General features: G+C 65.6%; 49 protein-coding genes (2 of these 49 cut by a window edge). 21 read left to right on the top strand and 28 right to left on the bottom strand.

Annotated elements, in window-relative coordinates; all coding sequences use genetic code 11:
* Together M9980_RS11035 and M9980_RS11030 are read left to right on the top strand one after the other, a co-directional pair.
* A protein-coding gene (locus M9980_RS11035) for a class III extradiol dioxygenase subunit beta (RefSeq protein ID WP_250750680.1) crosses the window boundary here: on the top strand, positions 1-78 show its 3' end. 771 nt of this gene lie to the left of the window's left edge; only the last 78 of its 849 coding nucleotides appear in the window; its start codon lies beyond the left edge, outside the window; the stop codon is at positions 76-78.
* The gene (locus tag M9980_RS11030; RefSeq protein WP_250754895.1) at positions 75-1,022 is read left to right on the top strand and encodes a Gfo/Idh/MocA family oxidoreductase; all 948 of its coding nucleotides are present in this window, start codon (positions 75-77) and stop codon (positions 1,020-1,022) included. Before M9980_RS11035 ends, M9980_RS11030 begins: the two co-directional genes overlap by 4 nt.
* A gap of 34 nt (positions 1,023-1,056) precedes the next feature.
* Here M9980_RS11030 and M9980_RS11025 read toward each other — a convergent pair whose 3' ends face one another.
* The 5 genes from M9980_RS11025 to M9980_RS11005 form a co-directional block, all read right to left on the bottom strand.
* The gene (locus M9980_RS11025) at positions 1,057-2,223 is read right to left on the bottom strand and encodes a hypothetical protein (RefSeq protein ID WP_250750677.1); all 1,167 of its coding nucleotides are present in this window, start codon (positions 2,221-2,223) and stop codon (positions 1,057-1,059) included.
* Positions 2,220-7,139, bottom strand: a complete 4,920-nt coding sequence (locus M9980_RS11020; protein WP_250750675.1) for a hypothetical protein — start codon at positions 7,137-7,139, stop codon at positions 2,220-2,222. Before M9980_RS11020 ends, M9980_RS11025 begins: the two co-directional genes overlap by 4 nt.
* Positions 7,140-7,205: 66 nt before the next feature.
* On the bottom strand, positions 7,206-8,258 hold the full coding sequence (locus tag M9980_RS11015; protein WP_250750673.1) for a hypothetical protein: 1,053 nt from the start codon (positions 8,256-8,258) through the stop codon (positions 7,206-7,208).
* Between the two features lie 65 nt (positions 8,259-8,323).
* Positions 8,324-8,797 carry a hypothetical protein gene (locus M9980_RS11010; protein ID WP_250750671.1) on the bottom strand — a complete coding sequence of 158 codons (474 nt, stop codon included), beginning with the start codon at positions 8,795-8,797 and terminating at the stop codon, positions 8,324-8,326.
* An 8-nt stretch (positions 8,798-8,805) separates the two neighbouring features.
* The gene (locus tag M9980_RS11005) at positions 8,806-9,786 is read right to left on the bottom strand and encodes a hypothetical protein (RefSeq protein WP_250750670.1); all 981 of its coding nucleotides are present in this window, start codon (positions 9,784-9,786) and stop codon (positions 8,806-8,808) included.
* Between the two features lie 232 nt (positions 9,787-10,018).
* Between M9980_RS11005 and M9980_RS11000 the strand changes: the two genes are divergently transcribed.
* Positions 10,019-10,663 carry a response regulator transcription factor gene (locus M9980_RS11000; RefSeq protein WP_250750668.1) on the top strand — a complete coding sequence of 215 codons (645 nt, stop codon included), beginning with the start codon at positions 10,019-10,021 and terminating at the stop codon, positions 10,661-10,663.
* A gap of 422 nt (positions 10,664-11,085) precedes the next feature.
* Positions 11,086-14,634, top strand: a complete 3,549-nt coding sequence (locus M9980_RS10995; protein WP_250750666.1) for a PAS domain S-box protein — start codon at positions 11,086-11,088, stop codon at positions 14,632-14,634.
* A 49-nt stretch (positions 14,635-14,683) separates the two neighbouring features.
* On the opposite strand, the gene M9980_RS10990 is transcribed toward M9980_RS10995, so the two are convergent.
* The 5 genes from M9980_RS10990 to M9980_RS10970 all read right to left on the bottom strand — a co-directional run bounded on the left by M9980_RS10990 (position 14,684) and on the right by M9980_RS10970 (position 22,361).
* Positions 14,684-16,009, bottom strand: coding sequence for an efflux transporter outer membrane subunit (locus tag M9980_RS10990; protein WP_250750664.1), 1,326 nt, complete (start codon positions 16,007-16,009; stop codon positions 14,684-14,686).
* Between the two features lie 68 nt (positions 16,010-16,077).
* Positions 16,078-17,244 (bottom strand): HlyD family secretion protein, encoded by a 1,167-nt coding sequence (locus M9980_RS10985; RefSeq protein WP_250750663.1) that lies wholly within the window; start codon positions 17,242-17,244, stop codon positions 16,078-16,080.
* The gene (locus tag M9980_RS10980; RefSeq protein WP_250750661.1) at positions 17,241-18,959 is read right to left on the bottom strand and encodes an MFS transporter; all 1,719 of its coding nucleotides are present in this window, start codon (positions 18,957-18,959) and stop codon (positions 17,241-17,243) included. Before M9980_RS10980 ends, M9980_RS10985 begins: the two co-directional genes overlap by 4 nt.
* A gap of 175 nt (positions 18,960-19,134) precedes the next feature.
* Positions 19,135-19,716 carry a GNAT family N-acetyltransferase gene (locus M9980_RS10975; RefSeq protein ID WP_250750660.1) on the bottom strand — a complete coding sequence of 194 codons (582 nt, stop codon included), beginning with the start codon at positions 19,714-19,716 and terminating at the stop codon, positions 19,135-19,137.
* A gap of 476 nt (positions 19,717-20,192) precedes the next feature.
* Positions 20,193-22,361 carry a primosomal protein N' gene (locus tag M9980_RS10970; RefSeq protein ID WP_250750658.1) on the bottom strand — a complete coding sequence of 723 codons (2,169 nt, stop codon included), beginning with the start codon at positions 22,359-22,361 and terminating at the stop codon, positions 20,193-20,195.
* Positions 22,362-22,447: 86 nt separating this feature from the next.
* Here M9980_RS10970 and M9980_RS10965 point away from each other — a divergent pair, with 86 nt between their 5' ends.
* From M9980_RS10965 to hslU, 7 genes are all read left to right on the top strand, one after another.
* Positions 22,448-22,975, top strand: coding sequence for a GNAT family N-acetyltransferase (locus M9980_RS10965; protein ID WP_250750650.1), 528 nt, complete (start codon positions 22,448-22,450; stop codon positions 22,973-22,975).
* Positions 22,972-23,427 (top strand): hypothetical protein, encoded by a 456-nt coding sequence (locus tag M9980_RS10960; RefSeq protein ID WP_250750648.1) that lies wholly within the window; start codon positions 22,972-22,974, stop codon positions 23,425-23,427. The genes M9980_RS10965 and M9980_RS10960 overlap by 4 nt, the downstream gene beginning before the upstream one ends.
* Positions 23,428-23,524: 97 nt before the next feature.
* On the top strand, positions 23,525-23,938 hold the full coding sequence (locus M9980_RS10955; protein WP_250750646.1) for a glycine zipper 2TM domain-containing protein: 414 nt from the start codon (positions 23,525-23,527) through the stop codon (positions 23,936-23,938).
* A 107-nt stretch (positions 23,939-24,045) separates the two neighbouring features.
* Positions 24,046-24,597 (top strand): glycoside hydrolase family 108 protein, encoded by a 552-nt coding sequence (locus tag M9980_RS10950; RefSeq protein ID WP_250750633.1) that lies wholly within the window; start codon positions 24,046-24,048, stop codon positions 24,595-24,597.
* Positions 24,598-24,646: 49 nt separating this feature from the next.
* Positions 24,647-25,066, top strand: coding sequence for a holin family protein (locus M9980_RS10945; RefSeq protein WP_250750631.1), 420 nt, complete (start codon positions 24,647-24,649; stop codon positions 25,064-25,066).
* Between the two features lie 142 nt (positions 25,067-25,208).
* Positions 25,209-25,760: an ATP-dependent protease subunit HslV gene (gene hslV / locus M9980_RS10940; RefSeq protein ID WP_250750629.1), complete on the top strand. Its 552-nt coding sequence runs from the start codon at positions 25,209-25,211 to the stop codon at positions 25,758-25,760.
* 100 nt (positions 25,761-25,860) lie between these two features.
* Positions 25,861-27,153, top strand: a complete 1,293-nt coding sequence (gene hslU / locus M9980_RS10935; protein ID WP_250750627.1) for an ATP-dependent protease ATPase subunit HslU — start codon at positions 25,861-25,863, stop codon at positions 27,151-27,153.
* A gap of 17 nt (positions 27,154-27,170) precedes the next feature.
* Here the strand turns inward: hslU and M9980_RS10930 are convergent, their stop codons facing one another.
* The 3 genes from M9980_RS10930 to trmB are packed head-to-tail and all read right to left on the bottom strand — an operon-like array spanning position 27,171 to position 29,301.
* A complete protein-coding gene (locus M9980_RS10930; protein ID WP_250750625.1) occupies positions 27,171-28,001 on the bottom strand; it encodes a 23S rRNA (adenine(2030)-N(6))-methyltransferase RlmJ in 831 nt (276 codons plus the stop codon).
* A gap of 6 nt (positions 28,002-28,007) precedes the next feature.
* Entirely contained in the window at positions 28,008-28,568 is a 561-nt protein-coding gene (locus tag M9980_RS10925; protein WP_250750615.1) for a pseudouridine synthase, read from the bottom strand.
* A 52-nt stretch (positions 28,569-28,620) separates the two neighbouring features.
* Complete coding sequence (gene trmB, locus M9980_RS10920; protein WP_250750612.1) at positions 28,621-29,301, bottom strand: tRNA (guanine(46)-N(7))-methyltransferase TrmB; 681 nt, start codon at positions 29,299-29,301, stop codon at positions 28,621-28,623.
* An 85-nt stretch (positions 29,302-29,386) separates the two neighbouring features.
* On the opposite strand from trmB, the gene M9980_RS10915 reads away from it, so the two are divergent.
* Genes M9980_RS10915 through dapF form a run of 3 tightly spaced genes read left to right on the top strand, consistent with a single transcriptional unit; the run spans position 29,387 to position 32,444 of the window.
* Entirely contained in the window at positions 29,387-30,769 is a 1,383-nt protein-coding gene (locus M9980_RS10915; RefSeq protein WP_250750610.1) for an RNB domain-containing ribonuclease, read from the top strand.
* Between the two features lie 53 nt (positions 30,770-30,822).
* Positions 30,823-31,467 carry a glutathione S-transferase family protein gene (locus tag M9980_RS10910; RefSeq protein WP_250750608.1) on the top strand — a complete coding sequence of 215 codons (645 nt, stop codon included), beginning with the start codon at positions 30,823-30,825 and terminating at the stop codon, positions 31,465-31,467.
* A 2-nt stretch (positions 31,468-31,469) separates the two neighbouring features.
* Positions 31,470-32,444, top strand: coding sequence for a diaminopimelate epimerase (dapF, locus tag M9980_RS10905; protein ID WP_250750607.1), 975 nt, complete (start codon positions 31,470-31,472; stop codon positions 32,442-32,444).
* Here dapF and M9980_RS10900 read toward each other — a convergent pair.
* The 8 genes from M9980_RS10900 to M9980_RS10865 all read right to left on the bottom strand — a co-directional run bounded on the left by M9980_RS10900 (position 32,441) and on the right by M9980_RS10865 (position 41,393).
* Positions 32,441-33,907, bottom strand: coding sequence for a S41 family peptidase (locus M9980_RS10900; RefSeq protein ID WP_250750604.1), 1,467 nt, complete (start codon positions 33,905-33,907; stop codon positions 32,441-32,443). The two genes, dapF and M9980_RS10900, sit on opposite strands and share 4 nt — an antisense overlap.
* Positions 33,908-34,330: 423 nt before the next feature.
* Positions 34,331-34,804: a hypothetical protein gene (locus M9980_RS10895; RefSeq protein WP_250750602.1), complete on the bottom strand. Its 474-nt coding sequence runs from the start codon at positions 34,802-34,804 to the stop codon at positions 34,331-34,333.
* A gap of 85 nt (positions 34,805-34,889) precedes the next feature.
* Positions 34,890-36,770, bottom strand: a complete 1,881-nt coding sequence (locus M9980_RS10890; RefSeq protein WP_250750600.1) for a hypothetical protein — start codon at positions 36,768-36,770, stop codon at positions 34,890-34,892.
* The gene (locus tag M9980_RS10885) at positions 36,767-37,672 is read right to left on the bottom strand and encodes a TniB family NTP-binding protein (protein WP_250750598.1); all 906 of its coding nucleotides are present in this window, start codon (positions 37,670-37,672) and stop codon (positions 36,767-36,769) included. Before M9980_RS10885 ends, M9980_RS10890 begins: the two co-directional genes overlap by 4 nt.
* Positions 37,669-39,885, bottom strand: coding sequence for a transposase family protein (locus M9980_RS10880; RefSeq protein WP_250750596.1), 2,217 nt, complete (start codon positions 39,883-39,885; stop codon positions 37,669-37,671). The genes M9980_RS10885 and M9980_RS10880 overlap by 4 nt, the downstream gene beginning before the upstream one ends.
* 80 nt (positions 39,886-39,965) lie before the next feature.
* On the bottom strand, positions 39,966-40,208 hold the full coding sequence (locus M9980_RS10875) for a hypothetical protein (RefSeq protein ID WP_250750594.1): 243 nt from the start codon (positions 40,206-40,208) through the stop codon (positions 39,966-39,968).
* 313 nt (positions 40,209-40,521) lie between these two features.
* Complete coding sequence (locus tag M9980_RS10870) at positions 40,522-40,902, bottom strand: hypothetical protein (protein ID WP_250750592.1); 381 nt, start codon at positions 40,900-40,902, stop codon at positions 40,522-40,524.
* A complete protein-coding gene (locus tag M9980_RS10865; protein ID WP_250750591.1) occupies positions 40,899-41,393 on the bottom strand; it encodes a hypothetical protein in 495 nt (164 codons plus the stop codon). The genes M9980_RS10870 and M9980_RS10865 overlap by 4 nt, the downstream gene beginning before the upstream one ends.
* 221 nt (positions 41,394-41,614) lie before the next feature.
* On the opposite strand from M9980_RS10865, the gene M9980_RS10860 reads away from it, so the two are divergent.
* Positions 41,615-42,841 (top strand): hypothetical protein, encoded by a 1,227-nt coding sequence (locus M9980_RS10860; protein WP_250750588.1) that lies wholly within the window; start codon positions 41,615-41,617, stop codon positions 42,839-42,841.
* On the opposite strand, the gene M9980_RS10855 is transcribed toward M9980_RS10860, so the two are convergent.
* Positions 42,796-43,530: a hypothetical protein gene (locus M9980_RS10855; RefSeq protein WP_250750579.1), complete on the bottom strand. Its 735-nt coding sequence runs from the start codon at positions 43,528-43,530 to the stop codon at positions 42,796-42,798. The genes M9980_RS10860 and M9980_RS10855 overlap by 46 nt on opposite strands.
* 139 nt (positions 43,531-43,669) lie before the next feature.
* Between M9980_RS10855 and M9980_RS10850 the strand changes: the two genes are divergently transcribed.
* Positions 43,670-43,924, top strand: a complete 255-nt coding sequence (locus M9980_RS10850; RefSeq protein WP_250750577.1) for a DUF6582 domain-containing protein — start codon at positions 43,670-43,672, stop codon at positions 43,922-43,924.
* 21 nt (positions 43,925-43,945) lie between these two features.
* Here the strand turns inward: M9980_RS10850 and M9980_RS10845 are convergent, their stop codons facing one another.
* Complete coding sequence (locus M9980_RS10845) at positions 43,946-44,758, bottom strand: RES family NAD+ phosphorylase (RefSeq protein ID WP_250750575.1); 813 nt, start codon at positions 44,756-44,758, stop codon at positions 43,946-43,948.
* A 326-nt stretch (positions 44,759-45,084) separates the two neighbouring features.
* On the opposite strand from M9980_RS10845, the gene M9980_RS10840 reads away from it, so the two are divergent.
* Together M9980_RS10840 and M9980_RS10835 are read left to right on the top strand one after the other, a co-directional pair.
* The gene (locus tag M9980_RS10840) at positions 45,085-46,152 is read left to right on the top strand and encodes an SAVED domain-containing protein (RefSeq protein ID WP_250750574.1); all 1,068 of its coding nucleotides are present in this window, start codon (positions 45,085-45,087) and stop codon (positions 46,150-46,152) included.
* A 2-nt stretch (positions 46,153-46,154) separates the two neighbouring features.
* A complete protein-coding gene (locus M9980_RS10835; protein ID WP_250750573.1) occupies positions 46,155-47,510 on the top strand; it encodes a nucleotide-binding domain-containing protein in 1,356 nt (451 codons plus the stop codon).
* Between the two features lie 33 nt (positions 47,511-47,543).
* Here the strand turns inward: M9980_RS10835 and M9980_RS10830 are convergent, their stop codons facing one another.
* The 3 genes from M9980_RS10830 to M9980_RS14310 all read right to left on the bottom strand — a co-directional run bounded on the left by M9980_RS10830 (position 47,544) and on the right by M9980_RS14310 (position 48,540).
* The gene (locus tag M9980_RS10830; RefSeq protein WP_250754893.1) at positions 47,544-47,648 is read right to left on the bottom strand and encodes a hypothetical protein; all 105 of its coding nucleotides are present in this window, start codon (positions 47,646-47,648) and stop codon (positions 47,544-47,546) included.
* Positions 47,649-47,903: 255 nt separating this feature from the next.
* Complete coding sequence (locus M9980_RS10825; RefSeq protein ID WP_250750572.1) at positions 47,904-48,104, bottom strand: DUF5818 domain-containing protein; 201 nt, start codon at positions 48,102-48,104, stop codon at positions 47,904-47,906.
* 10 nt (positions 48,105-48,114) lie between these two features.
* Complete coding sequence (locus M9980_RS14310) at positions 48,115-48,540, bottom strand: hypothetical protein (RefSeq protein ID WP_422921360.1); 426 nt, start codon at positions 48,538-48,540, stop codon at positions 48,115-48,117.
* A gap of 87 nt (positions 48,541-48,627) precedes the next feature.
* On the opposite strand from M9980_RS14310, the gene M9980_RS10815 reads away from it, so the two are divergent.
* The 3 genes from M9980_RS10815 (at position 48,628) to M9980_RS10805 (ending at position 52,610) form a co-directional block, all read left to right on the top strand.
* On the top strand, positions 48,628-49,977 hold the full coding sequence (locus M9980_RS10815) for a DUF4365 domain-containing protein (RefSeq protein ID WP_250750571.1): 1,350 nt from the start codon (positions 48,628-48,630) through the stop codon (positions 49,975-49,977).
* Positions 49,974-51,425: an argonaute/piwi family protein gene (locus M9980_RS10810; protein WP_250750570.1), complete on the top strand. Its 1,452-nt coding sequence runs from the start codon at positions 49,974-49,976 to the stop codon at positions 51,423-51,425. The genes M9980_RS10815 and M9980_RS10810 overlap by 4 nt, the downstream gene beginning before the upstream one ends.
* Positions 51,426-51,500: 75 nt before the next feature.
* Positions 51,501-52,610, top strand: coding sequence for a hypothetical protein (locus tag M9980_RS10805; RefSeq protein WP_250750569.1), 1,110 nt, complete (start codon positions 51,501-51,503; stop codon positions 52,608-52,610).
* 2 nt (positions 52,611-52,612) lie between these two features.
* Here the strand turns inward: M9980_RS10805 and M9980_RS10800 are convergent, their stop codons facing one another.
* Positions 52,613-55,870 (bottom strand): Eco57I restriction-modification methylase domain-containing protein, encoded by a 3,258-nt coding sequence (locus tag M9980_RS10800; RefSeq protein WP_250750567.1) that lies wholly within the window; start codon positions 55,868-55,870, stop codon positions 52,613-52,615.
* Positions 55,867-57,490: the 3' portion of a helicase-related protein gene (locus tag M9980_RS10795; RefSeq protein WP_250750564.1), read on the bottom strand. Its footprint extends 1,766 nt past the window's final position; 1,624 of the gene's 3,390 nt are visible here — the last part of the coding sequence; the start codon falls outside the window, past its right edge — the gene reads right to left on this strand; its stop codon occupies positions 55,867-55,869. The genes M9980_RS10800 and M9980_RS10795 overlap by 4 nt, the downstream gene beginning before the upstream one ends.

Here is a 57,490-nt window from a genome sequence, read left to right as displayed (position 1 = left end):
CTGCACCGCTTCTACCACGTGCCGGCCAGCAACACCGCGGTCGGCCACATCGTCCTGCGTCCGGAGACAACGCCATGAAGATCGCTCTCGCCGGTGCCGGCGCGTTCGGCGAGAAACATCTCGACGCGCTCAGGAACATCGACGGGGTGGACGTCGTCAGCCTGGTCGGTCGTGATATCGAACCGACGCGCGCGGTGGCGCAGAAATACGGCATCGCCCATACGTGCACCGATCTCGCCGAATCTCTGGCGCTCGCCGAAGTCGATGCGGTGATCCTGTGCACCCCGACGCAGATGCACGCCGCACAGGCGATCCAGTGCATGGATGCGGGCAAACATGTCGAAGTCGAGATTCCGCTGGCGGACAGTTGGGCCGACAGCGAAGCCGTGATGCGCAAGCAGCAGGAAACCGGGCTTGTGTGCATGGTCGGACATACCCGCCGGTTCAACCCGAGCCACCAGTACCTGCATGACAAGTTCTCGGCCGGCGACGCGGATCTCCAGCAGATGGACGTCCAGACCTATTTCTTCCGCCGCGAAAACATCAACGCCAAGGGCGAACCGCGCAGCTGGACCGACCATCTGCTGTGGCATCATGCCGCCCATACCGTGGATCTCTTCGCATATCAGGCGGGACCAATCGTGCAGGCGAATGCGATCGAAGGGCCGATCCACCCAAAGCTCGGGATCGCGATGGACATGTCGATCCAGCTGAAAGCGCAGAGCGGCGCGATCTGTACATTGTCGCTGAGCTTCAACAACGATGGGCCGCTCGGCACTGTGTTTCGGTATATCTGTAATACCGGTACATGGATCGCGCGCTACGACGATCTTGTCACCGGACGGGATGAACCGGTTGATCTCAGCGGTGTCGCAGTGTCCGACAACGGAATCGAATTGCAGGATCGCGAATTCTGCGCGGCGATCCGCGAAGGGCGCGAACCCAATGCGTCGGTGGCACAGGTCCTGCCCTGCTACCGCGTGCTTGGACAGTTGCAGGCGCAGCTTGCCATGCAGAGGTGAAGTCGCGGAGGGCGACGCAACCGCGACTACGACGCTACTTAATCCGAGCCTTAAATCTGATGGTGAAGCTATCGTTGGTAGCGAGTTGTCCGACGGGCGTGAACCGGATCGCGCGGACTGCGGGATCGTAGCCGGTCGTAGGTGCCAGTGTGTACGGTCCCTGGTCGGCTGACGCGTATGTTATGCCGCTCCCTGGCAACGTTATGTTCGCTGCGCCGGAAATGGTCGCCGGCAATGTCGTCGAGCCATCGAACGCCAGATTGCGGAAGGTGACGCCCGGTGGCAGGGCGTCCGTCAGCACGATCGTCGATGCATCGACCGGACTGCCGCCCGCGTTGGTGACTGACAGCGAGTAGATGACGTCGCTGCCCGGCAAATTGAATGCGCCGTTGGCGTCTGCGACCGGAGTCGATGTCTTTGTCACCGTCACCGTCGGCATCGGACAGAAGCTGACGCCTTCGATGCCGACGGCCTGTTGCCCCGTCGTGAGTTCTCCGGTCGTCAGTGGCGCGTTGCCATAGCGCAGCGTCACGCTCGTGACCGGCTGCGCGAAGCTTGCGGTGAGGGTGCCGGTGTCCGAATTATTATCGGCAGCACCACTGCCGACCGCTTGCGAGGACGTGACGTTGACCGGCGCGGTGGCGTTGCCGGACGTCACGCTGGAGCTGGTGGCGGTGCGTGGCGCGCTGCCGTTGCCGTTGCCGAACGGCGTGATGAGGGCGGGGACATAGCTGCCCGCCGCGCTGGTGCCCGACACCATCATGATGTCGCGAAACTGGTTCGTGGTGAAGTCGATGTCATGGAACCGGGTCGTGAAATCCCGCACCGGCTGGGCGAAGGTGAAAGTGACCGTCACGACGCGGGTGTTGCCGGCGATATCGGCCGTCCGGCCGCTGAAAATCCCGCCGAGCACGAGATCGAGCTTCGTCGCGTCGGCGCCGGTCACGAGTGCGGATATCGCGGGTAGCGTCGTGCCGTTGACGGTCGTGGACGTCAGGCCGTTCTGCGCCATCACCATCGTAAAGCTGCGCGCGTCTCCGCTGCCGGCGGCGGCGCTGTAGGTGTAAGTCGTGCCATAGGCGAGTGTCGCCGCCGCCTGGCCGGCGAAGGCGAAATTATAGCGGGCCGCGACGTCGCAATCGGCGGCGGCGGGGGCGGCGACCGTGAGCAGGTAGAGAGTGGCAAGCGTGCGGCGGATCATCGGCCCAGTCCAAGGAAGGCGAGACTTTTCTCATCAAAGCCCATTCGCACGGTGGCGAACGCGCCGTTGCGGGTGGCGCGGAAGGCGGCGAAGTCCCGGTCATCGTAGCCGATCAGGTTCCAGCCCACCAACAACTGCATCGAGCGCGCCGGGACCAGCGTCAACGTCGGACCGAACGCGTAGTCGAGCGCGCGCCCGCCATCGCCGGCCCTGACCGAGCCGCCGATCGAGATGTCCCAATGCTCCGCGAGGCCCAGCCGGACGTCGCCGCCGACATAGGCCGACAGGCCCTCGAGCGCGAAACCGTCGATGCGGTCACGCGTCTCGCGCACCGCTAGGGTCAATTGTATCCCCCGCCGCTGGCTGCGGTCGACGGCGACGCGCGAGAAGGGCGACCAGTCGAGCGCCGTGCTGGCGATCAGCCGCCTGCTTGCCGTGTTCGCGGCGACGGTGCCGCTGGCGCGATCGTCGCGAAACTCGACCTTGCCGAGCAGGGCGAGAGCACTGCTAGCCGGGCGCCAGGCTCCCGATATCGCGAAGTCGACCGTTTCCGCCACCGCGCCGGTTGGTCCGGATATCCGTGTCCATGACCCGACCCCGCCGAGTGCCGAGCCGTCGCCCATCTGTCGCAGTCCGGCGACGGTGACGCCGGCACGGTCGCCAAGGTCACCGGCGCGATATTCCAGGCGACCGGTGCCGCTCCACAGGCCGGACCGGTAGGACAGGCCGCCGCTGTAGGCGGTGAAGGTCTCCGTCAGGGCGCCGCCGGCCAGATATCCGCCCGTTGCGACGGGGTGCGCCGGGTTCACGACGCGGTCCGGGTCGATCCCGCCGATCGCGCGATTAGCGTCGATCGTCAGGTCGGCGGTCAGACCGTTGGCGATGGTCAGCGACTGCGACACCCCGATCGCCGCGGACGTACCGGCGTTCGATCGATCGGCAAGCGTGGTCGACAGGCGCGCGCCGCTCCACGGCTCCCACTCCGCGCCGATCCGGGAGGTGCGGGCGTCGATGCCGTCGCCCTTCGCGATTTCGTATGCCCCGACCAGCTTCAGCGACGGCGTCACGCTCAGCCGGGCGCCGAGCACATGGCGCACGGGGAAATCGATGCTCGCGGACGCTCCCAGCGCAATCTGGCTCTGCGCATCCAGTTCCAGGCGGTTGTCGAACAGGTGCCGCGTCGCCCCCGCTTCGAGCAGCGTCGAGGACACTTCGCCGGCAGCGACGCGGTCGGTCGCGTGGACTACGCCGAGCCGAAGGCGGGTGTCGCCGAGGTCGTATTCGGCGCGCGCACGGATCGCGCGGCGGCGGTCGTCGTCGCCGAGCGCATCGTCCTGCCAGGCGCTCACGCTGGCATCCAGGCCGGGTGCGGCCTTCCACCGCGCGTCGATGCCCAGTTTGCGCCGGCCCCGCTCGGCAAAATTCTGCTGGCCGATCCCGAAGCCGGCGTCGGCGCTGCGTGCATAGGCAAGCACATCGATCCGGGCGTCGTGATGTTCGGCCTCGACCAACCACGCGGTATCGATCCCGTTGGCACGGTTCGCGCGGCTGGCGGCGATTTCCGCGCGGACCTCGTTGGCGGCGCCCAGTCGGATCCGGGCGTCGGCGGCGGCGATGTCGGTGACGCGGCTCTCGTCCGCATCGCGGATCGCGGTCGCACCGACGCGCAATGCCCCGCTGCGGCTGGTCCAGCTCGCCCGCACGCCGGCATTGAGACTGCCGTCGCCTCGGTCGTCGGTTTCGTAATCGACGATGACGAACTGCGGGTCGAGGCTCTCGCTGCGGCTGAGCACGGGATGCGCGAAGCTGAGGCTGCCGGTCGCGTAATCGATGTCGTAATCGACGAAGCGCGTGAGCGAGCGGCGCTCGACAATCCGTTCCGAGCGCAGCCGGTCGCGCACCTCGATCGTCACGCGCTCGCTGTTGGCGACGATCGCGCGCGCGGACAGGCGATAGCCGCCGGCAAGGCCGCTGCCCTGGATTTCGTCGCGGCGATGGCGGGTGGGGGTCTTGGCGGCGAACGCGGTAGCGGCGAACCCGCCGGCGCGCAGTTCGGATTTGAAGCCGGTTGCCGCCCGCTGATAGCGTCCGAGCACCGTGTCGCCGAACCCGGCCTCGATATCGCCGAACAGCGCGTAGAACTGGCGCCGTTCGAGCTTGACGTAGAGCCTGGCGGTCGAGGCGGCGTCGGCGCGGCGCTCGCTGCGGTCGCCGTACACGGTGTAATAGGCTTGGGGATCGAACCCGCCGCCCAGCGGCACGTCGCCGCGCCGGCGCGCACTGTCATAGGCAAGCGTCAGCAGCCAGCGGCCGAGGATGCGGCCCTTCGCATAGAGCGCGACGCGTCCGTCGAGGTTCAGCGTGTCGGTGACGGCGCCCCCCGACAGCGGCTCGACGCGCGTGCCGATCCCCGCTTCGGCCAAACCGACGACGGTCCAGGGCCGGTCGCCCGCTTCCATCCAGCCGTCGATCCGCTGGGTGCGGACCGTGTCGCGGTCGCGAAAGATGAAATCGAGCGACAGCGCGCCGCTCGCCGTCGTCGGCGCCAGCGCCAGATAGGCGATGCCGTCATCCCCGACGATCCGCCACGTCGGGCGTGCGCGCTCCAGGCCAGCCAGGGTCCGGGCCTGTTCGGCATCGATCTCCAGCGCAGGGGCGTAAGGAGCGGACAGCACGACCTCTCCGGTCACGCCGGCGTGGACCGGGCGCCCGGCACGGTCGGTGATGCGCACGGCGATGACGGGTTGCGTCACGCCATCGGCGATCAGCCGCGATGCCGATGCCACGAATTCGGCATGCGCCGCCTCTGCGACGAAATGGACGTCGCGGGTGAGCGTTGCGGCCACCGTCCCGTCGGCATTGTGCACGACCGCGACCAGCTTCGTCACGGCACGCTTGAGCGGTATCGCGCGCCACAGGCTTACCGCGAACCCGCCCTGCGGCGCGGTCCGGCTGCCGTCGAACGCCACGGCATCGACGGGCTTGCCGTCGACCGACAGCGCGATCGTCTGGCCCGGCAGATGACGGATCGCGACGCGGACGACGGGCGCACGCGGATTGTGGTCCACCTCCGGGAACAGCCAGGCGATGCTCGGGCCGCCGTCAGCGAACCAGTCGCGCTCGCCGCCCGCCGCCGCCTTGTCGCTGATCGAAGTGGGTACGGCCGGGCGAGCGGTCGCCCGCGCCGCCGACGGATCGATCGCGACCGCGAAGTCGGCGGTGACGATGCCACCGCCACGACCGGAAACAATCCGCGTGTCGGCGTTGTCCGCGGACGCCACCGAGCGGACGCAATCGACGAAGCGCGCGCCTGCCGGCAGCGACGCGGCGTCTGCGCGGACGACGTGGCTGCCCGGCATCGCACCATCGAAATGATAGCGCCCGTCGCGATCGGTGATTGCATAGCTGCCATCCTCCAGCAGCACGCGCACTCCGGCGATCCCGGCGTCGCTGCGCACCCCGGCGCAACCGCCGGCGGTCACCCGGCCCAGGATCGTCAGCCGTGTCGCCAAGCTGGCGCGGACGATGCCGACGCCGACGCTCGCGTATCCGGTGCCTCCGCGGGCATCGACGACGGTCGCGCGATTAACGGCCTGGCCGGCGGGTGCGTCGCCACGAACCTCGAGCGCATAGGTGATCCGACGCGTCAGGCCGGCGCCGAGCGTGCCGAGGGCGAAGCGCAGGGTGCGGCCATCGGCGCCGATCTCGACCAGTCCAGCCGCCGGCGACACGCCGTCGAGACGGATCGATCCGCTGCGCAGCCGCAGTTCGGACGGCGTCCGGTCGGTCAGCACGACCCCGGTCTTGGCATGCGCGCCGTCAGGGTTGGTCACGCTGATCGTGTACAGGATCGCATCGCCCGGCGTGGCGGTGGCGCGCGAGGCGGTCTTGGTGACGGCAATTGCGAGCGGCGGCCGGTCGAGCGGGATGTCGATCCGCACGGGTGCGGGCGACAGCACGGCGAAGGGATCGCCGTACGATCCCTCGCCAACGGCAAACGGCGCGCCGTCCGCGCGACGCAATCCCGCCAGGCTGGCGGGCGTATAGCGGCTGGGCGCCGCGTAAGGCGCAGGGGGCACGACGAGGAGGCGGTAGCGACCCGCCGCGACCAGCGGGAACCGATAGTCGCCGGGCGGCATGCCCACCCCGGTCACGACGGTGGACGGAGCCGGGGTGATGCCGTCATCGGCAAACACGCGCGCCGGTTGCCCGGTCGCGGCATCGACCAAAGACACGCGAACGCCCGAGACCAGGCTGCCGTCCTCGCTGTCGAAGCTCACGCCATACGGATCGACGAGCACTTCGACCGTCGCCGTTGCGATCGGCTTCTGGTTGCCCGACGTCTGGCATTCGATCGCGATTGTGTCGCCCCTGGCCAGCGACAGGATGCAGTCGCCCGCAGCCGGGTGGGGTGGGGATGGCTGCGTCGTGATGGCGCCGATGAATTCGCCGGTGTCGACGCCGCTTTCGCTGACGGTCAGCGTCTCGCGGTCACCGGCGCTTGTCACCAGCACGGCGACGATCGTGTCGACGCGCTTGGGGTCGATGTTGGCGCGCGCCGATAGCAGGCGGAAGATCAACGGCTCGCCGGCATGGACGACGCTGGTCTGCGCGACCGATGCGACGCTGGTGCCTGCCAGGATCGTGACCGGACGCGCTGCACAGACCGAATTGGGAGCCGCAGCGACCTGGCTGCCGCCCGCCGCAACGCGGAAGGTCGTCAGCGTGGCTGTCGCCTCTGCCGCAGGCTCGAGCACGACTTCGTTGGATTGCAGCGTATGGTGAGCGCCGTCATCCCACGCGACGGTCGCGGTATTGACGATGCGCTGCGCCAGCGCCGGCGGCGCAACGGCGGCTGCGACGACGAGCATCAACAGTCGGGTGAACTGCTTCAGGTTGAATGGAAGAAGATGCATGTCGCCGCAGCCGCAAGCCGGCCCGGCAGCGATCGGCAGGAGCCGTCGCCGCCGGGTCGAAGAGGGTCAGTTGACCGTCACGCGGAATACGAGCGTCCGCGCGTCACCGGCGGCCACGGTCGGGATGGTCGCGGTCACCGTATTGGCCGCGAAGCTGCCGCCGCTGGTGCCATCCGCCGCGCAGGTGCCGCCGCTGAGCGTGCCGTTGACGAGATTGCCGAACGAGGATTGATATGTCGTCGCCGCCGGCAGCACGTCGCTCAGCGCGATGTTGGCGGCCGGTGCGGCACCGGCCGCATTGGCAACCGAGATGCAATATTCGACGACGGCGCCCGGGATCATCTTCGGATTGGTCGTCAGATTGACGGGATCGCTGATGACCCGGCTGGTTTTCAGGACGGTCAGCACCGCGCCGAACACGGTATAGTCGTCCCTGGCCGAATGCGCGCCGTCGCGTGCGCCATCGGTGGCACCGGCGGCATCGGCGAACACGGTGTCCATCGCCGCGGTGTTGGCGCCGGTGGTCTGGGTGAGTGCCGCACCCTGGCTGCCCGCGGCTCCGCCCTCACGCCCGGTCGCGGTCAGCGTCACCGCGGCGACATCGCCGTTGACGCGCGCGACGGGGATGTCGGCGACGACGAAGACCGTCTTCGACGCATCGGCGGCCAGTTCGTCGAGGTATGCGATCTGCGCATCCCCGGCATCCCAGCTGCCGTTGCCGTTGGTATCGACGAAGACGCGCACGTTCGTCGCGTCGAAGTTGTCGGTGTTGCTGTGCGCGCCGGCACCGCCCGTCTGCTGAACGGCGGTGAGCGCGAAGTCGAGCGTGGCGTTCGAGCTGTTGGTCACCTGAAACGTCGTGACCGCCGACGCTTGGCCGGGGCTGACGCTGGTGGTCGTCGAACCGACTTCGGCCACCGTCACGGCGACCTTCCGGTCGACGGTGAACGTGTCCGATGCGCTGACCGGCGTCTGGGCGACGCCGCCGACGGTATAGCTGACCTGGACCGTGTTGGTCACGGTCTGCCCGGCGGTCGTGCCGGCCCAGGCGGGCGAGGCGGCGAGCGCGGCGAGCACGAGCGTGGTCGCCGCACCCAGCCGGAGGCGGGTACGTGTCATGTCTGTCATCCTTGTTGTCGCGGTGCGCCGGTTTGATTAGCCGCCGGCGCGAAACGGCCGGGGGTTCAGCGGACGATGCCGCGGTAACTCACGCTTCCGGTCGCACCGGCGGGGACCGACGCGATCGTCCAGCGAAGATGGGTGACGTCGGCGGCCACCGCCGGGCGGCGACCGCCCTTCCCATCCGCCACCGTCTGGCCGGCGAGCGATCCGAACGTCCGACCGCCGTCCACCGACACGCCGACGCCCGCCGATCCATCGCCGCTGAACTGGACCGCGGCGGGCACCGGGTTCGTCACCACGATCCGCTCCGCCGGCGTCGCCTCGCGGTTCTGCACCCGCGTGGTGAACACCAGTCGATCGCCGGGCAGCACGACGTCGGCGGGCTTCAGCACGACGCTGGACTTGCCATTGGCTACCACGGTCTTCTCGACCATCACTGAACTGGTCAGCACGACGGCCTGTTGTGCTGGTGCCGGCGCGGCGGCGACGGTGAGCAGGGGAATGACGGTACCCAGAAGGGAAATGCGCTTCATCATCGTGTTCCTCAGTTGACCTTGACCTTGAAAGTAACGGTGCGCGCCGCACCCGCGGCGGCGGTGCCGATCGCCACCTCGATGCCCGCGGCGGAGGCGGTGCCGGCGTCGCCGTCCGCGTCATCGCTGAGGCTTGCGCCCTCCAGCGTCAGGCTGGCGGGAACATAGGTCGTCCCGCCGGGGATGGCGTCGAGGACGCGCAGCCCGCTGACCGTTCCGGCGCCGCTGACCGCCGCCGTCAGGCGATAGGTGACGACTGCGCCGGGCACGACGCGCTGGCCGCCGTAGGGATCGCTGACCACGGCCGACTTGGTGAAGGCGACGCTGGCCCGTCGCACGAGCAGCGCCGAGGCTGCCTGTGCCGTCGCCGTGGTTGCGCCGACGATCGCATCGCCGCCGCCCGTGCCTTGTCCGGCGAACACAGTACCCGGGCTTCCCGAGCCGGTGGCGGCGGTCGCGGTGAGCCCGACGAGGCCGCGGGCTCCGTCCGGCAGGTCCACGCCGACTCCGGCGATGACGAAGACCGTGATCGACGCATCGGGATTGAGCACGGGGCTGAAGGCGCCGGGGGCCACGATGGCGTCGATGCCGACGTCATACAGCCCGTTGCCGTTGGTATCGATCGCGACCGCGGCGATCGTCGGGTCGAAGTCGTCACCGCCGAGCGTACCCGTGCCGAGCAGTTTGAACGCTTCCTGCCCGTTACCGGAATTGGTGACGGTGAAAGTGATGATCTGGTTGGACGCCCCGACGTTGACGATCGCGTCGCCCGATGCCCGCGCGGCCACGGCCACGTCGAGCACCTCGTCGACGCGCAGCGATACCGTGTTCGATGTCAGCGTGGTGGCCGTGCCGCCTTCGGTGAAGGTGGCCGTTGCGGTGTTGTTGATGACGGTGCCGGCATGCACGCCTTCGGCTCGCGCCGGCGTCGCCGCAACCAGCGCCAGCGCGGCAACGCCAGCGAGGGCGCAGACCTTTGTTTGGCGAGGCAAGCCATGGGCTTGGCAGGGGAAGTGCGTGTCCATGACCTGGACGAAACGCCACGTCGGTTAATGCGATCTTTCCAACGATCCAGGGTCAATCCAAAGGATGATGCGGGGCGAGCGGCGGCATCATCCTTTCAGTTGAATCGGTGCCGCGCGCTGGGATAAGGCGCGGAACGAACGGTCGCGTCCGCTAAGGCACAGATCGGTCGCAGCGGGAGATTCGACGGTGCGCTATGTTTTGATCGCCGACGATCATCCGATGGTATCGACCGCCATGAAAATGGCGGTCAACGCCGTCGATCCCGCGGTGATGGTGGAAACCGCATCGACCCTGGGCGAGGCCGAACAGCGGCTACGCGCCCGGCGCTTTGACCTGCTGCTGCTCGACCTGCTGCTGCCCGACGTGCAGGGGTTTGCCGGCCTCGCTGTCGCGCGCGCACTCGCACCGACGACGCCGATCGCGATCGTGTCGAGCCATGACGACGAGGCCACGGTGCGGCAGGCGGCGCGCCTGGGCGCCCGCGGCTTCATCAGCAAGGCAGCGCCGGTCGATGACATGATGGCGGCGCTGCGCGTGCTGCTGGACGGGGGACAGTGGCTGCCCGACGGCGCAACCGTCCCCGATGCGCAGGCGGGACCGTCCGCCGCCGACCGCATCGGCGAGCTGTCGGTCGCGCAGTTGCGGGTGCTGCGGGGCACGGCAAGCGGACGCCAGAACAAGCAGATCGCGTTCGACCTGGGGATCAGCGAACCCACCGTGAAATCCCATCTCTCCGCGATATTCAAGAAGCTCGGGGTGACCAATCGCACTCAGGCTGTCCTGGCCCTGCGTTCGCTCGACGGAGATGCGGCCGCTCCCGACGAAGCGATCGAAACAGAATGATTTCAATACGATAATCATCCGAACGGATGATGGCGCAAATCGCAATAGTTGGCGCATAGACGTCCCCGCGTCCCATGCCACAGCCCCCTGTGGCATGGCCGGCCAGCGGTCGTGACGTTTGTGGCGGGGACGATCAAACCCCGATCGTCCCCGCCGCAGTGGATGCGGGGGAAGCGGCGGGGGTGCACATGCTGGGAATCGCAGCCGATCTGTTCTTCGCGACCTGCGGGCTGCTCGGCGTGCACGTGATCGGCAGTGCGCTCGTCGCTGTCAGCAAGCGATAGCCGGCTTCCCCATCAGTTTCTTGGGTTCCACCAAGCTGCTAGATTGGCGGCGGCGTGGAATGCCTTTGATGGAATGGTTTCGATTTGGCGACCTTGGCAGCATCTCATGAATCCGGTCACGCCGTAAATGATCGGGGTGTGCCCCAGTTGCTTCGCGGCGTGGTCGCGGCAGTGGTGTGCGTCGCCCTGACGTCTGGCTTGGGCGTCTGGCTCTCCGGCGAAGCTGAAAGTGTCGCGCCACTCTGGCTCGCCAATGCCGCGGCGCTTGCCATCATCCTGCGTTCGGATCGCCGGTGTCGTACCGCACTGCTGCTGACCACCGGCGCAGCGTTGATCGCCGTCAATCTGGTCGGCGGGTTCACTCCGTTGCTCTCCGTCGCGCTTGCTGCCTTGAACATTGTCGAAATCGTCGTCGGATTGGCCGTGATCCACAAGTTCGTGGATGCCGGGAGGAGCTTTGCCACCCGCCACAATCTGATGATCCTGATCCTGGCGACGGCATTGTGCGGCCCCGCCGTCAGCGGTGCGCTTGCCGCAGGCATCCTGTCCGTCCTGGCGGGCGCAAATCCGCTCGTCACCGGATCACGATGGTTTCTGGCCGATGCCGTCGGCATGATCGTCCTGTTGCCGTTCCTGATGACGATCGGTCGGCGCGACATGACGCGCCTGCGTCAGCCACGGACGATAGCAGCGGTCGCGGCGGCGATGGTGGTGACCGCCGGCATCACCGCAGGCGTCTTCCTTCAACCGACCTACCCGATCATTTTCCTGATCCCGCCGACCCTCGCGTTCGCGGCGTTCCGGTTGCGCTTCGCCGGCACGGCGCTGGCGGTTCTGGCCGTCGCGATCGTCGCGGTGCCGCTGACTGCAGAGGGATATGGCCCGATCGCGCATGCGCTTCCCGCGCTGAGCGATCGCATCCTGCTGTTACAGTTGTTCCTGTCGGTAGCCGTGCTGTCGGCGCTCCCGATCGCGGCGTCGCTCGCCGAACGCGCGCGTCTGGCGGCCAACCTGCTCGTCAGCGAGGACCGGTTTCGCCGGATCGCGGAAGCCACGCCGATCGGCATCGTGAAGACCGATGGCGCGGGACGCATCACCTACGCCAATCCGCTGTGGTACGAACTGACGGCAATGGCCGCGACCGACGATGGACGATGGCTGTGCGCACGCACGGGGGAGCAAGGGGCCGAGATCGAGCGCAAATGGCGTCTGGCGGCGCGATTGAAGAGTGCGTTTTCGTTCGATCGCATCACCGATGGCGATGGTCCGGGCGGTCGCCGATCGGTGAATGTCACCTTGTCGCCCGAAATCGCGGATGGCGACGTCGTGGGATGGTCGGGCGCGGCCGTCGATGTGACCGCGATGTACCGCGCGCAGGAAGCGACCGCGGAGAGCGAACGCCGCTATCGCCTGCTGGCCGAGAATTCGAGCGACATGATCGTCAGGATCGGGCTCGACGGCGTTCGGCGCTATGTGTCGCCGGCCTCGCGGACGATCCTCGGATTCGAGCCGGAGGACATGATGGGCGACGGCCCCATGCGGCAGATACACATCGAGGATCGTGCGCGAGTCGAACGCACCTGTCGCTCACTCCTCTTCGGTGCGGAGGCGCCGGTCTGCGCCTATCGCCAGCGCCACCGCGACGGTCATTATGTGTGGCTGGAGGCGATCTATCGGCTGGTTTTGGATCCCGAAAGCAACGCGCCCGCCGAATTCATCGCGACCGTCCGGGACATCGGCAAGCGGCACGAGGCGGAGCTTGCCGCCACCCACGCGACGGCAAGCCGGGAAGAAAGCCTCCGGCTCCTCAAGATGGCGGAGAGCATGAGCGGCGTCGGCCACTGGCGCCTCGATACCGCGACGGAAGCCTTGTTCTGGTCGGACGAGGTCTATCACATCCACGGTCGCGACCCGGGCGTTCCGCCGGTGCTGGCCGAGGGGATCGACGCCTATCATCCCGACGATCGCGCGATGGTCAGCGACCATATCGACCGCGCGCTTCGCGAGGGCACGCACTGGCGGTTCCAGGCGCGGATCGTGCGGCCGGACGGTGATATCCGGCATGTGGTCGCGCACGGTCAGGCCGAACGCAGCCCGGACGGACCGGTCATCGGCCTGTTCGGCGTCTTCCAGGACATCACCGACCGCGTCGTTGCCGAGCAGCAACTGATCGCCGCGCGCGACGAGGCCCACGCCGCCGCCGATGCAAAGAGCGCGTTCCTGGCGACGATGAGCCACGAAATCCGCACGCCGATGACGGGCGTGCTGGGCATGATCGAATTGCTGCGGTCTGACCCCGACATCACGCACCGCGACCGCTATTTCGATAGCCTCGAGCGATCGGCGTCGATGCTGATGACCGTACTCGACGATGTGCTCGATTTCTCGAAGCTCGAAAGCCGCAATCTCGTTCTCGAATCGATCGACTTCGATCTGCACGAACTGGTCTCGACGGTCGTGCAGCTGTTCCAGAACGCCGCGTCCCAGAAGGGGCTTCTGCTCGAAATGACGGGGCTCGACGAACCCTTGTGGTTGCGCGGCGATCCTGTCCGATTCCAGCAGATCCTGTCGAACCTGGTCAGCAACGCCGTCAAGTTCACGCAGGACGGCACGGTCCGGATCGCGGTAGAGGCCGAGCCCGTCGGCCGCCGCCGCCGCTTGCGCATCGCCGTCGTGGATACCGGGATCGGTATCGCGCCTGCGGATCAGGAGCGGCTGTTCCGGCCCTTCGTCCAGGCGGATGCTTCGACCACCCGGCGGTTCGGCGGCACCGGGCTCGGGCTGGCGATCACGCGCCACCTGGTCGAAGCGATGCATGGCGAGATCGGCATCGAGAGCGCCTTGGGCCAGGGTTCGACCTTCTGGCTCGAAGCGACGCTGCCCCTTGGAACACCGACGGCAGAGCGACCGGCGATGCGGGCCGTCCGAGCGACGTCCGAACAGCTGCGCATCCTTGTGGCCGAAGACAATCCCATCAATCAGGCGCTTATCTCGGCGCTGCTTGCGCGCGACTCGCACGATGTGACCTGTGTCTCGAATGGCGCGCTGGCGACCGAAGCGGCGATGGCGCGCCGCTACGACCTGATCCTGATGGATATGCAGATGCCGGTGATGGACGGCATTGCCGCAACCCTCGCCATTCGCGCCAGTCACGGTCCCTGCGCCGATGTGCCGATCGTCGCGCTGACCGCCGATGCGAGCGCGGAACGGCGCGACATCTATCGCGACATCGGTCTGACCGATTTCCTGACCAAGCCGATCGATATGCAACTGCTGTCGACTCTATTGGGTTCGATCGCGTCCAGCGCAGTCCCGGACGGGGCGAGCGAGCCGCCACGCCTTGGGGTCGCGATTCTCGACGACACGGTGCTCGAACGGCTGGAGGCCAATCTCGGTCGGGCGAACGCGCGTCAGCTGCTCGACATGCTGTGCGTCGAGGCCCGCGATCGTCCGCGCCGGATCATCGATCTGATAACGCTCGGGGACCGGGCCACAGCGCAGATGGAAGCACACGGCCTGCGCGGCGCCGCCGCCGGCGTCGGTGCGCTGGGCCTTGCCCACGCCGCCGAAAGCATCGAGCGTGCGCTGGATGATGGTGCCCCCAGCCAAGGCGTAATTCAGGCATTGCTGGATGCATCGCGCAGGACGCTCATAGCCCTTGATACTCGCACGAAGAGGCGCGCCTAGGTCTAAGCTCGGCACGCTGGAGGCGGGCCACCAAAGCTGTTGAGGAAATCTATTTCCGCCTTGGTGCTCGCTCCGGGCCGAGCGGCCCTCCGAACGCTTGATACAGCGCGACCGCATTCTGCAACTGCTCCGCCTCGAGCCGGATCAGGGTCTGGTCGATCCCTAGCAACGCACGCTGCGCATCGACCTGTTCGATGTAGGGCGAGTATCCGGCCTGATAGCGGTTGGTCGCGTGTCGCAGGGCGTCGGCCACAGCGACACGCTGGCGCTCGAGCGATCGGCGCTGCTCCTGCTGACCCACGCTCAGGGCAAGTCGATCCTCTACCTCGCGAAAGGCATTGAGCGCGACGCCGCGGTAGGCCCAGGCCGCCTGGTCGCGCTGCATTGTCGCTGTGTCCAGCTGAGCGGTCAGCCGCCCGCCCTGGAATATCGGCGCCAGCACGCTCGCCCCGATCGACCACACCGTGATCGGATCGGCCAGCAGGTCGGACAGGGCGACGCCCGTCGTGGCACCGAGGTTGATCGATGGCAGGAACTGCGCCCGCGCCGCCCGCATCTGCGCGTCGGCCGCGGCGATCCGGTACTCGGCGGCGGCAACGTCGGGGCGGCGTCGCAGCAGGTCGGACGGCAGGACGGCGGGCACCGGCGGCAGCGCCAGGCGCCCGAGCGTCCCGCGCGGGCGGATCGCGCCCGGCAGCCGACCGGTCAGGATGGCGAGCGCATTTTCCTGCCGCGCGATCTGCGCGGTGAGCGCCGGGATGAGCTGGGCGGTCGCCTCATATTCCGCCTCCGCCTGACGCTGCTCGAGCTGCGAGGTATAGCCTACCCGCGCACGATCGCGGGCGAACTTGCGCGCCTGTTCGCGGGAACGCAGCGTCTGCTGCAGCACCACGGAGCGGGCGTCGAGCCCCAACAGTGCGATATATCCGCTCGCCGCCGCCGCCGTCACCGACAGCGCCGCACCGTCGCGCTCGGCGAGGCGCGTGGCCGTGCCCGCCTTCGCCGCATCGAGCCGCGCGCGGTTCTTGCCGAACAGGTCGACTTCGTAGGCGGCGCGGAAGGCCGGTTGCGCCACCAGCGATTCCTGCGGCCTGCCGAACGGCGACACCTCGCGACGATACGCGCCATCCGCGCCTGCCGACAGGCTGGGCAGCAGCAGCGCGCGCGACCCGGCTTCGGTCGCCCGTGCCTCCTCGACCCGCGCGATTGCCACCCGCACGTCGGGATTGTTGCGACGCGCATCGTCGACCAGTTGCGCCAGCGTCGGGTCGCCGAACGATTCCCACCACCGCGCATCGACCTGCCCTGCGCTCGCGACGCCGGTGCGCCATTCGAGCGGCGGCTGGACCGCCGTTTCTGGCGGTGCCGCACGCATGGCCGGCACGCATCCGGCGAGCGCCAGTGCGGCTAGGGTCGCGGCGGGGACCGGGCGGCGCGCGTCGATTATGGCCGCGTGGCGACGGTTGCGACGACCGACATGCCCGGCCCGAGGCGCTTGACCGCCGCCTGGCCGCGGTCGATGGCGATCCGCACGGCGATGCGCTGCGGCACCTTCACGAAATTACCGGCACCCGTGTCGGGCTTCACGATACTGAATTCGCTGCTCGCGGCGGGCGCGATGCTTTCGACCCGCCCGGTCAGCTCCAGCCCGCCAAGCGCATCAACCTTCAGGCGCGCGCGCTGCCCGACCGTCATGTCCGCAGTCTGCGCTTCCTTGAAGTTGGCCACGACCCACAAAGTGTCGGGGACGATCGCCATCAGCTGCGTGCCGGCGCTCACCAGCTGGCCTTCGCGCGCGGCGATCTCTCCCAGTCGGCCGGCGCGCGGCGCGCGGATTTCGGTGCGCGACAATTCGAACTGGGCGAGGCCGGTTGCCGCCTTGGCACCGGCGACCTGCGCTTCCAGCGCGCCGCGCCCGACCTGCACCGTGCGGACCTGCTGGACCGCGATCTCGCGCTGGGCCTGTGCCTGGCGCACGCCGGCCTGCGCCTGCCCGAGCGCGGCGCGAGCCTGGTCGCGCTCGCGCAGGCTGATCGACCCCAGCCGCGCCAGTTCGTCGATCCGCACCATGTCGGCCTGCGCCTTGCGCAGGTTCGCGCGCGCGCTGTCCACCGCGGCGTCCTGCAGGGCGATCTGTGCCTGCGCCGATCGCAGGCTCTGCTGGCTGTTGGCCAGGCTTGCCTGCTGCGCCAGCGCGGCGGCATCGCCCTGCTGCACTTTCTGCTGATAGGGCGTGGGGTCGATCCGTGCGAGCAGGTCACCCTTGCGCACCATCTGGAAATCGGTGACCGGCACGGCGACCAGATAGCCCGACACCTGCGGGCTGATTACGGTCGTGCGTCCGCGGACATAGGCGTTGTTGGTGGTCTCGCTCCCGCCCCCGAACGGCGGCAGGCCCCACGCCGCCAGCGCAACCAGCACCGCAGCGACAAGGATCGTCACGCCGATGACGATCTGCGCGCGGGAGCGCTGCGGCGACCAGCCACGCGCCCGCTCGGGCACCGGTTCGTCCACCGCATCGGTCGCCGGCACCGTGGGCGCCTGCCCGCTGGCTGCGGGGATCGGCGCATGGTGCGGTCGCGATGCGGGCTGGATGGCTTCGTCGGTCATTGCGGCGTCCTTGTGAGCCGGCTCTGAAGCAGCGCCAGCTCCTTCGCGAGGGGGTTGCGCCCTTGGATGCGGTTGATCGCCCATGGCACGAGCACGGCGACGAAGGCGAGCGAGGCCAGGGTGCCGACGAGGAAGAAGACATCGTTGAACGCGAGCACCGCCGCCTGGCGCCCGATCTCCTGCGTGACGCTGGCGGAGGCGGACTGCTGTTGCAGGGCCGGGTCGATCTGGACCGGCGCCACCCGGCGCGCGGCATTGGCGAGCGCCCCGGCGAGCGGCTGGTTGCTGAGCGTCAGCGTCTGCCCGGCATCGATCAGGTGCGTCTTCAGCCGTATCGTGTGGAACGCCGACAGCGCGGCGGTCCCGGCAAGTCCGCCCAGCGACTGCGACAGCGAGAACATCGCAATGAAGCTCACGACCCGGTGCGTGCCCGCCGCCAGCGCGCGCAGCATCCCCTCCATCATCACCGGCCCCACCGCGAACACCGCGGCAAAGGCTATCGCGCCCTGTGTCCAGAACAGGTCTTGCGGGCGCGTCATGACACCGGTTCGCGTGTCGGCAAAGGCGGCGACGGCGATGATGAGGATGGCGACCAGCACGGGGCGCACCAGATCGCGCGGGTCGAGGCGCAGCACCGACACGACGATCCCGGCGACGGTCGCCCCGGTCAGCACCCAGAGATACCCCGTCAGCTGATCCGCTCCATAGCCGAGCGACGACAGCAGCCCGGTCGCGCCGAAGCCCTGTTCGGCGACAAGCACCCGGACGCTTGCCGCGACCAGCGCCAGCGCCAGCAGGTTGCGGCTGGACAGCCACCTGAGGTCGAGCATGGGGCTGGCGCGGTTCAGCTCGATCATCGCGCACGCGCCAAGGCTCAGGATCGCGAGCGCCAGCGCCTGGCCCAGCCACGGCGTGTCCCACCACTGGATGCGTCCCTGGACCAGGAAGGCGCACAGCCCGGTCACCCCGATCAGGAACAGCGCGAAGCTGACGATGTCGAGCGGCTCGAACGTCTTCTGGCGGATGCCGGGGGGCAGGCGCAGCAGGAACACCGATCCCAGCGCCAGCAGCGACAGGCCGAACTGGAACAGCAGGATCCGGTCGAGCTGCCCGTCGATCAGCAACGCGGGCGACAGCGCGCGCGCGAGCGGGAAGGCGACCTGCGACAGGCCGACCGACAGCACGATCGCCGCGAGGCGCATCTTCGCCGGCAAGCCCTGCATCAGGTAATAGAGCGACAGCGCCGACAGCCCGCTCGCGACGATCCCCGCGATCGCGCGCGCCGTCAACTCGACGCCAAGGCCGGGCTGGAGCAACTGAACCAGATTGGCCGCGACCAGTCCCGCCATCGCCCAGCGCGCGAACGGCTGGATGCCCCATTCCTGACGGACGCGGAACAGCAGCATGCTCATGCAGGCGTAAGTCGAATAGAAGGCAACCGTCAGCCAGCCGGCGTCGACCGGCGTCAGGTCCAGCGTCGCTTGCAGAGCGGCCGTATTGGCGAGCAGGAAACCATTCTGCGCGCCGCCGACCAGGCCCAGCAGCACGCCGATCGCCAGATACGCGGTCTTGCGCGCGCTCGGGTGGTCCGGGTTCGCGGGCGAACCTGGCAGCAGGGGAAGCTCATGCGCCTGGAAACGATAGCCGCTGCGCGCATCGACGAACGCGGCTGGACCAGCGTCTGTCCGACCCGGAACTGGTTCATCGGCGGGCATCGGCGGTTCGTTTCCCTGTTGCGCGGTACCCCGGTTCGATGGCCCGCGCGCGCTCTGTCATAGGCGCGAAACCGCCGCGATTGGAGCGCAAAACGCGGAGTAGCCGGGCGTCGGTAGCGCGCGGCGCGAAGCGTTTCGGAGTGCTCGTGTTGTCCGCTTCGGCGGTAAACGGCCGTCAGGCTCGGAACTGTCTGAAAACATCTGACAAGCCGGCCTGCTCACCCTGGCGTCTCAGTGTCCGGACCGCATCCTCGATGTCGATATCGAAGTCGGCGACGGCGCTGTCCTGCTCGCGAAATGTTCCGCCCAGGCTGCGCACCAGCGCCATCGCCGCCCGGTTCTCGGCAAGGACATGGACGATCAGCCGCTCAAGGCCCTCGCGCCGACAATCCATCAGCAAGACCGCGGTCAGCATCCTCGCCAGGCCGCGACCATGATATTCATCGAGTACCGTCACCGAAAATTCCGCGTCGGTCGGTACATGGTCATCGCGAAACGCATGCACGACGCCAAGCGCCGGCATGTCCGCCACATCGGTGCGCAAGGCTCCCCAGGCGATATGATCGTGATCGTCGACGCTGATAAGGCGATCGATCACCGCCGGGGGCGGCTCCCGCATGCCCGAGAAGAACCGGAAATAGCGCGATTGGGGCGTCAGCAACGCAATACCGGCCCTCAGGCGCTGCTCGTCCTTGCGGCGGACCCGGCGGATGCAGACGGGCGTGCCGTCCGTCAGGCAGCTATGGATCACCGTCATGCGCCATGGGTCCCATGAGGATGACCATTATATGATGGCGGCGCAGATTTTCGACAGGGGTGCCGGTACGCGCCGACGGTATCCAAGGACATGATTGACGATGGCGTATGACAAGTTCGTCGCGGATGGTCACATCGGCGAATTCGGCTGGCCCCGTGGGGGAGCGTTGCTCGGGCAGGCTGCATTTCGCCAGCGCGGATCGCGACGTCGATGGCAACGTCGGACTCTCTCGAGAAAACTTGGTCCGATCGGTTATGGCATTTCCAGATCATCGCTTGGGTCACCGGCTGCCCAAATTCCGGCGGCAGGTGTTGATCTCCGATCTGCCGGTCCTTGATCGACAGATCCTCACTGCACTCAGCATTTGAAAGCGAGCCCCAGCAGATGGCTGGGAGGGCGTGAGTTCGCGACGGCGGATTCGCGCATCTTGGCTAGTCGCCACGACCGCGCCCCGGCTGTGACCCGGCTCCCACCCGCTACAGGAAATTATACGGGTCGACGTCCACCGCCACGCGCACCTTGGCCGACCATTCGAGGCCGCCGAGCCAGTCGCGGATCACGTCCTGCACGTCCAGGCTGCGTGCGGCGTGGACCAGCAGGCGGAAGCGGTGGCGACCGCGCAGCATTGCGAGCGGTGCCGGGGCGGGGCCGAACACCGCCATGCCTTCTACCTCCGGCACCGCGCGGGCGATCATGCGCGCGGCGGTGTCGGCCTCACCCTTGTCCTCGCTCGACACGATGATCGCGGCGAAGCGCCCGAACGGCGGCGCGTCGGCGTCGCGACGGCTTTCGGTCTCGGCGGCGTAGAACGCCTCGGCATCGCCCGAGACGAGCGCCTCCATCACGCGCGCGCCGGGCGCATGGGTCTGGATCAGGACATGGCCGGGCTTGGTGCCGCGGCCCGCGCGCCCCGCGACCTGCATGATCTGCTGGAACGTGCGCTCCGCCGCGCGCAGGTCGCCGCCCTCGAGCCCCAGATCGGCGTCGATCACCCCGACGAGCGTCAGGTTGGGGAAATGATAGCCCTTGGTAACGAGCTGGGTGCCGACGACGATGTCGATCGCGCCCGCCTCCATCCGCGCGACGAATTCGGCGGCCTTGGCGGGTGACCAGATGGTGTCGCTGGTGACGATCGCGGTCTTCGCCTCGGGCCAGAGCGCCGCGACCTCGTCGGCGATTCGCTCGACGCCGGGGCCGCAGGCGACGAGGCTCTCCTCCTCCTTGCACTCCGGGCACAGACGCGGCGTCGGGATCGCGTGGCCGCAGTGGTGGCAGGACAGGCGGTTGATGAGGCGGTGCTCGACCATCCACGCGGTGCAATTCGGGCACTGAAACCGGTGCCCGCAGGTGCGGCACAGCGTCAGCGGCGCGTATCCGCGGCGGTTGAGGAACAGCAGCACCTGTTCGCCGCGCGCCAGCGTCGCGTCGATCGCGGTTACCAGCTTCGGCGCGATCCAGCGCCCGCGCTCCGGCGGCTCGGCGAGCAGGTCGATCGCCTCGATCGCGGGCATCTGTGCGGGGCCATAGCGTCCCGGCAGCTTCAATTCGCGGTAACGCCCCGCCTCGACCTGCGCGCGTGTCTCGATCGCCGGGGTGGCGGACGCGAGCACCACCGGGCACCCTTCGAACCGCCCGCGCATCACCGCCACGTCGCGGGCGTGATAGTGGACGCCGTCCTCCTGCTTGAACGACGTTTCGTGCGCCTCGTCGACGACGATCATCCCGAGCTTTTTATACGGCAGGAACAGCGCCGATCGCGCGCCGACCGTCACCTTGGCCTGGCCGCTCGCGATCTGGCGCCATGCGCGGCGGCGCTGCGACTGGCGCAGGCCGGAGTGCCACGCCACCGGCTCCACCCCGAAGCGCGCGGTGAAGCGCTTCAGGAACGGCTCGGTCAGCGCGATCTCGGGCAGCAGGATCAGCGATTGCTCGCCGCGGCGGATCGCCTCTGCCACCCCCTCCAGATACACTTCGGTCTTGCCCGAGCCGGTGACCCCGTCGAGCAGGAACGGCTCGAACGCGCCCGCCGCCACCGCGCCCTGGAGGATGCCGGCGGCATAGGCCTGGTCGGTGGACAATTCGGGCGGGGCATGATCGGGATCGGGCTCGGGAAAGGGCGAGTCGAGATCCACCTCGACCCCTTCGATCGCACCCGTCTTTACCAGCCCGCGGATCACCGCGTCGCTGACGCCGGCGATCGTCGCCAGCTCGCGCACCAGCCCCTGGCGATCGCCGATCCGCTCCAGCGCCTGTTCGCGCTGCGGCGTCATCCGCGGCGGCACCGCACCCGTGGCGCGGTATTCCACGACCAGCTTCTGTCCCTCGAGCGCCGAGGACGACGGCATCGTCATGCGCAGCACGGCGGCGAGCGGGCTGAGGTAATAGTCCGCGGTCCATTCGACGAGCCGCCGGAGCGGCGCGGGGATCGGCGGCACGTCGGCGACGCCGAGCAGGTTGCGTAGCCGGTTGTCGCCGACATGCTCGGATTTCAGCCGATCTTCCTCCCACACCACGCCGAGCAGCTGGCGCGGGCCCAGCGGGGCGACGACGATCGAGCCGGGCTCGACCGCCATGCCGTGGGGCACGCGGTAATCGAGGGGGCCGAGCGCGGAATTCATCACGATGACGCGGGCGCGGGAGGACATGGACGTCCATATCGGGGTTCGCGCGGGGCGGGGAAAGGGGCTTTGCACCCCTCGCGCGCCGTCATGCCCGAGGCTAAAGTCGTGGCATGATCGTGACCCGTACCGAGCGGCTGACCCTGCGCCATATCGAGCCCGGCGACGCCCCGCACATCCACGCGCTGCTGACCGACGCCGATTTCCTGGCGCAGATCGGCGACCGCGGGGTTGCGACGCTGGCCGATGCCGAGGTCGCGATCGCCGAGCGGTTCTTGCCGGGCTATGCCCGCGACGGCTTCGGCATGTTCGCGGTGGTCGATCGGGCGAGCGGCGAGTGGCTCGGCATGGCCGGACTCGTCGATCGGCCGGGCCTGGCGCACATCGACCTGGGCTACGCATTCCTGCCCGCCGCGCGCGGGCGGGGCGTGGCGCTCGAGGCGGCGCGCGCCGTGCTCGACTGGGCGGCGGCGCGGGGGATCGCGCCGGTCGTCGCGATCGTCAGCCCGGGCAATGTGCGCTCGATCGCGATCCTCCAGCGCCTGGGCCTAGTCGCCGACCGGCCGATGCGGTTGCCAGGCGCCGACCACGACGTGATCCTGTTTGTCCCCGCGGATTTCGCGGCTACACCGGGCGCATGATCCTCGCCGCCCTGCTTCTCGCCCAGGCCGCCGCCGCCCCGTCGGCGCCCGCCTGTCCCGCCACGCCCGCGGCGTTGCCCGCTGAGCTGGCCGGCTGGTCGGCGTCGGCCACCGACCTTGGGTCGATGAAGGCGGTGACGGTGGCGACGATGGACCCCGCCACCATCCGCCTTGCCGACGTGCCGCTGCCGAAGCAGCCGGGGCGGATGGCGATTGCCACCTTCACGGTGAAGGCGCCCGGCACCTACGGCATCGCGCTGGGGGCGAAGGGGTGGATCGACCTCTACAGTGTCGGCAATCGCACCGCGCTGGCATCGACCGCGCACGGCCACGGGCCGGCGTGTTCGGGCATCCGCAAGGTCGTCCGCTTCACGCTGACGCCGGGCGAGTACCGCGTCGTCGTGGGTGGCCTGGATGGTGCGAGCGCGAGGATGATGCTGGTTCGCGGCTGATCCGCGCGGCTCCCCTGCCGACAATCATGTCGGATACGCAACTTTCTCCGCGACGGCGCATTGGGCGAGGATGGGGGCGAACAGGAGGAGTGATCTCATGCGTATTGTGACCCTCGCGGCGGTGGCCGCGGCGACGATGGTGGCCGGCTGCAGCAACTACGGCGACGGCTATGGTGTCGATCCGCGCTATCGCACCTACAGCAGCTACGACTATAATCGCCCCGATCCCGCCTATAATGGCTATTATGCCGAGCGGTATTATGTCGACAATCCGCGCTATCGCGAGCGCCGCCTGTCGAACAACGACCGCGTCTATGTCGGCCAGGACGGGCGCTATTACTGCCGCCGCAACGACGGCACGACCGGTCTGATCGTCGGCGGTATCGCCGGCGGCGCGCTGGGCGCCGCGATCGCGCCGGGCAATTCGGGCCTGCTGGGTGCGCTGCTGGGCGGTGCCGCGGGTGCGGCGATCGGCAGCTCGGTCGACCGCAACAACGTGCGCTGCCGCTGATCGGCTGACAGAGCGAAACAAGGCGGCGCCGGTCAAACCGGTGCCGCCTTTTTGCTGTCCTACACGAACCAATACGGTTAGATGGCTTGCCCTCAACGGAGGGCGGCATGGACATCACGCAACTTATCGATTCGGTCATCGGTCGCGAAGGCGGCTATAGCGACCATCCCGCCGATCGCGGCGGCGCGACGCGCTGGGGCGTGACCGAGCGGGTCGCCCGCGCGCACGGCTACGCCGGCGACATGCGGGTCTATCCGCGTGCCGATGCGGTGTCGGTGTATCGCCGCATGTACTGGCTCCGCCCCGGCTACGACCGCATCGCCGAGCGCGCGCCCGCGATCGCCGCCGAACTGTTCGACACCGGCGTCAACATGGGGCCGGCGGTCGCGACCGGGTTTCTTCAGCGCGCCCTGAACGCGCTCAACCGCGGCGCCAGTGATTTCCCCGACATCACCGCCGACGGCAAGGTCGGCCCGCGTACGCTCGCCGCGCTCGACGCCTATCTGCGCCGCCGTTCGCCGGCGGGCGAAGGCGTGCTGCTGAAGGCGATCGAGGCGCTGCAGGGCGAACGCTACATCCGCCTGGCCGAGACGCGGCCCGCCAACGAGGCATTCCTGTACGGCTGGATCGCAAACCGGATCGGTTCGGCAGCCCCCTGATCGGGCGTCAACTTTGTCAACTTTCGCGAGGGAAGAAGGGGGTATTGCTATGGGTATCATCGATGGCGTGATCGGGCCGGTGGCGGGGCTGCTCGACAAGATCATTCCCGATCCGAAGGCGCGCGATGCCGCCAAGCTGGAGCTGCTGAAGCTGGAGGGCGGGCAGGAAATGGAGCGGGTGAAGGCGCAGATGGCCGGCGTCCTGGCGGAGGCGCAGTCCGCCGACCCCTGGACCAGCCGCGCGCGCCCGTCGTTCCTGTACGTGATGTACGCGCTGCTTTTGTGGTCGATCCCGATGGGCCTGATCGCGGCAGTGCGCCCGGCGGCGGCGGAAGCGATCGCCAAGGGCATGAACGCCTATCTCGCCGGCATCCCGGAACCGCTCTACGCGCTCTTCGGCACGGGGTATCTCGGGTACACGGTGGCGAGGGAATGGGGGAAATCGCGGGCGCCCGGCGATTTGCGTTAGCAAATCCCGGAGCCGCCACGGCGGGCAGCGGAGCCAGCATAGCCGGCTTCGCTGACGGCGTGGCGTGGGGAAAGGGCGTCCGGCTCACCACTGCGCTCGCCACCCTTGATAGCCCCCGCCCCCGCCCCCCATATCCCCGCACATGAGCAAGATCCCGGTGTGGCACGGCACCACCATTCTGAGCGTGCGCAAGGGCGGCAAGGTCGTTGTCATCGGTGACGGCCAGGTCAGCCAGGGCCCGACCGTCATGAAACCCAATGCGAAGAAGGTCCGTCCTTTAGGCGACGGCAAGGTCATCGCCGGGTTCGCCGGGGCGACCGCCGATGCGTTCACCCTGTTCGAACGGCTGGAAGCGAAGCTGGAGCGGCATCAGGGCCAGTTGCTGCGCGCCGCGGTCGAGCTTGCCAAGGACTGGCGGACCGACAAATACCTCCGCAATCTGGAGGCGATGTTGATCGTCGCGGACAAGGACGTGACTCTGGTGGTGACGGGCAATGGCGACGTGCTGGAGCCGGAAGCGGGCATCGCGGCAATCGGATCGGGCGGCAATTTCGCGCTCGCCGCCGCCCGCGCGATCACCGATTACGAGCCCGATGCCGAAACGCTGGCCAGGAGGGCGATGGGCATCGCCGCCGAGCTGTGCGTGTACACCAACGATCGCACGACGATCGAGGTGCTGGACAGCGCGACCTAGATAATTCCCTCACCCCAGCGAACGTTGGGGTCTCCCGGTAACGAAGCGTGCGCTCGCCGCACGAGATCCCAGCCTTCGCTGGGATGACGAAAAGAATGGTATGACCGACACCCTCACCCCCAAAGCCATCGTCCGCGCACTCGACGCGCACATCATCGGCCAGGCCGATGCCAAGCGCGCGGTCGCCGTCGCGCTGCGCAACCGCTGGCGCCGCCAGCAGCTCGGCGCCGATCTGCGCGACGAGGTGTCGCCGAAGAACATCCTGATGATCGGCCCGACCGGCTGCGGCAAGACCGAGATCAGCCGCCGCCTGGCCAAGCTCGCCGATGCGCCGTTCGTGAAGGTCGAGGCGACCAAGTTTACCGAGGTCGGCTATGTCGGTCGCGACGTCGAGCAGATCGCGCGCGATCTGGTCGAGGAAGCGATCCGCCTGGAGCGCGAACGCCGCCGCCTGGCGGTGAAGGACAAGGCCGAGGCTGCGGCGATGACGCGCCTGCTCGACGCGCTGACCGGCAAGGATTCGAGCGCGGCGACGCGCGAGGCGTTCCGGCAACGCCTGAACGAGGGCCACCTCGACACCACCGAGATCGAGATCGAGCTGGAGGCTGCTTCGGCGGCACCGTTCGAGATCCCGGGTGCCGGCCCGCAGATGATAAACCTTGGCGAGATGATGAAGGGCTTCGGCGGCCCGCAATTGAAGCGCCGCAAGCTGAACGTCCATGCCGCGTGGGAGAAGCTGGTCGAGGAGGAGGCCGACAAGCGCCTCGACCAGGACGAGGTCAGCCGCACCGCGCTTGCCGACGCCGAGGCGAACGGCATCGTCTTCCTCGACGAGATCGACAAGATCGCGGTCAGCGACGTGCGTGGCGGATCGGTCAGCCGCGAAGGCGTCCAGCGCGACCTGCTGCCCTTGATCGAGGGCACGACGGTCGCCACCAAATACGGGCCGATGAAGACCGACCATATCCTGTTCATCGCCAGCGGCGCGTTCCATGTCGCCAAGCCCAGCGACCTGCTGCCGGAACTCCAGGGCCGCCTGCCGATCCGGGTCGAGCTGAAGGGTCTGAGCGAGGATGATTTCGTCGCGATCCTGTCGGAGACCAAGGCGTCGCTCCCCGAACAATATCGTGCGTTGCTCGGCACCGAGGGGGTGGAGGTGAACTTCACCCCGGACGGTATCCGCGCGGTCGCCCGCATCGCCGCGGAAGTGAACGGCGAGATCGAAAACATCGGCGCGCGGCGGTTGCAGACGGTGATGGAAAAGCTGCTGGAGGACGTCAGCTTCGAGGCCGAGGACCGCAGCGGCACGAGCGTCACGATCGACGCGGCCTATGTCGAGGCGCAACTGGCCGGAATCGCGCGCAACACCGACCTTAGCCGCTACGTACTCTAGCGCCGACGCTTGCGGCTTTAATCGTTCAGCCAATCGGCGGTGATCGCGCCCCGATGCCCCTCCGGCGCCAGCGCGGCGCGGCTCGCTTCGAGCAGCGGTGGCAGCGCTTGGGTGAAGGCGTAGGGCGGGTTGACGATGAACAGCCCCGCGCCGTTGTAGATGCCGGGCTGGTCGGCATCGTACAGCCAATGCTCGACGACCAGGAATTTCGGGATGCCGAGCTTGCGCAGACTGTCCTTCCACCGCCGATGCGCCGCGCGGTCCTTCAGCGGATACCAGATGACCGTCACGCCATGCGCCCATTTGCGGTGCGCCGCGGCGAGCGTGGCGGTGATGCGGTCGCGTTCGTCGGTCTGCTCGTAGGGCGGATCGACCACCACCACGCCGCGGGCCGTGCGGGTCGGAAGCATCGCGAGCCACAGCTCATAGGCATCGCGCTGATGCACGGCGGCGGGCGTATCGCGCATCGCGCGGCGCAGCGCCTGCGCGTCCTCGGGATGCTTTTCATTGAGGATCAGCACGTCCTGCGGGCGCAGCAGCTGCGCCAAAAACTGCGGCGAGCCGGGGTACAGGCGCGGCTCCGCCGCGACATTCACCGCCTGCACGGCGGCGCGGTAGTCGTCCAGCACGGGGTTCGCGTCGGCAAAGGCCCGCAGCAAGCCCTGCTCGGCTTCGCCGGTGCGCCCGGCCTGCTCGCCGCCAAGGTCGTAGAGCCCGCAGCCGGCGTGGGTGTCGATCAGGGTCAGCGCGCCCGGTTTCTGCTGCAACGCCCGGACGAGCGCGATCAGCAGGCTGTGCTTGACGACATCGGCGCTGTTGCCGGCATGGAAGGAATGGCGATAATTCACGGAAATTCAGAATCCTGGCGGATTGGACAACAGCTCGAACGCGCCCGGGGCGATCCCGGCGACGGTCCATTCGCCGACCGACCAGCGGACCAGCCTGAGCGTAGGCAAGCCGACCGCCGCCGTCATCCGGCGCACCTGCCGGTTGCGCCCTTCGCGGATGGTGATCGTCAGCCAGCTGTCGGGGATGAGCTTGCGCTGGCGTATCGGCGGATCGCGCAGCCACAGGTCCGGCGCATCGATGCGAGCGACATCGGCAGGCAGGGTCATGCCATCGTTGAGCCGGACGCCCTGGCGCAGGCGCTCCAGTTCCGGTTCCTGCGGATCGCCCTCGACCTGCACGAGATAGGTCTTGGGCATCTTGAATCGCGGATCGGCAATGCGCGCCTGCAGCCGCCCGTCGTCGCACAACAGCATCAGGCCCTCGCTGTCCCGATCGAGCCTGCCGGCGGGATAGACGCCCTTTACCGCGATGAATTCCGACAGGGTCGACCGCACCGTCGGCGATCCGCGGTCGGTGAACTGCGACAGGACGCCGAAGGGTTTGTTGAACAGGAGCAGCCGGGTCATCCTGAACTCCTATCGCTCGGCGGCGGCACGTCTTCCAATGGGCGAACGGCGATCAGAGCCTGACATATCTGAAATACCAGACCTCGTGCCTCTGCCGCCGCGCCTTGCGTTCGTAGCGGGTTTCGGGCCAGTCGCCGGGGCGGGTCAGAAAGTCGCTGGCCTCTTGCGCCTGCCACGCGAAATCGCGGCGGCGGTTCATCACCATCATCGCGTGCGCGCAATAGGTCGGGTCGTCGGTGCCGAGGCGGAATTCGGCGCCCGGCATCAGCTTCGCGGCGATCAGGTCGAGCGGGCCGTCGTTGACCATGCGGCGCTTGGCGTGGCGCTGCTTGGGCCAGGGATCGGGATGGAGCAGATAGACGCGCGTCAGGCTGGCGTCGGGCAGCCGGTCGATCACGTCGATGGCGTTGCCCATGTGCAGGCGGACGTTGTCGAGCGCCTCGTCGCGGATGTGGTTGAGCGCGCCGACGACGCCGTTCAGGAACGGTTCGCAGCCGATGAAGCCGTGGTCGGGCCGCATCGCCGCCTGGCCCGCCAGATGCTCGCCCGCGCCGAACCCGATCTCCAGCTCCAGGGGGCAGTCGCGCCCGAACAGCCGCCCGGCATCGAGCGCGCCGGTTTCGGGTACCGCGACTTGGGGCAACAAAGTCTCGACCAGCGCGGACTGGCCGGTGCGCAGCTTGTGCCCCTGGCGGCGGCCATAGAGCTGGCGGTGGGTGGCGGGATCGATCATCGCGGCAGGCGCGATAGGCGGATGGCGGGTGCCGCGCAACCGCGCGCGCTTGCGTGCCCGCCCGGCTGGTGTAGCACCGGCTGCGATGAAGGCGATCGCAGACCCCGCCCAGCTGCTCGGCCCCGGCCTGGCCGCGATCCGTGCCGAGTTCCAGGTGCCGGTGGGCTTCCCGCCCGACGTGCTGGCGGCGGCCGAGGCGGCCGCCAGGCGCGCGCCGACCGCGCACCGCGACCGCACCGACATGGCGTTCGTCACGCTCGATCCGGCGACCTCGACCGACCTCGACCAAGCGTTCGCGATCGAAGCGGCGGGCGGCGACCTGCTGCTCCACTATGCCATCGCCGACGTCGCGTGGTTCGTGACCGATGGCGATCCGGTCGATGGAGAGGCGTGGGCGCGCGGCGAGACTCTGTACCTGCCCGACGGCAAGGCCGGGCTCTATCCGCCGGTGCTGGCCGAGGGCGCGGCGAGCCTGCTGCCCGATGGCCCGCGCCCGGCGGTGGTGTTCACCACGCGGGTTGCCAGCGACGGCGCGGTGCGGATCGAGGGGGTGGAGCGCGCGCTGATCCGCAGCCGCGCGAAGCTCGCCTACGACCGCGCGACTCCCGGCGACCTGCCCGCAGGCTTCGCGGACCTCTCGCGCCGTATCCACGATGCCGAGATGCGTCGCGGCGCCGCGCGGGTCGACCCGCCGGACCAGGAAGTGGTGGCGCAGGGCGACGGCCGCTTCGCGCTCACCTTCCGCCCGATGCTGGAGACCGAGACGCAGAATGCGGCGCTGTCGCTCGCCACCAACATGGCGGTCGCCGATCTGCTGCAGGCGCATGGTACCGGGCTGTTCCGGGTGATGGAGGGGCCGGACGACGGCGCGGTCGCGCGGCTGCGCCAGTCGGCCCGCGCCCTCGGCCTCGCCTGGCCCGCGGAGGCGACGCTCGCCGCGTTCGAGGCGTCGCTCGATCCGTCCGACCCGGCGCAGGCGGCGTTCATGCTGGCGATCCGCCGCGCGGGCAACGGCGCCGGCTATGCCGCGTACCGTGCCGGCGTGGTGCCGTGGCACGCCGCGGTCGCCGCGACCTATGCCCATGCCACAGCTCCCCTTCGCCGGCTGGCCGACCGCTATGTCGTTCAGGCGGCGCTGGCGGTCGCGAACGGACAGGCGGTGCCCGACGCGGTGACCGCGGCGTTCGCGCGCCTGCCCGCGGTGATGGCAAAGGCGGATGCGCGCGCCGGGCGGATCGACCGCGCGGTGGTCGATCTGGCGGAGGCGGCGATGCTCGAGCGGCGCGTGGGCGAAACGTTCGCCGCGGTCGCGACCGACCTCGACGAGAAGGGCGTGCGCCTGCAATTGTGCGACCTGCCGGTGCTGGCGCGGGTCGATGCCAGCGGAGTCGCGGCGGGTGACAGGCTCAGCGTGCGGCTGGAGACGGCAGACCCGGTCGCGCGGCGCATCGGCTTCGCGCTGGCATAGATTTTCGCGTCGGCGCTGGTAGAGCGGGCCGCACATCCAGCGGGAGGCCTGCCATGATCGTCTATGGATCGACCCTGTCGCCCTATGTCCGCAAGGTCATGGCGTTCCTCGCGGAAAAAGGGCTGACCGCCGAGCTGAAACCCGGCGGCATGGGGCGCGGCGGCCCCGAATTCGCGGCGGCGAGCCCGTTCGGGAAGATGCCGGGCTTCACCGACGGCGACTATGGCCTGAGCGATTCGAGCGCGATCGTCGCCTATGTCGAGGCGAAGCATCCCGAGCCGTCGCTGATCCCCGCCGAGCCGCGCGCCCGCGGACGGACGATCTGGTTCGACGAATTCGCCGACACCATCGTGATGGCGGCGGGCGCGAAGATGTTCTTCAACCGTTTCGTGGCGCCAAAGGTGCTGAAGCGTCCCGGCGACACCGCGCTCGCCGACGCCGCCGAGGCCAACGACCTGCCGCCTTTGCTCGCCTATCTCGAAACGCAGATCCCGCCATCGGGCTTCCTGGTCGAGGATCGCCTGACCCTGGCCGACATCGCCGTCGCCAGTCCGTTCGCGAATTTCCGCCATATCGCGGTTGCGATCGATCCGGCGCTCTATCCGCGCACCATCGGCTATGTCGATGCGATCCTGTCGCGCCCGAGCTTCGCGCCGCTGCTGGCGGCGGAGACGCAGTTCGTGCAGTCGCTGGGCTGACGATGCGCTTCGCCTTCATCAAATGCCACGGCAGCGGCAATGATTTCCCCCTGATCGACGCGCGGGCGCTCGACCTGTCCGACGGCGAGTGGGCGAGCGTCGCGCGGGCGCTGTCGGACCGCGCCGGGCCGGTCGGCAGCGATGGGGTGTTGCTGCTGACCGCGGGCGGGGGCGACTGCGCGTTCGGCATGCGGATGTTCAATGCCGACGGGTCGGAGGCGGAGACGTGCCTGAACGGCCTGCGCTGCGTCGCCCGCGCAGGGTTCGAGGCGCTCGGCGTGGACGCGGCGCGCGTGCGGCTGAAGGTCAGCACCGCCAGCGTCGCGCGGGTGGATGCGCTCGCGCCGGGCGTGGTTACCGTGCAGACACGGGCCGGCCCGGCCTCGACCGATCCGGTGGACGTCGGCCTGCGCGTTGCCGCCCCGGTCATCGACGCGGCGATCGCCGGCCTGCCGAGCGACCGGCGCTTCACCGCGGTCGCGATGCCCAATCCGCATCTGGTCAGTTTCGTCGAGCGCGTGGACGAGGCCGAGCTGGTGACGCTGGGCCAGTGGTGCGAGGCGGGGCCGGCACTGCTTGCCGACCGCGCGAACGTCTCGTTCGTCGAATTGCGCGACGACGGCCTGTTCGTGCGCACCTTCGAACGCGGGGTCGGGCTGACCGACGCCTGCGGCAGCGCGATGGCGGCGTCGGTCTATGCCGCGGGGCTGACCGGGCGGGTGGCGTTCGGGCGCGAGATCGTCGTGCGCAACCCCGGCGGCTTCGTGCGCGGTACCGCGACCGCGCCCCAAGCCGGCGCGGTCGTGACCATCGCCGGCAACGCCACGTTCGAATGGGACGGCGCGATCGACATCGACCTGGCGACCGGTGCGCCCGGCCCCCTCACCATCACCCGCCGCCGCGACGACGAGGTCGCGGCCTGGGCGGCGGTCGCGGTCCCCGCCTCAGCCTCAGCCTCAGCCTCAGCCTCAGCCTAGAACAGCCCCGGCACCTCGCGCTGCGCGGTGTTCGGACGCTCGGGCGTCAGCAGCTCGCGCCGCTCGAGCAGCGCCGGCTCGTCCGCGCGCAACGCCGATGTCGCGCTGGCCGTCGCGATCGAGGTGCAGCTGCGCCCGGCGAGGAAATCGAGCGCCGCCTTCACCGACGATTCGCGCGCGTCGCCGAGCGGATAGGTGACGTCGTCGCCCGCGGCGCAGGTCTTCTCCATCACCGTTGCCAGGCCATCGAAGTAATTGCCCTGCCGCGCGGCATTCTGCGTCGCGAACGCGATCACGCGCAGCCGGTCGTCGCAGGACGCCCGGTCGATCGCGATCTGGCCGACCGGCTTGCCATAGGTGTTGGTGCCGATCAGTGCGGCATTGGCATGCAGGTAGGGGATGTAGGCGTTCATCACCAGCTCGCTCGCCGACGCGGTGCCGCCGGTGCCGATGAACGCGATCTTCGTCGCCGCGATCGCCTGCGGCTGGGTCATGAAGTTGCGGGTTTCGTTGTTGGCGGACTTGGCCGCGTTGAACGTGGTGTAGCTGAACACGTCCGAGGTCGACCGCCCGGCGCCGAGCAGGTCGCCGAACAGCTGCGCGATCGAAACCAGCCCGCCGCCGTTGTAGCGCAGGTCGACCACGACCTCGGTCACGCCGGCGGCGCGGAACTGCGCGAACGCGGCGCGCAGGCCGGGGTCGGCGGTCGAGATGAAGGTGCGCAGGTTGACGTAGCCGACCTTCTTGCCGCCGTCGTCCAGGATCTTGGCGCCGTAGCGCGAGGATACCGGCGTCAGCTCGTAATCGGTCTTGGCGATCGTCACGTTGCGCGTGCCCGCGGCATCGGTGACGCGCAGCACGCGCGCGGTGCCGGCGGTGTTCGGGCCCAGCGCATTGGTCACGCCGTTCGACCCTTCGGCGGCGATGATGTCGCTGACGGTGCGCAGGCTCGATTCGCTCGTGCCGATCGCCAGGATCTCGGTCCCGCGGTCGATCCCGGCGGCGAGCGCCGACGTGCCCTCGAACGATTCGGCGACGAACACGCGGCGCTGCGCGGTGTTGGTCGTCAGGCGGAAGCCGAAGCCCGCGGTCTGCCCCGACGCATAATAGGCGTTCTCCGCCGCGATCGAGGTCAGGTAGGTGAAATACCGGTCCTTGCGCTGCGCCCGCGCGGTCGCGGTCAGCGCGTCGATATAGGTGTCGACCGAGGTATAGGGGGTGGGATCGAGCGAGGCCGGCAGCAGCTCGGGGAACAGATACCATTCGCGCAGCTGCGCCGCCGCCCAGTCCTGCCGCTCGCGCAGCGAACAGCCCGCGGTCGTCGTCGGAGTGGGCGTTGAGCTCGTCGGCGTCGGCGTCGATGTGCCGGCAGTCGACCCGACCGTCCCGCCCCCCGATCCCCCGCCACAGGCGGACAACAGCGCGGCAAGGGCAACAAGGGCAGTGGACGGACGACGCTTCATCGAGATTTTCCCTCTGTACGCCAGACGCTTATCGAAAAAATCGGGACGAGTCGCCAATTAATGTGCGGCGGCTTCACCCCCGATGAACGGACGCGCGGTGGGCATGGTGCCGCTGCGAAACAGGGCGATCGAATGCAACGGGGATATGCTCGACGTATCGGGTGCGATTGCTACCGGATGCGGAGGATGTCCCTTGTCAGGAGACTTTGCCCGCAGTCCCCTCGTAGTGACAAAAGGGGGAGGTTGCCCGATGCCAAAGACATTGCCCGAACTCGCGCTTTTTGGACAGGTCATTGCCCGATCGTTCAATATCAGTAGGTTAGCTGGCATCTCGATAGTCCAGTGGAGATGCTCGCGGCTGATAAGACACTGCACCCTTTTGCGTTCTGATTCTGGTGCGCGCAGAGCGAGAGCCGCATCTGCCTACTGGCGTGCGGAGACCTGCTCTAGTGACGGGTTGACGCTGCGGTGCCGAGCCACTCGGTGGCATAGATCGATGAACTGAGCCGGAGACATGAAGCTCTTGGCGCTGTTGGTTTCCCGGGTGCAGAGTTCATATGCCTTGTGGCCGAGGCCTCGAACGTGATCAAACGAGGGCATGCATCTGCGAAGACTCTGGTAGTGCCTGTTGCCCTTGAGGTGCGCCTGGCTGTCGATCCAGCCGGTGCGCATATGCTTCACGAAAAAGCGGGCGCCCGTATAGGGGTCAAAACCCGTGCTGGCATGAGCCGCGCGATGTAAGGTCTGCTTGAGTTCGACCTTCGTCGCGAAAGTGCCTTTGCCGCAGTCCAGTTCGCGAGCCCAGATGCTTGAAGTTTGTGCTTCCAGCCATCTGGCATATTCGAGGTCTGTGACCTTGCGGCACTTTAGCCAATCTGGGCAGAGGTAGCTGTTCACGGCACTAGGGTAGTCGTGCCCATCTTAATGAAATGCTGATGCGATCCACGGTGGATTGTCGAGCCGAGAGCTGCGGACCATCACGCTAGTCGTCTGTTTTAGAAGTGCTGCCGAGCCGAGGTCCATAGATCGCATCGAAAGCTGCGCGGTCATAACCCGCGTCCGACAAGCGAGCTACGCCCTGTTCCCTCATCCGGCGGCGGACTGCGGCGGCTGGAATGCTGAGCCGATGGGCGATTTCTGAGGCCGACGCGAAAATTCGAAGCATGTTTTCGACGGCAGCCACGGGAACGGTGCGTTCCCACCCATTCGAAGAAGGCCATTTTTGAAGCACCGTCTCGTATTGACGCGGCATAAGGTTGAGCGCGTCTGCGGCGTCGCCCTTCGACATCATCGTTGCGAACGGCCGAGCGGCGTCATCGGCAATATCGGCCAAGCTGATGATAAGGTTCACATAGTCGGGCGGCACCGCAACTCGATTCATCAGCGGACCTTCGGTGTCGTCCATTTGAAACTTCAGCGAGCCAGCGAGCATCGCTTGAATGGCAGCGGCCCAGGGCTTGAGGCGGCCACCCACGCTCCGCATCGCATGCCGCATCGGAATGGCGTCTTTCCGCGCGGGGCCAGCCGCGCCTCGGATATCGTCCGTCAGCCTCTTCAACGACGCCTGCGTCACAGTCTCCATGGTTGAGCGACTGAGCGGTTGTCCGCCCGCTTCAAGCAGGCCGCAGAGGATCAACTCCTCCACGGCACGAAAGGTGACGCCGAGATGCGCGGCTGCATACCGGTGCGGAGTCCGAACCATCGAAGTCATAGCATCGATTGCAGTGCGCTCGATCAGGGGCAACACTCTGCGGCCATTCAGGTGGAACACCGTGGGCACTTCGCCGCGCCGTCGGGCGGCGGCCATTGCGCTAGCGGTGCTGCCGGTGCGGGCGGCTGCGACACGAACGTGATAGCCGTCAGTGGCATTGCCGCTGAGCCGCTCCCGCATCTGCTCAATGACACTTGCCACGTCCGGCGCGAGTTTGGTGCGCGAGGGTGTGAGCAAGAAGTCGAGGGTAGCTCCAGAATTACCGTCTCCGAATCTTCCAACCCGCGTTGCAAGGCGGTCCCCGGCAAGCCGCTCGAAACCTTCAGGCCATGTAGACAGCACGGACCAGGCGCCCGCCATCGCCGCCGCGACAAGTGGATGAGGGGCGTTAGGGTCTATTGCGCGCCTCGAGCTCTTAAAACGCACTTCCGGATCGAACACGCCAGCCAAGGCGCACATTAGGTCGAACAGATTTCCGAGTGGCAACTTGGAGATCTCTGGGGGAAGCAGCCCCAGTGATTGGCTGCGACGCTCCGGATCCGGATGCACGAGGCCAACGGCGTGGCCCAGGTTCGTGCGCAGGGCATGCGGCACGACTTCGGCTTGGGCGCGCGTGAGAGGTTCTCCGCAGGAATCACAGAGGCCAACCCCGTTGGTGAGCTGCCAGCGTTGGGTAAAGCCGCAATGCGGATTCGGGCAATTCTGCGCCAAGAACTGCCAGGTCTCCTCACAGAACGGAAGTGGGCGAAGCATCCACAGCGCGCGGTGGTGTTCAGAAATGACGAGTGAAGCGGGCGCGAACCGACGCACCGTCGTCACCACGTGAAGCGCGTCGATCGACGTTCCGAAGAACGCATTTCGTCGGGTCCGTTGGGGTCCGCCCTGCACCACGGCACAGCGTTGCGCTAAATCCTCAGGATCGACGCGGAGGCAATCAGCGACAATAGAGATGCCGCGTGCGTCTTGCCGCGAGACTGCAGCGCGATGGGTGAAATCCGCGCCAGCCATGGAAGTGATCTCGAACGTGCGGTTGGCGAACTCGCCGGCCGCCACGCGGGCGACGAGCCCATCCGCCGACTCGCCCGGCAGGGGCGGGCGGACGGTGCTGACGCGCCAAGGCGCCTTCGGCGGCATCTGGTCGACGACGCTCATGCGAAAGGGTTCCGTTCGATCATGCGGAAGCGCTTTGCGTAGTCCTCAGTGGCGTCGTGGAGATCAGCCACGCTGATCGAGGTGCCGTCCCGTTTCATCGCGATTGCCATAGCTCCCCGCACGATCCGCATGAGGGGGCGCAGCCGGCCTCTCGACGCCTCGCACAGCCGTTGTGCGACCTTCGCCTTCCCTAGGCCGGAGTGTTCATCCAGGAGTCGCTTGTCGACCAGTGCCTGATCGATGTCCTTTACGAAATCCGTGAAGAGCTCGCGGTCTTCCTCATCGCACCATTCGAGCGGGCTGAGGTCGATCTCGCCCTCGAGGCGGTCGAGCAACTCGGGGCACTGGTCGAGGACAACGGCTGCGTCGGCGGTTCCGACGAAGACCACGGCGGCGACACCGGCATCCATGATGTGCTCGCGGATGCTGGTGGCGATCGGTCGGCTCATCGTGGGGCGGCGATTGGCGCGATTGAACTCGTCAAAGACGAGGATCTCGACGCCCCGGGCTCGCATATCCGCGACAGCGCGGAGCCACCGCGCCGCCGGCTTGCCGAGGTCCGGGCGGGCGTGGCCCAATGCCCCAAGGATGGCGGACGGCACCGAGTCGGTCGATCCGGCCGTGGGCATTTCCACGAGCAGGATCGGCGTGTTCCCCTCGGGGGCGGTGCTTGCGGCATAGGTAGCCGCCTGCCGCACCGTCGAGGTTTTGCCGGTGCCGATGGGGGCGTTGAGCAGGATCCCGCCACAAGGCGTGCTGGCGGGGCGCAGCCGCGTCGCGACGCGCAGCTCCTCGATCGTCTCGATTGCGGCGGTCGTGGGCGGATAGTCGACGACGATGCCGTCGAACTCGGCTCGGGCCGCGCCGATGCGCGCGGCCCTCTCACTGGCTTTCTCAGTCATTCGAAACCTCCTCGTGCGGCTTTGACACGGGGACGGCGCCGGGCTTGGCCGGGCTCGGGGGGCGTCGGCTCGGGGCGGGGCTGACCGGCGTCGCGGGGGTCCCGGGCCTCACGTTCGGCATGGCGTCCGCGCATGTTCGCGTGGGACTTCCGCTCCCTGGCCACCGGCCTGCTGGAGAGGATCTCCTGGTCGAGCGACGTCAGGGCGGCGCGGTCGCATGCGATGAATTCGTCGATCGAAACGGGTTCCGGCTCGATCGTGCTCAGCTCGACGATGTTGCCGACGATCTCGCGGTGGTGCCGGATTTCCAGCAGCCTGGCCAGGTTCTCGCGGGACTTCTTCTTTGCGGTTAGACTGATGTCGCGGATAGCCTGGATCATTCGGGATCTGGCGGCCAGACGCTCGTCCTCCGTATTGAAGGCCTCTTTGTCCTGCTTAGCCTTGGCCCCGATTTGCATGTGGAACCATTCGGGCATCCCATCGGCATACCGCTCGTCCGAGCACGTGAGCTCGACGAACTTTCGGCTTCGACGGTTCCAAACATGGATGCGGCCGATATCCATCGGATCGTAGCGGAAATCGACGGTCGCCGTGGAATCGTCGCGTCGCTGTCGGCGGCCTTCCAGCGGCACGAGGTCGTCGAGCAATGACGGCACCGCCAGGATGTTGTGATACCGCATGCCGAACGCACGTATGCCGCTCGGCGTTACCTGCGCGTCCTCCGCGATCTTCATCGTGTCGATGCGAAAGGAGTCGAGGTCTGCGAAGTTGGTGATGCCGTGCCTGTTCATCTCATGTTCGATCATGAGAGCGGGTTGGCGGTCGCCGATGCCGGAGTGGGGCTCGGTATGGTAGATTGCGATCGCCATGTTCGCGACGGCCTCGAGGTCACGCATCAAAACGCAGGCCTCGTCCTCGGGATTGTGGGAGAATCGGCGCGCGTCGTGCGGGGGAAGCACCCGGCCGGGGAGCAGGCCGCAAATCTCGCGGTTGATGGTGCCCATGGCGCGCTCGCCAACAGCACGGTAGCGTGGAGCCTTGATCGGGCAGAAGCGAACGCCGATGCCGGCGCCCCGCGCTGCGGCCTCCATCGTATGGCTGCGGAACTCCGCCGCGTTGTCGACGACGATCTCCGTCGGCTTGCCTCGAATCTTTCGAAGGACCGGGTATCGCTCCGCCATCTCGGACGGAGGGCGCTTGGGGAGAGCCATCCGGCGCAGGATCTCACCGACCGTCCAAGAGCATGGCGACGTGAAGCTGATCAGCGAGGCGACGATGGCGCGCGTCCGCACGTCGATTGCCAAGGTCAGCCACGGACGGCCGAGCACGATCTCGAATTCGTCGTCGACGGCGAACGCGTTGAGCCGGGTGTGGTCGATGATGACCCTGTGGAAGGCGAAATCGGCGGTGAGCGAGCGGCCGGCCCCCCTCCAGTCCTGCTCGACGGCCGCCTTGCCATCCTTCGTGGCCACAGTGGCGCTGGATTCGAGCCAATCGTATGCGCGGCGGACCGTGCGCTGGGAAACGGTCTTGTAAGGTTCTTCAGGCTTTGGAAAGAGCGGGTGCCGGCCCTCGTTGATCTGGCGAATCTCTGCCGCGTAGGAAGCGTGGACATGCTTGGGCAGCGCCTTGACGGTCCACCCCTCGATCGCATGCTTCCAGAGCACTTGGCGGTTTGCGTTGTTGGGTGAACGCCGCGCAACCGCGACGCGGTTGAGCCTCACCATGTCGCGGGGATGCCGGTTCCCCGGGCGCCCTCGCTTGCTGCGCCAATACCGGATCGTGCGCGGCGGGTCGTGCGGACCGTGCTTTGCGATCATTTCCGCGTCCCACCGTTTCGCCAGGGCCCGCAGGATCGCTTTGTCGCCATTGGGTACGCCCAAATCGTCAAGCAGACGGCACTGCTCGATCATCTTCTCGATGCCGGGATCCGCCTTGCTCGCCTGCGCGAGGGAGATTTGCGACACCTCATTTTGAAGGCGAACGCGATCGGTGGTGCGGGGGCTAACGATCTTAAGCCGACCGCCTTCGAGCAAGCTGTCGAACTCGTCGTCGGTGAGCAGGCCGAACTCTCCGTCCTTGTCGCGGCACAGGTAGCTGGCACCGGTCACGGTATTGATGAGGCCGATGCGGCCCTTGCTGTAGCCTTCCGCTCGGAACTCCGCGCCGTCGATGTAGATGAGCGTGCCGGGCGCAAACTTGTTGTAACTCATGGTTACTCCTTGATGGGATCGAGCGAGGTCGCGAGGGGGAGCACGGTGCGTGCTGAGAGCGTGCCGGGCGCTGGTCCGCGCTAGGCGCTCGGGACGCGGTCGGTTGGAAAGTAAGCGTCGAGCCATGCGCGGCCGGCTTCAATCAGGAAGGCGTCTTCCACCATCCTGCCGTCGAGGCGCCTGTCGAAGTGCCGCCGCCGCGTATCGTTCGAGCGACGGCGGGCCGATTTGGTGGGCAGTCGCCCGACGCTGTTTTGGGGAGTGGGGCTCAGCAACCCGTCAGGCTCGCTAACGGCACCGGGGGCGATTCTGTAGAAAGTCATGATTTCTCCGTTGTTTTAGGCGTAGGAACTCGTCCGAAGAGCCGCGTCATGCGGCCTCGGTCTGCAAGTCTGATCGATGGTTCAGTTGGTGTGGGCTGGTGCCCTAGTGGATCGAGAAAGCCGAGGCGGAGCGCTCGACGACTAAGCCAAAGACTTCTCCGTTGGCGCGGATGAGGGCGTGGACGCGGGGGCCGGTTAGGCCGAGACGCCCAACGGGGATACGGCGTAGAGTCGGGCGACTGCGGCGACTGCGGCGACGCGGCGGCGGGTGTGGCGAGCGAATCGGGGGTCGGGGCATTTGGGCGTTCTCCTTTCAGTAGATCGTAAGCGGCGTGTGGGGACCGATCCGCTGGGTGAGATCGATCTCGACCCGGCGGCGGATGGTCAGGGCCTGAACCAGCGCGCGGCCGGCGTTGGTCGAGGTAGGCTCAAGTGCTTCAGCGAGAGCGCCGAGCGTCGAAATTGGACCGTTGCCGATGAAATGGTTCTCCAAGCGGTGGAGATGTTTCAGCTCCACCGTTGCAAAAGCCCGGGCGGCGAACAGTTCTGCATTCGCGCGATGAATGCGGTCCTGGAAGATCTCGTCACGGAAGATGACGCCGAAGCCGATGTCGCAACGACGGAGGATTTCGGCGACCATGGCGAGGAGGAGGCGGAAGTCGGGGTCCGCTAAGTCTCGCTCGTCGCGCTTCACTTCCCACAGCGTTGTCGCTCCGTCGGGGCCGACGGTCTCAACGTCGGTGGTATAGTCGACGAAGCCACCACGAAAGGGATCGTAAGGCCTACGCTTTCTGTTGCGACCTGATCGACGGCGAAGTCGCTCTCGCAGCGCACGACCAACGCCCTCTGCGCTTCGCCTTCCCAATGGAGGAGCCGACGCGCCTTGCGGCTCGGGATCCAGCCATTCTCATGGGCCAAGCCGCCGTTGAAAGTTCGCAACGGACCGCCCCCTTCGGCGCGGAACATGGTCGCCATCGGGACGAGCTTGTCACCGTCGATGTCGGCGTCGCGAACGATCTTCCGGATCCTGCTGCGCAGCGCGGGTTCCTCGGGATCGTGGAAATGATCGGGACGCGGCGAGCGCATTACGACCTGCGAAACCGGAGTCCCGACCACGGGGAGCACGCGGTCACCCAGCTCAGCCCGGACTTTTGTGGCACGCCAGTGGGTTGCGACGAAACCCATCAGTGACAGACCCGGCTGCGGCAATGGTAACCAGCGTCCCGTCGATCACGGCACTGAAGCCTACTGGCCGAACGGGGCGGTAGGGCCGGTCCGACCTTCGGCGCAAGCCGCCAGAAACCCGAAGTCAGAAACCTAAACCGAAGCATCAAACTTCCTTACAACATTTGTGTGACTGATAATGGTGGTGCGTATGGTCATTGTCAAACGGTTTTATCATTTTAGTGGAACTGGAAGAGCGATGCTGTATGTGCGTCCACGAAGTGGACGCAGAAATTGGAAAGCTAATGAAGTCGGTCGGTTCGGAATTGGATGACCTGCTATTGCGGGTGTGGCCGGACGGACTGCCTAGGCAAGACGAACTCGTTCTCGCGAGCCTGTCGCCCGAGAAGCGCCTACGGTTGGCGCAGCGGTTGAAGGCAATCTTGGCGATCACGGCGCCGGTGACTGCCGAGGCGGGGATAGCGAGCGTAAAGGACGCTGCGGCAATCGCAGGCGTGCAGCCCTCACGCCTTTACGGATTGCTGGCGGCTTGGAAGGAGTCGCCCCACCTAGCTTCGCTTGGAATTCATGCGGCGGACTCCCTCAATCGCGCGTCCGGTATCAGCGACTCTCAGCGTGATCGGATCAAGCAGCGGGCGTTGGCGCTCACCAACGAGAACCATGGCCTGAGCGCCGGGGCAATTCGAACCATGATGTTGGCAGAGGGCGGTGAGATGCCCTCCCCTGCGACACTGATCAAACTGATCGAAGCCGCCCGCCGAGAGTCCCCGCCGGGGCGCTTCGGGTGTAAGATCATAATCGACAGCGCTGGTTTGGACCTGCTCGATCCCGAGGGTCTGCGCCTGAGGCTCTACGCTGTGATCGACGAAGGCACGGGTGTGGTGCTGGGCGCTTCCGTGGCTACGGACAGGTCATTGGCCTTAGGTGCGATCCACGCCGCTGAGGATGCACTCGGCGGCGTCGCTGAACTGGATATCGATCACCTGGACGTCTGCGCCGACGGGCCTGAGATGGATATTCGATTCGATCCTGATGATACCGAGGGGAGAGCGCTTATCGCGCAACGAATGCAGATTGCCGCCCCACCAAGTTCGACGTCAGAACGCCACTATGGCCGCGCTGTAATTCGAAATCTCGGCAACAGGCTGGGCCGCATATGGCTCGGCGTTGGTAAGCGCGAGGGTAACGTCAGTTATCGGACTGGACGAGAGGCGGCTCTACCTTCGTTGGATGTCTCGAATCTGTGGATGATCGAAGATGCGATCGAGGCGCACAACGCGAAACGATTGGGGTTGGCGGCTGGGGCGGCGCGACCGGAGGATCAAGGAGCAGCACTTAAGCGAGTGCTTTCGCGCCTGCGCGAATTGGTCGAACTCGAACCGCTGATGTATGACCTCCCTCTCTATGCCCCGCTAAAAGGCGATTTTGCGGTCTCAAGCGATGATTGAGCCGATTTCGACCGAAGCTGCCGAACCCATTTGTAGATTGTGCCCTGCGAAGGCGGCTCCAGCCCGTCATCACGGCAATACTCTTCGAATAGCTCGCGAATGCGCACGACGCTGGCGCTGGCCCCTGCGCTGGTGATTGCCAGATCGAGGAGCTGCTGAAGCCTCTCGCGCTTCTTCAATTTCTTCCGCCATTGGCGGCGAGGCACCGTGGCCCCAGGGATCGCCTCTGGTGACCTGTGTAACAGCCAGGCACGGAGAACCCTCGTGAAACGTTCAGGCGTCAGGTCCATCGCCTTCGCCGACGCTAATCGATCGGCGCGAGATGGGGTTGGGATCTCCAAGTAGCGACGGATGACGTCGATGCGACGGAGCGTTTCCGCTCTCCGCGACGGGGTCACACCGGACATGTCGAGCTCGCCTCGCGCCACTTCCAACGCGAGTGTCCTGTCAGTGTCAGTTAAGCGCACGCGCGCGCCCTGCAGGGCGTCGATGTCGCCATGACGACGCCAGGCGGCGGCGAGCCGGAAGAGGCTGTCGGTTGACAAGCCCAACTCGGCCGCGAAGTTTCGGTCGTCCTCTTCGGTCGGGCTTTTGATCGCGCAATAGCGCCGCACGATCTCAGCCCGACGGAGCACCTCCGAACGTTTGTCGGGGCTGATCCGTGATATCTCGCCGGAAGGCATTTTCATTCTCATCGTAGTTGCGATGACACCGTCTCCCGTCAGACCGTCAGCTCCCCCGAACTCCTTGGAAACCACGTTTGCACGGCTAGCAGGGCTCGCCGTTGGCCCAATCGCCCGCAGCGAGCGTTTGATCACCTTCCTACCGATGGAGGTGATGATGGCCGAACTCAGCGCAGAAGACCGGGACGAACTCGAGAAGGGCGATTTCGCGTTTCCGAAGCAGCGGAAGGAACCGCTCGAGAACGCAAGCCATGTGCGGAATGCGATCGCCCGCTTCAACCAGGTGAAGGACGTCACCGACGATGAGCGGGATGCAGCCTGGAAGCGGATCAAGGCGGCTGCGAAGAAGTTCGACATCGAAGTGTCGGAGAAGAGCTGGCGCGAAATCGGCACGGACTAGACGCTTCGACCTAGTGTCAGGTTATTCGGGTTCTGATGGTCCGTCGTCGGTGATCACCGGGTCTGGCGTTCGGTCATCCCGAATAAAATAGTCATTGTCTGCCATCTGAAGCGTGATCGTTACGTCCTTCACGCGGTGCAGACCGCACCGTCGCAGTGTCGCATCGTCGATATCGAAAAGGGCGACGTTGAATCCGGCTTCGCCGAAGCTGCTCTTGTAGCCAATGCCGTCATAGCCCTGCCGCTTGAGCACCTCCGCAATAATCTGCGTAGGCACATAGTCCAGCGCGCCATCGGCGCGCTCGGTCGGCTCGGAGAACGCCACGTTTATATCGGTCCAGACCTGCTTCTCGATTTCTTCCGGCGTCCAATCACCCTCCTTGAAGCGGAAGAACATCTCTACCAGCTTGTCAGAGCAATCCACGATCCGGACGTCGCGGTTCAGCGTGAAAGCTCCCATCGAGATGTAGGAGCCAATCAGGGGGCGAACTTCCAGCGCGGCGGTGATCTCCTTGGTGGCCAGGTAAAGGCACAAAATGCCCTTCGCGTTGACGCGGCCATCCCCGACCTTGTCGGGGACGGGTTTCATCCGCTCCGCAGGATAAGCGCATTCCACGCGTTCAAATTCTTCGGGGGCGATCTCAACCTCTCGCCAGTCGTGGCCGAGCTGGGCGCGATAGAGGACAGCGTCCTTTTTGAGTTCGACTACCCGGCGAGGGCTGCTCTCTTCGACCGCTGTGAGGAAGTCGGCCTGCTCGGGCGTGTGCGCGTAGCGGAAGTCCCGCCGCACCGATCGGTTGAACCGTTGAAAGGCGTTCTGGTCGGCGAAAGGCATATGACGATCATGGGTGCCTTGAGCCCCTTGGGCAAGTTTGGGTCAGGTCGATTTCTCATCTTGCGCGACCGCATGTTCCGACGCCTAGCGCCCCTTCTGTTCCTCACTCACTTCAACGCTGTCGTTGTTGCTGTCTTCTACGGGTGGACCTGCCCTAACCCTCACCGAAACCGGACCATGCGTCTCAGGTGGGGCTTGACATCGTGTCAGGGTCCAGAGCCGTCGGTGCGCTTTCGTCGGCAGACCGGACGGTTGCGTGCCTCGCCGACGCGCCATACCATTGGCTCCGCGTGGCTGGCACGGTGCCCCCAACGCTGGGGGGCTGGATGACTGACGACGGAGATAAAAAGAGCCGCGTGGCGCTGGGCGGTATCGGCGGTGTGCTCGCCATCGCGGGCGCCGGCATCGTGTCGCCCGGCTTTAAGGATGCCATCCTTGCAGCGCTGAACCGGCGTTTCGATCTGGACCTCTACCTCAACGCACCGCCTTGGGCTGGCGGACTGATGATCGCGGTTGGCACGCTGTTACTAATCGTGGCGTTCTTTGGCCAGAGCCGTTTGGAACGCGCTCTCATCCGCGTGTTCGACGGGCGAGCCTCAAGTGTCGGGACGTTTCTAGCGATCAAGCATGTGGGCTTCGCACCGGCGGTGCGCGACCTACTGGCGAACGAGCTGCCTGCCGGCCACGCGCGCCGGGACCTTCAGCATCTCACCGTCGATCTTAGCCTTGAACTTGCCTCGACGCCGCCGTCGCTCGAGGGCGCGCTAGCGAAGCAGCTACGCTTACCGGAACAGGTCGTCGCCCTGCTCGGGGTCAATCCAACCGCCGAATTGGGATATTGCGGCATCGTCCAGGCGCCGTTCCAGATTCTTGCCGGTCACCAGCTGGCGAGTTGGACTCGCCTGCGCAGTTTCGAGTGGCACCGGCATGATCACTGCTGGGTTCCGCTTCCGCCGGGCGCCGGACCTGACCTCGGCGTATCTACCCGCACCGAAAGTGTGGGGTCGGGTGCGGATGTCGCAATAGCGGTAGAGGTGAGCTACTCCATTGACGCCGCACAGATCGTGGCAAGCACGCCTGGGGTGGGCTCGGTCGTGCGCGTGGCGGTCTCCGCGCCGGTCCTCGACTGCGTCACCCATGAGGGACAGGTTGCGGAGCTGGCGCGGCAGTTCCGTGCTGCGCTTGATGGCACGCGTTCACTCGCCGCAGGTGCGCACGTCCACGTTTTCTGCGCTGCGCCCATGTCGGTCGGTATTGCTCTTGGGCGGATGGTGAGCAGGACGCTTCATCCCCCCGTCCGCGTTTATGCCTATGACCTCAATGCCGCGAAGCCCTATCCCTGGGGCGTCGAGATCAACGCTGCGCCGGGCCTCGGGCAGATTGTCAGGAACTGAGAATGGCGATGTATGATCTGTCGGCGGACCTGCTGACCTTCCATGACAAGCACGTGAAGTTGGACTCAGATTCGGAGAAGCGACTGGCCGAGGTGCGGGACACGAACCTCGATAGGATCCGCAACGGCCTTGCGGATCTCGGCAAGGCGAGCTTCAAGAACTGGCGCAACCAGGGCGGCTACGCCATGGGGACCGTGATCAACGACCCGGCAGGCGAGAGCAACCACGACATCGACGTTGCGCTGGTGTTCGATGAGGGCGATCTGCCATCCGGCGCGCTCGCGGCTCGTCAGCGGGTGCGCGACGCGCTGTGCAAGCGCGGCACCAACTTCCTCCACGATCCAGAGGCTCGCACGAACGCCGTGACCGTGTGGTATGCTGACGGCTATCACCTCGATTTTGCCGTCTACCGCCGGTCGACGAGCATCTTCCAGGTGGAGAAGCACGAGCACGCCAGCACTGACTGGGTCGAGCGTGAGCCCGCCGAGGTGACGAGCTGGTTCATGAAGGCCGTCGACGACAAGTCGCCCAAGGCCGACGCCTGGGGCAATCCGCCGGCGGTCAGGGTGAACCAACTCCGTCGCATTGTGCGGCTGGTGAAGTGGTTCTGCCGGTCGCGCACTTCGTGGAACCTGCCTGGGGGCATGATTGCCTCCACACTGGTGGTCGAATGCTATCGCGCCGACGCGCAACGTGACGATGTCGCACTCTACAACACGCTCGCGGCCATAGAGGCGCGGCTTCGGTCGAGCTGCCGTGTCTACCACCCGAATGGAGGCGCCCGTGAACTGACCGGCAAGGCAGAGTATCTGAACCAGGTCACTCTGATGCAGGAGAAGCTGACGGCGAACATGCCGAAGCTGTCCGTTCTGTTCGATGCGGATTGCACGCGTGACAAGGCCCGCTCTGCCTGGGACTGGATCTTCAACCATGCTTTCTGGGCGGGGAAGGAGGTGCTGGAGGAGGCGTCGCTGGTTAAGGCCGACACGGGTCTCAGCGGTTACTGGGTCCGGATGGGTTGCGATCTCGCGAAGAGCGAACGCGGTCGCATAATCGGGCGCTATCGCGGGCAGGTCGTGCCCAAGAACCTTGGATTGCGGTTCTTCGTCGAGGATACGAACGTGCCCCAGCCTTTTTCGGTGCGTTACGAGGTCACCAATAAGGGCGACGAGGCCCAGCAGGCAAAGCAACTCGAGTGGTCAGGAGAGGCGTCCGGCGACGATCCCGAATGGTGGACAAGCACGGCCTACAAAGGCACCCACCGCATGACCTGCAACGTCGTGCGGAATGGCGTCACGGTGGCGAGTTCCTCAATCATCGTGAAAATCGTCGGCGGTATTTTCCGGGGCCGCCGCTAGCCCCGCGTCGAGCCCTTTGGGCGATCACGGCCATCACCGCGCGAGCATCTCATTTGGCTTGATGCGGGCCGGCCGCAGGCGGGTCTCCACCGCCTTTTCCGTGATCGACCGCACACTAGCGGTCTGGGCCTGACTCATCCCTCCGACGGTGTGCAGCACGAGGGGCTCTCGCATTCAAACCTGGCAACTCCCTGATGGCGCGGTGCAGCCGTCCAAGTTCCTAGCGGTGCCCCCCCTGATGGTCTCGGCCTTAGGCGATAGCGGCTGCCATCGGCGTAGCTGGTCATAGGGACATTCAATCGTCATCAAGCTGACTGATTTATGGGCGTTTCTCGGCGGACGTCGAGGACGGTCGCGTTCGATGCGTTTTTCGCGAGGTGATTCCTTAACGTGCTAAGCCTTGGTGATGGTCTCTACGACCAGCAGGTCGAAGGCGTCGCGAACCCCGACGACCGTCACCCGCTGTCCCAGCAGGTGCCGCGCCTTTCGGCTGACCTCAAGCCGCCAAGTCCCCCCGCCTTCGGCATCGAGGACGAAGCCGCCGCGCTGCCCGAGCAGCAGACCGGTGACCTCGTGGCGCGTTCCAATGGGCATCTAGGGGCAATCAGCAGCGATGGTCGCGCCAGTAGCGCTGCCAGACAAGTACTGTGCGCGACTGGACCATCGCGCAGGACACATCGCCAGACCGAGGGGAGGTGCACCAAGCGGCCGTGCGGCTGCCGCGCGCGCCACCGTCGGATCGGCAGGTCATCGTGGGACCGTTGACCAGGATGTGGCCTTCACGCGCCACTCCACGCCTTGTGCCTACGACAGCGACAAGCGCGTCCCTGGCTTGCTCTGCGGTTGCGCTTGGGCATGGCTGGTTTGATCGGCAGGTGCCATTGGCCTCGCGGGCGGCGATGCCGGCGATACGAAGGCGTGGGCCTTCAGCGCACCAGACAGGGCCATCACCGTCCCACACGCGCGTGGGGGTGCACCGGAAGATTTCGCCGGCGGGGATGATCTGGGCGGCTAGTAGAATAAGCAGCATTATGAATTCGGAGCCTCTCTTCGGCGCCATCACTTAGCGCTAGCGTAGAACCAATCGCGAACACTATGCTACTCCCCTGGAGAGAGCATGAAGAAAATTGGCCGCAGCGACATCATCGGACAACGGGGCATGGCGCACATTCAGGGCGTGGTGAACGCCATGGGGTTCATGTTCTATCCGACAGGCGGCGTGGAAGCAGGCATCGACGGCTATATTGAGCTGCGTGACACGAACACAGGCGAGGTGAGCAACCTCCTCCTTCAGGTCCAGGGTAAAGCGAGCGAACGCGATCGGCTCCAAGGCGATACCGAGACGAGTTTTGAGTTTCCATGCTCCGAGGCGGACATTGCCTATTGGACGCAAGGGACAGCGCCTGTGCTGCTAATCTTCGTATGGCTCAAAGAAGGCAAAGCCTACTGGAAATCGTTGAAGGAGTGGTTCGCCGATCCCGAGCGAGTGAAGGCGCGCAAGGTCGTATTTGACAAGTTTTCAGACGAGTTCACAGCGGAGGCAAAGGCGGGCATCGTTTCCGTGGCGGCTGCAGCGAGACCAGGCGCGTCTGGTCCTAGCGTTCGTATTGACGAAGAGCTGCTCACTAACCTTGTCGGCGTTGAATTTGGGGAAACGCTCTATTGGGCACCCACGCGCCATGCGACGAACAAGACCTTTGGAGCGGCATTGCGCGAGCTTGATCGAGAGGCGGGTTCTGAATGGATCGTGCGCGGCAAGTCCGTGCTTTCATTCCACGACCTCGATCGGTGGCCTTGGAATCAGCTCTGCGAAGCGGAGGCGATGGAGGAGTTCGACGTCGATGAATGGTCGGACAGCGACGACGAGGACCGGCAGCGAGACTTTGTGGAGCTATTGAACCGAGCCATCGGCGAGTTCGTCAGGCCGCAACTTTACCGAGATCGAGACTCAGGCGTCTTCTATTTCCGCAAGCCTCGGGACAGAGAAAACCTGAACTACGCGTATCGCAGCCTGCAAAATACGACCACGCGCCGCGTTGTCGGGCAGTATGGGAAGAAGAAAAAGGACCCCAACAAGCCATCCTACTGGCGCCATTCGGCCTTCTTGCATCGCTTCGTGCGCCTGGGGAGCAAGTGGTTCCTAGAGGTGACGCCAACCTATCATTTCACGCACGACGGCCGTGAGCCGGATGGTTGGGGCGGCGAGAGGCTGAAGAAGATCAAGGAGATCGAGAACAACGCAGCCGTCATGGGGCAGTTCGTAATGTGGCGCGATTTCCTGGTCACTCATGGTCGAGGCGACCTGTTGCGTGCAGCGTATCCCTTTGTCTCCTTTGAGAACGTCGACGCGCTCCATCTGGATGTGGGCGTGCCCGACGACCTTTGGAAATCGCATGAGTCAGACCCAACGTCTCCCTTGTTTGAGCTCGCGCTTGCGGGCGAGACCGTTGAGGACCTCGCAGAATGAAGCTGTTGCATCTGAAGGAGCCGCCGCTCGAGTTCGGCGGAGGCATGCGTCATCCAGATATCCGGTTCGGACTGATGGATTACGGCCCGCTGGATTACGGTATGGATGGCGTTCCGAAGCGGATCAGGCTCGGAATCGTTGGCAGCGCCGAGACTGTCGAAGGCGTCGCGCGGTGGATCGAGACGTGTGCGACGGGGTTCCCGGCGAAAGAGAGCCGGCAGCCCAATCTATTTCCGCAGTTCCCTGGCGTGGGGTTTGAGCAAACCTTCCGATGTGAGTTCGTCACGTCCGATGAATTGCAGCGCGTGTTGCCGCCAAGGGAGATTGCGCGCTTGGTCGCAGTTCCGGGCCAGCGTGAAATGACCCGGGCTGTGGTGGAGACGATCGCCAACGAGATCGCGGCCCTCTCGGAGCGAAGCTCGAAGCCTGACGTGGTGCTCGTGGCCCTTCCGATTGAGATCATCCAGCGGACCTACAATGCGCGTGATGCCGCCGGCGGCGAAGAATCCGATGTTAAAGAGGCGGGCTCGGACCTCGACTTTCGTGGAATGCTCAAATCAGCCTGCATGCGGCTTCGACTTCCCATCCAGCTGCTCTGGCCGACGACGTTCGATCCCTCGTTCAAGATCCCCCGGAAGTTGAAGGAGAGCAGCGACCGACGAACGCAGGATCCCGCTACCATCGCTTGGAACCTCTTGACCGCGATCTATTACAAGGCGGGGGGACTTCCGTGGCGGCTTGCCCGCGATGCCAGGCAGCTGCGGACCTCATACGTTGGATTGAGCTTTTACCGTTCGCTGGATGGTGAGCACGTCCATACGAGCACAGCACAGATGTTCGATGAGCGTGGGGAAGGGCTGATCTTACGGGGCGGCCGGATGGTCGAGAGCGAAGAAGACCGGAAGCCTCATCTGACCGCTGAGGATGCATACGAACTGCTGCGCAACTCGCTCCGGGTGTTCAAGGATCAACATGGCCACTGGCCGGCGCGGGTCGTGTTGCACAAAACGTCAAAGTTCGATCGAAACGAGCTGGACGGTTTCCACAAGGCCGTTGACGAGCGGGACATCGACTATGCTGACTTCGTGTGGGTCCAGAAATCGATGACGCGCCTGTATCGCATGGGGGTATATCCACCCCTGCGCGGCAGCCTCGTGCGTTTCGATAAGGACCAGGCGCTGCTTTACACACGCGGAAGCGTCGAGTTTTTCCGAACGTATCCGGGCATGTATGTGCCGCGACCGCTGATGCTCCGATGCCAGGCGCTCGGGCAGCCGCTACAGCACATCGCGGAGGAGATGCTGGCGTTGACCAAGATGAACTGGAACAACACTCAGTTCGACAATGGCCTCCCGATAACCATCGCGGCGGCGAAGCACGTCGGGGAGGTTCTTAAATACGTGGGTGATGAGCAAGAGATCGCGCCACGTTACAGTTTTTATATGTAGGCGGACGCATGTGGTCCGTGGTGGCGACGTCGACGATTGGTGGGGGGATTATAAGTGGGGCTTGAGCATAACTCCATGGCGCAGAAAGTGTCAGCGGAGCTGTTACGCGCACTCCGCACGAGTAGTGCAGCGCAGTGGGCGACTCCTCGCCTCTCAAACAAGTGCATCTTGTGGCAAGGAATTGCCGATTGGCCGCAGCCGGACATCGCGTTCGAAGATCCTAACACCGGCGCAACATTGGCCCTTGAGTTCAAGCCGCCAAACCAATCAAAGCGCGAGTATGTCACCGGCGTCGGTCAGATGCTGACCTACCTTCAAGATTTTGAGTTTGCGGGCTTAGTTTTGCCAGAGCGATCCCACGACGGGTTTGCCATCGCCGAGTATATTGAAAACGTATTTCAAAGCGAACTGTCGCAACAGCCGGTCGTTCTTATGTCCTATGGTCCGGACGTTTGCGATCTTTCCATTCGAAGAGCTTTGACCGCCCGAGTGGGTCCCGCGCCCGCACCTCGGGTGAGGCGGCGCGGCACCTTCTGGGCATATTGGCGAGACCTTTCAAATTATGATTTGTTCGCACTCTTGAAGGTTCTCGATGCCAAGCCCGGTCGGTCATTCGATCAGAACTTCCACTCTTTTTGGATATCGACGGTCTTGAAGGGCAAGGCAAAAAATTGGGAAGGCCAATGGCGCAAAAAGAGTCCAGGCAGCGCGGAGTCCCCTGAGCGGCTCAACGCTAAATATGCGATGCGGCATTGTGGCCTGATAGGCGCCGACGGCTCGCTAACGTCGACAGGATTGGAGCTACTGCAGGTAGGGAAAATCTACGGGCCAGAAAGCGATGCGTTCAATATGCTTCTCGCTAAGCGAGTTCTTGTCGATGGAAATCATTTGGAGCTTATTCTTTGGGTCGAGGCCCAGACGCGTGACATGGCGCCGCGAAAGATAAAGACGTCCGATGCTTATCTGGCTGCGATCGACGCCGAGCTTGTCAAGCACGGCATCATACCTCCTCGGCCAGCCGGTGCTGTCAAACCTCACTTCTTTCGGGATGAAGCGAAGTTATGGAACAAATTGGGTTTGCTTCAGCGACAGTCCCCCAGCAAGTATTTTCGCGCCGGTGAAGGATACAGGTTCGACTGGAGAATGATTATTTCCGCCGTTCAGCATGAGGGACATGATTATTAGATTTAATCGCCGTCTTCCCCAGCATCATCTTCCGCGTCGGCATAGCTGGTTTTTACCGCCTGCGCATAAAGGAGTTCGACATCAGCCCATGCGTCCATCCAACCGAACGCCTCTCCAAAGATAATGTCGCTTCGGTCGGTAATGTGACGGCATCGTGCAAGATTAAAATTGCCGACCCTCTTACCAGCGTTCAGCTTGAACGAGACCGCGTTTCGCATCGCGGTCTCAAGTTCTTCGGCGATACTTAAAAGCTCCTGCCGCTGATCGGGAGATAGGCGTGGTAAAGGGAGCGGAAGGCCTTCAAACATTCCTATGGTTACGTCGAAGTCATCGCCGATCATATACCAATATGCGAATTCCCACTTGCCGTTGAGCATTAGAAACGCCAGGTCACGGTCCTCTCGCGTGGCGAAAGGGACTGTCCCGAACTTCGTGTGGGGGATCAAAGTCCCGTCGCGATCATAGCATGGCGGCAATTCTCGGCAGAAGTTCAGCCAGTTGTAGGCTGATTTCTTGAAGTGCAGCACGTGTGTCCCGGTTCGCCGGGTCAACTCCTCAACAGTCGGGGTGCGCGGAATTTGGCGGCCCCGCTCTCCCTCGAACATGGCTACCAGCGCAGGGGTGTGGACTTTGGGCACGAGGCCAGCCCAGGCGCTCGGCTGGAATTGCGTGAACGCCAGCGTTTCGAAGAGAAATGGACGCTCCTGCTCGAACCACCGGTGCAGTCGTCCAGTTAGATTTTGCCTGGTCCTCTCGCCGCTTGTGGCCTTGCGGCCAACGTGGATAGTGTTTCGAACGCGCACGTCGTGTGCAAACAGCGCTGCGGGAATTCGGCCAAACGAGGAATACCAGTTCACGGCGTAAGAACGCGTGAGCACCTCGCGTAAGGACGTAAAGCGTGAACTGAAACTGAGGCTGAGGGGCACGATCATACCAGACCTGCCGCCCTCAGCCAGTAGGCTGGCCGAACGCTCCATCACCCACGCGTAGATGTCCCCGGCGCGTTCGGTCTCAAGATCGAGCACGGTGTATTCCCGCCGAACCTTGGTGCTCGAGATATAGGGAGGATTGCCTACGATCACATCAAAGCCGCCGCGCTCCATCTGCTCGTAGTAGGCCGCCCACCAGTGGAAGGGCTGGTGCGATCCGGCCCATTGGGAAAGGGCGGATTCAGTGCGAGCGCTGTATCTCTCGCCGAGCGAGCGGTTCAGCGTGGCGTCGAGTTGCTCCTGATCGGCGATGAGTTGGCGCTTCAGCGCTCCAGCTTCGCTGCGGTCTCCGAACTGAATCTGGCGATATCGGGCGTGTCCGCCACTGAGCCCGGCCACCTGTCGCTCGAGCTCGTCTTGGGTAGCCGCTAGGTCCAGGCCCCGGCCACTTGCTCGCGGATGATCGGTGTAGCCTATAAGGGCGTTGCCTGCGCGAACATTGAAATCGATGTCGGGGAGCGGCTCGATGTCAGCCTGTTCCTCAAGCTGGCTTGCCAGCTTGAGGAACAGGCGCAGTTTGCAGATCTCGACCGCCTCTTCCATGATGTCGACGCCGAAGAGATTGTTCACGACAATCGAGCGGAACACGAAATATTTGCGGTTCCGATGGCTCGCGGCTTCCGCAACGATAGTCTCGAAACGAGTGCGCAATGCACCATTCCACACCCAGCCAGTGCGCGTTGCCTCGTCTAGGAAAACAGCCATCCGATCGAGCGTGGCTTCGTAAATAGGCTCCAGCAGGTTGAGGACGGCGAACAAGAATGCGCCCGAACCGCAGGTGGGATCGAGCACACTGATCTCGGACAGCGAACGATAGAAAGCGTCGATCAGGCTTGGGTCGTCGGCGCGGTCGATCACGTCCTGCGCGAATTGGCGGATGTCGAGGTTCATGCTGACCATGGCGTCGGGGGAAGAAACCTCGCCCCCAGCCAACGCGGTGTGAAGCTGCTCGTGACGACCCTTGCGATCGATGAACCCTCGCCAAGTCTCGCGAGGTAAGCCCAGGTTCTCCGGAACTTCGCCGTCGGCTGCGGCCGAAGTCTGGGTGATATTGGCCGGCAGATCATGTTCCGCGCCGACCTTTAGTGATGGGAAGATGTAGCGGCCGGGGTCGTTGCGCAGGTGCGTCCAGACCGCATCCTCGCCCGAAAATGCATTGGGGACCTGTTTCGCCACCATGTCGAGCAGGCGCGGGATTACCGTAGAGCGGCCGATATACTCGGTCACGTCCTCCTTGGTGTAGTAGGCGCCCATCTGCTTGTTGTTGATGTAACGCTCAAAAATGTAGCCGAGCACATCCGGGTTGATCTCGTTGTCCGTGCGCACGGGTCGATCATCGAGGTGCCAGTCAAATTCGTCGAAGAAGTCGAGAATAGCTACAAAGGCGGCATCCGAAATTTCGATGTCATGTGTCTGTTCGAGGAAGTGCTCCACGAACATGCCGCCGTTCAAGTATGGCACCCGGCCGAGCAGATTGGCCACCTCCGTCGACCGGTCGGCTTCCTGTCCGCCGAGACCATCGAAGAAGAGGCGAAGAAGGAATTGCCGATAGAAGCGGTGGAATTGATCGGGACCTTCGGCGGCTTGGATGCGCTGCAATCGGTTACGTAGATAATTGCGATCGCCGTCGAGGAATCCCTTCTGCTGAATGAAATAGACGAACATCAGCCGGTTCAGCATCACGGACGCATACCAGCTCCGATCGTCGTCACTGGCGATCCCGCCGATCCGCGCCAGGAACGCATCGTGCTCCGTCTTGAACCGGTCGTAGAAACGACGCGATGGGCGCTCCGCATCGAACGCCAGTCGGGCCCGATCCGCGACGTCGAGGATGGTGATCTCTTCTTCTTCGTCGAGATCGACAATAAGGTGATCGAGGCGCTGGAGCAGGGACTCTCCGGTCTGGCCCGCGATGAAGGTGTATTCCCGCAGGGCTAAGGGTCGCCCAATTTCGCGTCGCGTCCACTGCCAGATTTGTGATTGGTGATCTGCTGAGACGAAGATCACCAGATTCTCGCGCGCATGGGGAGCCAAGCGGTCGCGCACGAGCCGACGATCGGCGATCGCTAGCATGCCGGCGGATGCCGGCGACTGCACGACGAAAACCTTGAAGCTGCGCTTGTCGGCAACAGCGTTTGCGACAATTAGGTCATCGCCGATAGGGATGCGGTGCGTTTCCCGCGCGCGATCCCAGCCGAGCTCCTCAACGAAAAGATGCTGAAACTCCCCTCGTTCGAGATGCCCGCGCGCTCTGCCCCGGTCGATCCTCATGCGTTCCCCCCGTGCGCAGTTAAGCCCAAGGAGCAGATGATCCTGGGTTCATTGTCCTCGCCGTCAACGTCTTCGATTACGCAAAGTCGTTCCTCTTCGCGCAAGCTCGTCATTAGCGAAGCGAGCTCCTCCCCGGTGATGCCGGCCTTTAGCTGCCTGTTGAGCAGGTTGCGTGCGCTTTCCCTGAGAGGGAAGCGGTAAATCTCATCCAGGGCACGCCGTCGCTCGGTGGTGTCGAATAGTGATCCAGCATTCTGATCGAGGAAATTCTTAAGTTTCTCGTATGCCCGGTATCGTGCGCTAGACGGGCGCCCAAGCTGACCACCCGCCTGGCGCTCTTGGGCTACGATGGTTGTGACCCCTTGCGCGACAATTTCGTGATGTTCCGGCAAGCGCGGCAGTCCAGGGGTAAGGGAGTTGCACTCTGCCGCTCTGAGGATGGCAAATTGAGACTCGGTCACGGGGTTTCCGTTGCGGTCGATCCAGGCGAGCACGTCTGTGTCTTCGGCGGTTCGCAAATAGACGAGCGCGCCTTCAGGCGTGAACGGTCCTGGCTCGTGCGCTTTGGTCGAGAATACTACGTTGGGAAGTTCTGCGACCCGCTTCTCGAGCTGCGGATCAGCATCAATGGCGTTTTTCCAGATCTGATAGGCGTAAGAAGAGAGATCGACCTCCGTCGTTTCGTCCGGATCCAGGATGCCGGCTCGCTCATTGTATAGGTCGATAAGCACGCCTTGATCTTCGCCGTCGAAGAAGCTCTCATCAGTCCCGATAACCTCCTTGTTCTCGTGGAGCCGGGCGGTAACGCGCTGACGCAGTCCGATGATCCGCTCCACACCGTCCGCAGGAAGGAAGGTGTAACAGATCACGTCTTCGGCCTGTTGCCCGATACGATCGACGCGGCCTGCGCGCTGAATCAATCGAATGATCGCCCACGGGATGTCGAAATTCACTACGACTGCGGCATCCTGAAGGTTGTGCCCCTCGGAAAGGACATCGGTTGCCACGAGTACTCGCAACTCCTCTTGCGGCGATACGAGTTCTCGCTTGTCGTTGCTAACGGGACTGAACCGCCAAGCCAAGGAGGTGGGATCTTCTGAATTGCCCGTTACAGCAGCGACGCGATCGAGGCCGCGTTGCTTTAGGGCGGATGCGACGTAATTGGCTGTGTCCGCGAACTGCGAGAAGATGATCACCTTCTCGCCGGCGTGCTTACCCTGCAGTAGATCAACGAGAGCGTCGAGCTTGGAGTCGCGTTCTGGATCCCAGCCGCCCGCCCGGTCGAGGATGGTGATCAATTTATTGGCATCGCTCTCCAGATCGCGGGCGAGCTGTGGGCTAAAAAGGTGCGATCCAACCCATTTGAAGCGGCGACTGTAACGAGTTGAATACGCTTGATACGCGCTTGCGGCACGCTCCCGGTAAAGGTCTATGCTGCCGACATGTTCCGCAGCGTGAACGCCGTCAAGGAGGTCAGCTGCTTCCAGGTCCTCGTCCGTCTCGAGCATTGCCTGATCTTGCGTTCCGATTGGAAGCGGTAATCCATTTTGGAGGGCATGTAACACGATGAAGTTGCGTAGCACGTGCCGATCCAGGGACTGGATAAAGGTATGTCCGCCA

Origin of the sequence: Sphingomonas donggukensis (assembly GCF_023674425.1) — a bacterium.
Classification (GTDB): domain Bacteria; phylum Pseudomonadota; class Alphaproteobacteria; order Sphingomonadales; family Sphingomonadaceae; genus Sphingomonas; species Sphingomonas donggukensis.
Note: the sequence above shows the minus strand (reverse complement) of the source record. Positions and strands in the feature narration are given on the sequence as shown.

Bases quoted from the DNA above. Each gene is read 5' to 3' on its own strand.
- M9980_RS10925 (WP_250750615.1), bottom strand. From the start codon at position 28,568: ATGACCCGGCTGCTCCTGTTCAACAAACCCTTCGGCGTCCTGTCGCAG.
- M9980_RS11030 (WP_250754895.1), top strand. From the start codon at position 75: ATGAAGATCGCTCTCGCCGGTGCCGGCGCGTTCGGCGAGAAACATCTC.
- M9980_RS10810 (WP_250750570.1), top strand. From the start codon at position 49,974: ATGAAGCTGTTGCATCTGAAGGAGCCGCCGCTCGAGTTCGGCGGAGGC.
- M9980_RS10915 (WP_250750610.1), top strand. From the start codon at position 29,387: ATGAAGGCGATCGCAGACCCCGCCCAGCTGCTCGGCCCCGGCCTGGCC.
- M9980_RS10945 (WP_250750631.1), top strand. From the start codon at position 24,647: ATGGGTATCATCGATGGCGTGATCGGGCCGGTGGCGGGGCTGCTCGAC.
- hslV (WP_250750629.1), top strand. From the start codon at position 25,209: ATGAGCAAGATCCCGGTGTGGCACGGCACCACCATTCTGAGCGTGCGC.
- M9980_RS10900 (WP_250750604.1), bottom strand. From the start codon at position 33,907: ATGAAGCGTCGTCCGTCCACTGCCCTTGTTGCCCTTGCCGCGCTGTTG.
- M9980_RS14310 (WP_422921360.1), bottom strand. From the start codon at position 48,540: ATGCTGCTTATTCTACTAGCCGCCCAGATCATCCCCGCCGGCGAAATC.
- M9980_RS10835 (WP_250750573.1), top strand. From the start codon at position 46,155: ATGGCGATGTATGATCTGTCGGCGGACCTGCTGACCTTCCATGACAAG.
- M9980_RS11025 (WP_250750677.1), bottom strand. From the start codon at position 2,223: ATGATCCGCCGCACGCTTGCCACTCTCTACCTGCTCACGGTCGCCGCC.
- M9980_RS10880 (WP_250750596.1), bottom strand. From the start codon at position 39,885: ATGAGTTACAACAAGTTTGCGCCCGGCACGCTCATCTACATCGACGGC.
- M9980_RS10840 (WP_250750574.1), top strand. From the start codon at position 45,085: ATGACTGACGACGGAGATAAAAAGAGCCGCGTGGCGCTGGGCGGTATC.
- M9980_RS10910 (WP_250750608.1), top strand. From the start codon at position 30,823: ATGATCGTCTATGGATCGACCCTGTCGCCCTATGTCCGCAAGGTCATG.
- M9980_RS10985 (WP_250750663.1), bottom strand. From the start codon at position 17,244: ATGACCGACGAAGCCATCCAGCCCGCATCGCGACCGCACCATGCGCCG.
- M9980_RS10805 (WP_250750569.1), top strand. From the start codon at position 51,501: ATGGCGCAGAAAGTGTCAGCGGAGCTGTTACGCGCACTCCGCACGAGT.
- M9980_RS10845 (WP_250750575.1), bottom strand. From the start codon at position 44,758: ATGCCTTTCGCCGACCAGAACGCCTTTCAACGGTTCAACCGATCGGTG.
- trmB (WP_250750612.1), bottom strand. From the start codon at position 29,301: ATGATCGATCCCGCCACCCACCGCCAGCTCTATGGCCGCCGCCAGGGG.
- M9980_RS10865 (WP_250750591.1), bottom strand. From the start codon at position 41,393: ATGGGTTTCGTCGCAACCCACTGGCGTGCCACAAAAGTCCGGGCTGAG.
- M9980_RS10890 (WP_250750600.1), bottom strand. From the start codon at position 36,770: ATGAGCGTCGTCGACCAGATGCCGCCGAAGGCGCCTTGGCGCGTCAGC.
- M9980_RS10965 (WP_250750650.1), top strand. From the start codon at position 22,448: ATGATCGTGACCCGTACCGAGCGGCTGACCCTGCGCCATATCGAGCCC.
- M9980_RS10970 (WP_250750658.1), bottom strand. From the start codon at position 22,361: ATGTCCTCCCGCGCCCGCGTCATCGTGATGAATTCCGCGCTCGGCCCC.
- M9980_RS10950 (WP_250750633.1), top strand. From the start codon at position 24,046: ATGGACATCACGCAACTTATCGATTCGGTCATCGGTCGCGAAGGCGGC.
- M9980_RS10850 (WP_250750577.1), top strand. From the start codon at position 43,670: ATGGAGGTGATGATGGCCGAACTCAGCGCAGAAGACCGGGACGAACTC.
- M9980_RS10975 (WP_250750660.1), bottom strand. From the start codon at position 19,716: ATGACGGTGATCCATAGCTGCCTGACGGACGGCACGCCCGTCTGCATC.
- M9980_RS11010 (WP_250750671.1), bottom strand. From the start codon at position 8,797: ATGATGAAGCGCATTTCCCTTCTGGGTACCGTCATTCCCCTGCTCACC.
- M9980_RS11020 (WP_250750675.1), bottom strand. From the start codon at position 7,139: ATGCATCTTCTTCCATTCAACCTGAAGCAGTTCACCCGACTGTTGATG.
- M9980_RS10980 (WP_250750661.1), bottom strand. From the start codon at position 18,959: ATGCCCGCCGATGAACCAGTTCCGGGTCGGACAGACGCTGGTCCAGCC.
- M9980_RS10875 (WP_250750594.1), bottom strand. From the start codon at position 40,208: ATGACTTTCTACAGAATCGCCCCCGGTGCCGTTAGCGAGCCTGACGGG.
- dapF (WP_250750607.1), top strand. From the start codon at position 31,470: ATGCGCTTCGCCTTCATCAAATGCCACGGCAGCGGCAATGATTTCCCC.
- M9980_RS10800 (WP_250750567.1), bottom strand. From the start codon at position 55,870: ATGAGGATCGACCGGGGCAGAGCGCGCGGGCATCTCGAACGAGGGGAG.
- hslU (WP_250750627.1), top strand. From the start codon at position 25,861: ATGACCGACACCCTCACCCCCAAAGCCATCGTCCGCGCACTCGACGCG.
- M9980_RS10960 (WP_250750648.1), top strand. From the start codon at position 22,972: ATGATCCTCGCCGCCCTGCTTCTCGCCCAGGCCGCCGCCGCCCCGTCG.
- M9980_RS10955 (WP_250750646.1), top strand. From the start codon at position 23,525: ATGCGTATTGTGACCCTCGCGGCGGTGGCCGCGGCGACGATGGTGGCC.
- M9980_RS10815 (WP_250750571.1), top strand. From the start codon at position 48,628: ATGAAGAAAATTGGCCGCAGCGACATCATCGGACAACGGGGCATGGCG.
- M9980_RS10885 (WP_250750598.1), bottom strand. From the start codon at position 37,672: ATGACTGAGAAAGCCAGTGAGAGGGCCGCGCGCATCGGCGCGGCCCGA.
- M9980_RS10990 (WP_250750664.1), bottom strand. From the start codon at position 16,009: ATGCGTGCGGCACCGCCAGAAACGGCGGTCCAGCCGCCGCTCGAATGG.
- M9980_RS10825 (WP_250750572.1), bottom strand. From the start codon at position 48,104: ATGCCCATTGGAACGCGCCACGAGGTCACCGGTCTGCTGCTCGGGCAG.
- M9980_RS11015 (WP_250750673.1), bottom strand. From the start codon at position 8,258: ATGACACGTACCCGCCTCCGGCTGGGTGCGGCGACCACGCTCGTGCTC.
- M9980_RS10830 (WP_250754893.1), bottom strand. From the start codon at position 47,648: ATGAGTCAGGCCCAGACCGCTAGTGTGCGGTCGATCACGGAAAAGGCG.
- M9980_RS10855 (WP_250750579.1), bottom strand. From the start codon at position 43,530: ATGAAAATGCCTTCCGGCGAGATATCACGGATCAGCCCCGACAAACGT.